This window comes from Massilia endophytica (assembly GCF_021165955.1).
In the GTDB taxonomy this organism is placed as follows: Bacteria; Pseudomonadota; Gammaproteobacteria; order Burkholderiales; family Burkholderiaceae_D; genus Rugamonas; species Rugamonas endophytica.
Genome location: NZ_CP088952.1, coordinates 1,291,542 through 1,348,872 on the forward strand (window position 1 = coordinate 1,291,542; position 57,331 = coordinate 1,348,872).

General features: G+C 65.5%; 47 protein-coding genes (2 of these 47 only partly in view). 17 read left to right on the forward strand and 30 right to left on the reverse strand.

Going from position 1 to position 57,331, the window contains the following annotated elements; all coding sequences use genetic code 11:
• On the reverse strand, positions 1-1,016 hold the 5' end (the start) of the coding sequence (locus tag LSQ66_RS05965; protein ID WP_231768875.1) for a bifunctional diguanylate cyclase/phosphodiesterase. Its footprint begins 1,849 nt before the window's first position; 1,016 of the gene's 2,865 nt are visible here — the first part of the coding sequence; the start codon lies at positions 1,014-1,016; the stop codon falls past the left edge of the window.
• 95 nt (positions 1,017-1,111) lie between these two features.
• Complete coding sequence (locus LSQ66_RS05970; RefSeq protein ID WP_231768876.1) at positions 1,112-1,870, reverse strand: spermine/spermidine synthase domain-containing protein; 759 nt, start codon at positions 1,868-1,870, stop codon at positions 1,112-1,114.
• A gap of 71 nt (positions 1,871-1,941) precedes the next feature.
• Here LSQ66_RS05970 and LSQ66_RS05975 point away from each other — a divergent pair, with 71 nt between their 5' ends.
• The 8 genes from LSQ66_RS05975 to LSQ66_RS06010 all read left to right on the forward strand — a co-directional run bounded on the left by LSQ66_RS05975 (position 1,942) and on the right by LSQ66_RS06010 (position 11,825).
• Positions 1,942-2,217 carry a hypothetical protein gene (locus LSQ66_RS05975; protein WP_231768877.1) on the forward strand — a complete coding sequence of 92 codons (276 nt, stop codon included), beginning with the start codon at positions 1,942-1,944 and terminating at the stop codon, positions 2,215-2,217.
• A gap of 25 nt (positions 2,218-2,242) precedes the next feature.
• Positions 2,243-3,421, forward strand: coding sequence for a GGDEF domain-containing protein (locus LSQ66_RS05980; RefSeq protein ID WP_231768878.1), 1,179 nt, complete (start codon positions 2,243-2,245; stop codon positions 3,419-3,421).
• A gap of 64 nt (positions 3,422-3,485) precedes the next feature.
• A complete protein-coding gene (locus LSQ66_RS05985; RefSeq protein ID WP_231768879.1) occupies positions 3,486-4,940 on the forward strand; it encodes a Ppx/GppA phosphatase family protein in 1,455 nt (484 codons plus the stop codon).
• A 102-nt stretch (positions 4,941-5,042) separates the two neighbouring features.
• A complete protein-coding gene (locus LSQ66_RS05990) occupies positions 5,043-5,870 on the forward strand; it encodes a substrate-binding periplasmic protein (RefSeq protein ID WP_231768880.1) in 828 nt (275 codons plus the stop codon).
• A gap of 8 nt (positions 5,871-5,878) precedes the next feature.
• Positions 5,879-9,310, forward strand: coding sequence for a response regulator (locus LSQ66_RS05995; RefSeq protein ID WP_231768881.1), 3,432 nt, complete (start codon positions 5,879-5,881; stop codon positions 9,308-9,310).
• Entirely contained in the window at positions 9,307-10,410 is a 1,104-nt protein-coding gene (locus LSQ66_RS06000) for an HD-GYP domain-containing protein (protein ID WP_231768882.1), read from the forward strand. Before LSQ66_RS05995 ends, LSQ66_RS06000 begins: the two co-directional genes overlap by 4 nt.
• A gap of 75 nt (positions 10,411-10,485) precedes the next feature.
• Entirely contained in the window at positions 10,486-10,962 is a 477-nt protein-coding gene (locus LSQ66_RS06005; protein ID WP_231768883.1) for a hypothetical protein, read from the forward strand.
• Positions 10,963-11,045: 83 nt separating this feature from the next.
• The gene (locus LSQ66_RS06010) at positions 11,046-11,825 is read left to right on the forward strand and encodes a GNAT family N-acetyltransferase (RefSeq protein WP_231768884.1); all 780 of its coding nucleotides are present in this window, start codon (positions 11,046-11,048) and stop codon (positions 11,823-11,825) included.
• Between the two features lie 19 nt (positions 11,826-11,844).
• Here LSQ66_RS06010 and LSQ66_RS06015 read toward each other — a convergent pair whose 3' ends face one another.
• From LSQ66_RS06015 to LSQ66_RS06040, 6 genes are all read right to left on the reverse strand, one after another.
• Positions 11,845-12,132 carry a hypothetical protein gene (locus LSQ66_RS06015; RefSeq protein WP_231768885.1) on the reverse strand — a complete coding sequence of 96 codons (288 nt, stop codon included), beginning with the start codon at positions 12,130-12,132 and terminating at the stop codon, positions 11,845-11,847.
• A 151-nt stretch (positions 12,133-12,283) separates the two neighbouring features.
• Entirely contained in the window at positions 12,284-12,961 is a 678-nt protein-coding gene (locus tag LSQ66_RS06020) for an ABC transporter ATP-binding protein (protein WP_231768886.1), read from the reverse strand.
• Between the two features lies 1 nt (position 12,962).
• On the reverse strand, positions 12,963-13,742 hold the full coding sequence (phnE, locus tag LSQ66_RS06025; protein WP_407659626.1) for a phosphonate ABC transporter, permease protein PhnE: 780 nt from the start codon (positions 13,740-13,742) through the stop codon (positions 12,963-12,965).
• Positions 13,742-14,587: a PhnE/PtxC family ABC transporter permease gene (locus tag LSQ66_RS06030; protein ID WP_231768888.1), complete on the reverse strand. Its 846-nt coding sequence runs from the start codon at positions 14,585-14,587 to the stop codon at positions 13,742-13,744. The genes phnE and LSQ66_RS06030 overlap by 1 nt, the downstream gene beginning before the upstream one ends.
• Positions 14,588-14,593: 6 nt before the next feature.
• The gene (locus tag LSQ66_RS06035; protein ID WP_231768889.1) at positions 14,594-15,433 is read right to left on the reverse strand and encodes a phosphonate ABC transporter ATP-binding protein; all 840 of its coding nucleotides are present in this window, start codon (positions 15,431-15,433) and stop codon (positions 14,594-14,596) included.
• A 3-nt stretch (positions 15,434-15,436) separates the two neighbouring features.
• On the reverse strand, positions 15,437-16,303 hold the full coding sequence (locus LSQ66_RS06040) for a putative selenate ABC transporter substrate-binding protein (RefSeq protein WP_231768890.1): 867 nt from the start codon (positions 16,301-16,303) through the stop codon (positions 15,437-15,439).
• A 120-nt stretch (positions 16,304-16,423) separates the two neighbouring features.
• On the opposite strand from LSQ66_RS06040, the gene egtD reads away from it, so the two are divergent.
• A complete protein-coding gene (gene egtD / locus LSQ66_RS06045; RefSeq protein ID WP_231768891.1) occupies positions 16,424-17,425 on the forward strand; it encodes an L-histidine N(alpha)-methyltransferase in 1,002 nt (333 codons plus the stop codon).
• 5 nt (positions 17,426-17,430) lie between these two features.
• The gene (gene egtB / locus LSQ66_RS06050) at positions 17,431-18,675 is read left to right on the forward strand and encodes an ergothioneine biosynthesis protein EgtB (protein WP_231768892.1); all 1,245 of its coding nucleotides are present in this window, start codon (positions 17,431-17,433) and stop codon (positions 18,673-18,675) included.
• Here the strand turns inward: egtB and LSQ66_RS06055 are convergent.
• From LSQ66_RS06055 to senB, 6 genes are all read right to left on the reverse strand, one after another.
• A complete protein-coding gene (locus tag LSQ66_RS06055) occupies positions 18,672-21,875 on the reverse strand; it encodes a DUF4214 domain-containing protein (RefSeq protein WP_231768893.1) in 3,204 nt (1,067 codons plus the stop codon). The two genes, egtB and LSQ66_RS06055, sit on opposite strands and share 4 nt — an antisense overlap.
• 107 nt (positions 21,876-21,982) lie before the next feature.
• The gene (gene leuA / locus LSQ66_RS06060; protein WP_231768894.1) at positions 21,983-23,674 is read right to left on the reverse strand and encodes a 2-isopropylmalate synthase; all 1,692 of its coding nucleotides are present in this window, start codon (positions 23,672-23,674) and stop codon (positions 21,983-21,985) included.
• Between the two features lie 370 nt (positions 23,675-24,044).
• Positions 24,045-24,263, reverse strand: coding sequence for a hypothetical protein (locus LSQ66_RS06065; protein WP_231768895.1), 219 nt, complete (start codon positions 24,261-24,263; stop codon positions 24,045-24,047).
• Positions 24,264-24,298: 35 nt separating this feature from the next.
• Positions 24,299-25,000, reverse strand: coding sequence for a hypothetical protein (locus tag LSQ66_RS06070; protein ID WP_231768896.1), 702 nt, complete (start codon positions 24,998-25,000; stop codon positions 24,299-24,301).
• A gap of 74 nt (positions 25,001-25,074) precedes the next feature.
• Positions 25,075-26,124, reverse strand: coding sequence for a selenide, water dikinase SelD (selD, locus tag LSQ66_RS06075; protein ID WP_231768897.1), 1,050 nt, complete (start codon positions 26,122-26,124; stop codon positions 25,075-25,077).
• An 11-nt stretch (positions 26,125-26,135) separates the two neighbouring features.
• Positions 26,136-27,107, reverse strand: a complete 972-nt coding sequence (gene senB, locus LSQ66_RS06080; RefSeq protein WP_231768898.1) for a selenoneine biosynthesis selenosugar synthase SenB — start codon at positions 27,105-27,107, stop codon at positions 26,136-26,138.
• A gap of 36 nt (positions 27,108-27,143) precedes the next feature.
• Between senB and senA the strand changes: the two genes are divergently transcribed.
• Positions 27,144-28,349, forward strand: coding sequence for a selenoneine synthase SenA (senA, locus tag LSQ66_RS06085; protein ID WP_231768899.1), 1,206 nt, complete (start codon positions 27,144-27,146; stop codon positions 28,347-28,349).
• Positions 28,350-28,353: 4 nt separating this feature from the next.
• Here senA and LSQ66_RS06090 read toward each other — a convergent pair whose 3' ends face one another.
• The 5 genes from LSQ66_RS06090 to LSQ66_RS06110 form a co-directional block, all read right to left on the reverse strand.
• Positions 28,354-30,396 (reverse strand): S9 family peptidase, encoded by a 2,043-nt coding sequence (locus LSQ66_RS06090; protein ID WP_231768900.1) that lies wholly within the window; start codon positions 30,394-30,396, stop codon positions 28,354-28,356.
• A gap of 143 nt (positions 30,397-30,539) precedes the next feature.
• Positions 30,540-31,823, reverse strand: coding sequence for a Glu/Leu/Phe/Val family dehydrogenase (locus tag LSQ66_RS06095; RefSeq protein WP_231768901.1), 1,284 nt, complete (start codon positions 31,821-31,823; stop codon positions 30,540-30,542).
• 82 nt (positions 31,824-31,905) lie between these two features.
• On the reverse strand, positions 31,906-32,835 hold the full coding sequence (locus LSQ66_RS06100; protein ID WP_231768902.1) for a LysR family transcriptional regulator: 930 nt from the start codon (positions 32,833-32,835) through the stop codon (positions 31,906-31,908).
• Positions 32,836-32,870: 35 nt separating this feature from the next.
• Positions 32,871-34,124, reverse strand: coding sequence for an MFS transporter (locus LSQ66_RS06105; RefSeq protein WP_231768903.1), 1,254 nt, complete (start codon positions 34,122-34,124; stop codon positions 32,871-32,873).
• The gene (locus tag LSQ66_RS06110) at positions 34,121-34,540 is read right to left on the reverse strand and encodes a MarR family winged helix-turn-helix transcriptional regulator (protein WP_231768904.1); all 420 of its coding nucleotides are present in this window, start codon (positions 34,538-34,540) and stop codon (positions 34,121-34,123) included. The genes LSQ66_RS06105 and LSQ66_RS06110 overlap by 4 nt, the downstream gene beginning before the upstream one ends.
• A gap of 99 nt (positions 34,541-34,639) precedes the next feature.
• Here LSQ66_RS06110 and LSQ66_RS06115 point away from each other — a divergent pair, with 99 nt between their 5' ends.
• On the forward strand, positions 34,640-35,176 hold the full coding sequence (locus LSQ66_RS06115) for a YcbK family protein (protein ID WP_231768905.1): 537 nt from the start codon (positions 34,640-34,642) through the stop codon (positions 35,174-35,176).
• Here the strand turns inward: LSQ66_RS06115 and LSQ66_RS06120 are convergent, their stop codons facing one another.
• From LSQ66_RS06120 to LSQ66_RS06130, 3 genes are all read right to left on the reverse strand, one after another.
• Positions 35,177-35,842 carry a M23 family metallopeptidase gene (locus LSQ66_RS06120; RefSeq protein WP_231768906.1) on the reverse strand — a complete coding sequence of 222 codons (666 nt, stop codon included), beginning with the start codon at positions 35,840-35,842 and terminating at the stop codon, positions 35,177-35,179.
• Between the two features lie 34 nt (positions 35,843-35,876).
• The gene (locus LSQ66_RS06125; protein WP_231768907.1) at positions 35,877-36,776 is read right to left on the reverse strand and encodes a L,D-transpeptidase family protein; all 900 of its coding nucleotides are present in this window, start codon (positions 36,774-36,776) and stop codon (positions 35,877-35,879) included.
• 125 nt (positions 36,777-36,901) lie between these two features.
• Entirely contained in the window at positions 36,902-38,419 is a 1,518-nt protein-coding gene (locus LSQ66_RS06130; protein WP_231768908.1) for a DEAD/DEAH box helicase, read from the reverse strand.
• Between the two features lie 315 nt (positions 38,420-38,734).
• Between LSQ66_RS06130 and LSQ66_RS06135 the strand changes: the two genes are divergently transcribed.
• Positions 38,735-40,003, forward strand: a complete 1,269-nt coding sequence (locus LSQ66_RS06135) for an NHLP bacteriocin system secretion protein (RefSeq protein WP_231768909.1) — start codon at positions 38,735-38,737, stop codon at positions 40,001-40,003.
• Here LSQ66_RS06135 and LSQ66_RS06140 read toward each other — a convergent pair.
• From LSQ66_RS06140 to LSQ66_RS06170, 7 genes are all read right to left on the reverse strand, one after another.
• Entirely contained in the window at positions 40,000-41,502 is a 1,503-nt protein-coding gene (locus tag LSQ66_RS06140; protein WP_231768910.1) for a TolC family protein, read from the reverse strand. The genes LSQ66_RS06135 and LSQ66_RS06140 overlap by 4 nt on opposite strands.
• A 1-nt stretch (position 41,503) precedes the next feature.
• The gene (locus tag LSQ66_RS06145; protein WP_231768911.1) at positions 41,504-42,034 is read right to left on the reverse strand and encodes a cyclic nucleotide-binding domain-containing protein; all 531 of its coding nucleotides are present in this window, start codon (positions 42,032-42,034) and stop codon (positions 41,504-41,506) included.
• Positions 42,027-44,888: an NHLP bacteriocin export ABC transporter permease/ATPase subunit gene (locus LSQ66_RS06150; RefSeq protein WP_231768912.1), complete on the reverse strand. Its 2,862-nt coding sequence runs from the start codon at positions 44,886-44,888 to the stop codon at positions 42,027-42,029. The genes LSQ66_RS06145 and LSQ66_RS06150 overlap by 8 nt, the downstream gene beginning before the upstream one ends.
• The gene (locus LSQ66_RS06155) at positions 44,885-47,059 is read right to left on the reverse strand and encodes an NHLP family bacteriocin export ABC transporter peptidase/permease/ATPase subunit (RefSeq protein WP_231768913.1); all 2,175 of its coding nucleotides are present in this window, start codon (positions 47,057-47,059) and stop codon (positions 44,885-44,887) included. The genes LSQ66_RS06150 and LSQ66_RS06155 overlap by 4 nt, the downstream gene beginning before the upstream one ends.
• Positions 47,059-48,306, reverse strand: a complete 1,248-nt coding sequence (locus LSQ66_RS06160) for an NHLP bacteriocin system secretion protein (RefSeq protein ID WP_231768914.1) — start codon at positions 48,304-48,306, stop codon at positions 47,059-47,061. The genes LSQ66_RS06155 and LSQ66_RS06160 overlap by 1 nt, the downstream gene beginning before the upstream one ends.
• 144 nt (positions 48,307-48,450) lie before the next feature.
• Complete coding sequence (fabI, locus tag LSQ66_RS06165; RefSeq protein ID WP_231768915.1) at positions 48,451-49,242, reverse strand: enoyl-ACP reductase FabI; 792 nt, start codon at positions 49,240-49,242, stop codon at positions 48,451-48,453.
• A 155-nt stretch (positions 49,243-49,397) separates the two neighbouring features.
• Complete coding sequence (locus LSQ66_RS06170; RefSeq protein ID WP_231768916.1) at positions 49,398-50,714, reverse strand: transglycosylase SLT domain-containing protein; 1,317 nt, start codon at positions 50,712-50,714, stop codon at positions 49,398-49,400.
• Positions 50,715-50,943: 229 nt separating this feature from the next.
• On the opposite strand from LSQ66_RS06170, the gene LSQ66_RS06175 reads away from it, so the two are divergent.
• Positions 50,944-51,504, forward strand: a complete 561-nt coding sequence (locus tag LSQ66_RS06175; protein ID WP_231768917.1) for a DUF1415 domain-containing protein — start codon at positions 50,944-50,946, stop codon at positions 51,502-51,504.
• Positions 51,504-51,698 (forward strand): DUF1289 domain-containing protein, encoded by a 195-nt coding sequence (locus LSQ66_RS06180; RefSeq protein WP_231768918.1) that lies wholly within the window; start codon positions 51,504-51,506, stop codon positions 51,696-51,698. The genes LSQ66_RS06175 and LSQ66_RS06180 overlap by 1 nt, the downstream gene beginning before the upstream one ends.
• A gap of 69 nt (positions 51,699-51,767) precedes the next feature.
• On the opposite strand, the gene LSQ66_RS06185 is transcribed toward LSQ66_RS06180, so the two are convergent.
• Positions 51,768-52,274, reverse strand: coding sequence for a DUF1993 domain-containing protein (locus LSQ66_RS06185; RefSeq protein ID WP_231768919.1), 507 nt, complete (start codon positions 52,272-52,274; stop codon positions 51,768-51,770).
• A gap of 175 nt (positions 52,275-52,449) precedes the next feature.
• Here LSQ66_RS06185 and LSQ66_RS06190 point away from each other — a divergent pair, with 175 nt between their 5' ends.
• Positions 52,450-55,560, forward strand: coding sequence for an EAL domain-containing protein (locus tag LSQ66_RS06190; protein ID WP_231768920.1), 3,111 nt, complete (start codon positions 52,450-52,452; stop codon positions 55,558-55,560).
• Positions 55,561-55,572: 12 nt separating this feature from the next.
• Positions 55,573-57,331 carry the 5' portion of a xanthine dehydrogenase family protein molybdopterin-binding subunit gene (locus LSQ66_RS06195; protein WP_231768921.1) on the forward strand. The gene runs 506 nt beyond the window's last position, so the window shows 1,759 of its 2,265 coding nt (coding positions 1-1,759); it begins with the start codon at positions 55,573-55,575; its stop codon lies beyond the right edge, outside the window.

The following is a 57,331-nucleotide window of genomic DNA, read 5'->3' on the forward strand; positions in this document are numbered from 1 at the left end:
CTGAACAGAATGCCGCCCAGCAGGGTGCTCAGGGAACCCAGGTGATCGGCCAGGAAGGGGCGGGGCAGGGCGTCGATGCGCACATGCCAGGGCTGGCCCAGCACCTGGAAGGTTTGCGTTTCGCTGTCCTGGTAGTCCGGCGCCAGCCAGTCCGGCAGCACGCTCAGGAGGCCGCCGGGCGACGCGGGAGCCTGGCCTGTGGTGTAGACGGCGGTGGCCTCATTGGGTTCGTCGCCCACGTACACGCGCACCAGCACCCGGTTGTCGTCCAGCAGGCCGCCGTATTGCAGGATGGTGTGCACGAGGTGGGGCGCGCGGATCACGGCAGCCGTATCGCCGACCCAGGCGCTGTGCCGCTGCTCATAGGTATCGAGGGGCGCACCCGGCTGGTAGACCGGCATGATCATGGTGAAGCTGTTGGTGCGCTTCGGATCCTGCGCCAGCCGCAGGAGGGCGGTGGCCGCCGGTTTGCCGGTACGCAGAATGCGCTCGATGGCCGCACGCACCGCCTTGTTCGGGCTTACGTCCAGGCCGAAAGCGGCTTCGTTGCCCTGCATGGGCTCCAGGTAATCGACCACATTGTAGCTTTCACTCACCGGCGCAGGCTGCTGGCCGGTGGCCGTCATCTGGCGTACGGCGAAACCGGGTATGCTGCGCTGCATGTCCGCTTCGTAGGCCAGGCGCTGCCCGTGGTTCAGCATGCGGTGGAAGTTGAAGGCCTGGATGAAGGGATAGCGCTGCAGCAGGGGGCGGGTGAAGACGCGGAACTGTTCGCGCGTTACCGGCGTCACGGTGCGGAACAGCTGGTTCGTCACCGTGAGCACTTCCACGGTTTCGTCCAGGCCGCGCTGGATGGCGGCCACGCGCATGCTGGCGCGCTGCTGGAAACCGAGCGACTGCTTTGCGTATTCGAGGCGGCTGACTGCGAGGAAGAGCACTGCCGTCGCCGCAAGGCCGGCGCCCAGCGTCAACGCCGCTGCGTAGGATACCGGTGATGACTTGCGGCGAAACGCCATGTAATTCCTTTTTACTAATGTTGCTGCGATTCGGGCCGCGCTCATCAGTTTGTCACAAAACCAGCGTTCTGCCGACTGTCAAATTGCCACAGTTTTCAGCGGCGGCGCCGCAATGCGGCCACCACCCAGTGCGCCAGCAGGCGGTTCGCAAGGCCGAAACCCATGCCCGGCCAGAGGCCCTGGCGGGCTGCCACGCGCCGCTGCATGCGTACCGCATGGGTCGCCGGACCGGCTCCCGCCTTGACAGCGAAAACAATGCGGTTGTTTCCGGCGATGCCGCGGAACTGGCAGGTGCGGCCATGGAAGCAGTCGCGCAGGCGGCGCAGCATGTCGGCGTAGTGCGGGTCGTAGCTGAAGATATTCGTTACCAGCAGGCCGTCCGGGCGCAGGGCGCGGCGGCAGTGGGCATAGAAGCTGGCGCTGCCCAGGGCAGGCGGCAGGCCTTTGCTGTCGAAGCCGTCCAGGAGCAGCACATCGGCGCTGCCGCTCATTTTCCCGATGAAGCTGGCGGCGTCGGCGTGGATGACGCGAAAGCGTTCGCTGTCCGGCGGCACCCCGAAGCGCTCGCGCAGGGCGATAACGTCCTCGCGCAGCTCCAGCACCGTGATGCGGCTGTGCGGCAGGTAGCGGTGGCAGAACTTGGCCAGGGAGCCGCCGCCCAGGCCCACCATCACGATATGCTGCGGCTGTGGTTTAAAGAGCACAAAACACATCATGGCCCGCGCATAGGCCAGCAGGAGGCGGTGCGGGTCGGCCAGGTCCATCTGGCTCTGGATCTCGCCCGGCGCGAATTCGAGCGTCAGGCGTCCCGCGCGCTGGCGCACGCGCGGCCGGGCATCGGAAGACGGGGGCATCTTGCTCGCTTGTTATGGCTGCTGAAGTTCTGATAAGCTCATGGTAGCCGCCAGCGCTACGGAGAGACAATATGTTTTTGGACCACCCCACCATCACCGCCACCAACAGCCTGACCGAGCCGGACCGCCTGGAACGCCTGACGCGGGTGTACGGCTACGTGGCCGCGCTGGCCGACCTGGCCGGACACCAGCACCTGATCGAAAAGATCAGCCAGCTGCACGACCACAAGGGCACCCTGATCGTGTTCTGGCACGACGCGCCGACCGAGGAGGAGAAGGCGCTGTTCGTGCAGGGCTGGGCCAGCCGCATGGGCGATGGCAGCACGAATGTGGAACACGAGGTCTGAGCGCGCCGCCTTCCGCGGCTGAACTATGGATATCAAAACCCTGATCCTGGCGCTGGCACTTGGCAATGTGACCCTGTGCGCGGCGCTGTTCTTTCACGACTACCAGACGCGCAAGCTGCTGGCCCTCACCACCTGGACCATGGCCAAGCAGTTCCAGGCCGTGGCCTGGCTCCTGTTGTATTTTCGCGGCGTCGTGCCGGAGATGCTGGCGGGCCCCGTAGCCAACAGCCTGCTCCTGGCGGGCCTGGCCCTGGATGCGGGAGCGCTGTGGGAGGCGGGCGGACGCGTGCGCTGGCGCCGCATCCTGCTGCCTGCGCTGGCGGCGGGACTGGCCGTCTATCTCGCATCCTATCTGTGGGACGCCGAGTCGGGCCTGCGCGCGGCGGCCGGTTCGGCCATCGCCGGGGCCTTCGTGCTGGCGGGCGTGGCCGCGCTGGCCCGCCGCTGGGCCGAGGGCAGCATGCTGCGCCGCTTCCTGGCGGTGACCAGCGCCGTGCTGGCCCTGGCCATCGCCAACCGCGGCCTGACGCCCCTGATCCTGCCGGAAGGCTGGTACTGGGTGAGCCCGAACCTGATGCAGGGCCTGGGCTACGGCGCGTTCTACCTGCTCATGCTGGCCAACGGCTTCGGTTACCTGCTGCTCTCGCGCGAGAAGCTGCAGGGCGAGCTGGCCCGCCTGGAAGTGGTGGACCCGCTTACGGACGTGCCGAACCGCCGCGGCTTCTACAATGCGCTGGCGCCGTGGATGTCGCTGGCGCGCCGTCCCGGCCAGCCCACGGCCCTGATCCTGCTGGAGCTGGACCAGTTCAAGCCGATCAACGACCACTACGGCCACCCCGTCGGCGACACGGTGCTCAAGGCCATGGTCGATGCCTGTAACAAGCAGCTGCGCGACAGCGACCAGATAGGCCGCCTGGGCGGCGCCGAGTTCGCGATCCAGCTGCCCCGCACCAGCCTGCAGGATGCCCTTGTCGTGGCGGAGCGCATCCGCAGCGCCGTGGCGGCGAAGCCGGTGAAGGCCGAGCGGGCCCTGATCAATATCACGCTCAGCCTGGGCGTGACCACCATCCGCGCCGACGACAGCACCGTGAGCCTGTTCAAGCGCGCCGACGAAGCCCTGCAGGCGGCCAAGCTGCGCGGCGCCAACCAGGTGGCCGAGGCGGCCCCCGCGCCCGAGCCGGACGAGGAGTTCAGCCTGTCATAGGCGCGTCATCTGCAGGGTGTACTGTGTTAGGATTTTCGTATAAACGATATAAACGGAATCCTACATGTACGCAGCGGTCGACCTCGGGTCCAACAGTTTTCGCCTCTCCGTCGGCAAGCACGACGGCGACACCATCCGCGTCCTGAAAAGCATGCGCGAGCCGATCCGGCTCGCCGCAGGCCTGGACAGCGCGGGCAACCTGAGCGAAGAGGCCATCGAGCGCGCCATTGCCTGCCTGCGCAACTTCCGCACTGCGCTTGCGGCCTACCAGCTCGACGCCATCCGCGTCGTCGCCACCTCCACGCTGCGCCAGGCGCGCAATGTGGCCGCCTTCCTTCCCCGGGCCGAGCAGGCCATCGGCCAGCCGATCGAAATCATCTCCGGCGAGGAGGAAGGGCGCCTGATCTACATGGGCGTGGCGCAATCGCTGGCCCAGCCCTCCGAAAGGCGCCTGGTGATCGACATCGGCGGCGGGTCCACGGAACTGATTCTGGGCCGCGGGCCGGATATCGAACGGGTGGAATCCTTCAGCGTGGGCAGCGTGAAACAGAGCATGGCCTTCTTCGTGGGCGGCCGGGTGGACGCGCCATCGTTCGAGGCCGCCATCCTCTCCGCGCGCAGCCACTTCGAGGACGGAGCGCCGCCTTACCATCCCCAGTACTGGAAGCGGGCTTACGGCTCTTCCGGCACCATCCGCGCCATCGCCGACATCATCGAGAAAAACAACCTGGGCAAGGGCCTGACCCCGGCCAGCCTGGAGGCGCTCAAGCAGCGCTTCATCTCCCTCGGCCACGTGAGCCGCATCGACATGCCCGGCCTGCGCCCAGACCGCGCGGGCACCGTGATCGGCGGCCTGGCCATCCTGATCGGCGTTTTCCACGAGCTGGGCATCTCCCAGGCGGAGCCCATCGAGGCGGGCCTGCGCATGGGCGTGATGTGGGACCTCTACCTGCGCTCGACGAAACGGGACCGCCGCGAACAGTCGGTGCAGGACTGCCTGCGCAAGTTCCATGCGGACGAAGCCCGCGCCGCGAAGGTGGCGGACATGGCCCTGGCCATGTTCAGCCTCGCGAAACCGGCGGGCGAGGCCATGGCCCGTCCCCTGTACTGGAGTGCGCTGCTCCATGAAATCGGCATGGTGGTGTCGCAGACCGGCTACCACAAGCACGGCGCCTACATGATCGAGAACGCGGACATGCCGGGCTTCACCACGCGCGAGCAGAGGCTCATGAGCCGCCTGGTCATGGCGCAGAAGGGAAATCTGCGCAAGGTGGAGGAGCAGCTTTCGGACGGCGACTTCGCCAAGGCCGTGGTGGCCCTGCGTCTTGCCATTTTGTTCATGCATTCGCGCATCGAGCCCGACTTCTCGGTGCTCAAACTTCGCGTAAAAAGCCGCATCGAACTGGAACTCCGCCGTTCCTGGGTGGCCGAGCACCCCACCGTGGCCTACTGGTTCGAGAAGGAGCAGGAACTGTGGGACGAGGTGGGGGTGGATTTCACCGTCAAATCCCTGGCCTGATGTGTCGCATATTCGCTCGAAGGAAGAAATATTGTATTAGAGAATGTATCGCTGCCTTGCAATTTTGCATACACTATAGCCTGAGCCAATCGGGGAGGCGGCATGAGGGTAGCAAAGTGGCATAGCAGGGCATGGCGGATCGCGGGCGCAGTGGCGCTGCTTTCGCTGGCCGGCCTTGCCGCCGCCGAACCCGCGCCCCCGCCGTCGCCGGACAGGGCATCCCCGTCCCGCATCATCACCCTCTGCTACGAGCGCGCCGACGTGCTGCCCTGGCGCAGCCAGGACGGCCGCGGCCTGAACTTCGACCTGCTGGACATGGTCGCCAGGCGCGAGAACATCGTATTCGAATACCGGGCCATGCCCTGGAAGCGCTGCCTGGCCGAACTCAAGGCCAACGAGGTGGACGGCGCCTTCGCCGTCAGCTACAAGTCCGACCGCCGCAGCATCGGCGAGTTCCCCGGCGGCGCCAGCCCGGATGCGAACAAGCGCATGCACATCGACCGCTACATGCTCCTGCGGCGCAAGGGCAGCAAGGTGGGCTGGGACGGCAAGGTTTTGAGCAATGTGGACGGCGCCATCGGCGCCCAGCTGGGCTACTCCGTGGGCGACCAGCTGCGCAGCCTGAACGTGACGGTGGACGAAGGCAGCCAGCGCTCGGACGAACTGGCGCGCAAGCTGATCGCCGGCCGCATCGCCGCTGCCGCCGTGGGCGGGAGCGACGCCGTCACGCTGATGAACGGCCCCCTCGCGGCGCAGCTCGAACTGCTGCCCAAGCCCCTGGCCGAGAAGCCATACTTCCTGATCCTGTCGCGGCAGATGGTCGAACGCTGGCCCGAACAGTCGCAGCGGATCTGGTCCGCCATCGAGCAGGCGCGCAACAGCAGCGCCTACCAGCAGCTGGAACGTGCAGCGAAAGGCAAGCTGCCTTGATGCGCAACGTGCTGAATTTTCTGCAGAACACTCGCATCGGCGCCTTCCTGCTCGCATCCACCGCCCGCTTGCGGGATACATGGCAGCGCGACATCCTGCTGCGCCTTGCCGTCAGCATCTTCCTCGCGGTGGCCGTATCCACTGCGGCCTACACAACCTATGCCGTGCGCACCCTGCGCGCGGAGGCGGAGCAGAACCTGCAGGAGCGCTCCGAACGCCTGGCCACCGTGCTGTCGCAGGCGCTCGCGCGGCCACTGTTCGACATCAACAATGCGGCCATCACGAGCGTGGTGGACGCCATGCGCGGCACCCCCGAGGTGCTCATGCTGCGCGTTCTGGCGCCCAACGGCGGCGAGATGGCCAGCTTCAGCGTGCCCCGCATCGACCCCAAGCTCGCCATCGTGGTCCACCGCGACATCAGCTTCCAGGACGGCAGCCGCAGCTACCCCGTGGGCGCCATCGACCTGGCCTTCTCGCGCCTGGAAGTGGACATGGAGCTGCGCCGCCGCCTGCTGCACGCCCTGGCCGTGAACCTGCTGCTCGCGCTCACCATCGTGGGCTCCATCTTCCTCGTGGGCCGCAAGGCCGTGCGGCCCTTTGCCGATATCCAGCGCTCGCTGGAGAAGCTCACCCAGGGCAAGACCGACATCGAACTGTCCGGCATCGGGCGCGCCGACCAGGTGGGGCGCCTGTCCGGCGCCGTGCGCAGCTTCCGCGACACCCTGACCAGGCTGCGCGACGCAGAGAGCGAGCTGCGGGAGCTGAACGGCGACCTGGAACAGAAGATCGACGCCCGCACGCATGAGCTCAAGCTCACCATGCAGGTGGCGCGCGACAGCCAGCGCAAGGTGCAGGCCATCGTCGATACCGCGCTCGATGCGGTGGTGGGCATGGACCGCCATGGCCGCATCGTGGGCTGGAACCGCCAGGCCGAAATCATCTTCGGCTACAGCCGCGACGAGGCGCTGGGCCAGCAGCTCGAGACCCTGATCATTCCGCAGCGCTACCGCTACGACCACCGCAAGGCGATGCAGCGCTATGTGGCGGGTGGCGCGGGCGGCGGAGAAATGCTGGACCGCCGCATCGAAGTGGAATCCCTGCGCGCGGACGGCAGCGAGTTCCCCATCGAGCTTTCCATCACGCGCGTGCAGCTGGACGGGGACGGCAACTTCGAATTCTGCGCATTCATCCGCGACATCAGCGACCGCCGCGAGCGCGAACAGAAGCTGGTGACGGCCAATGTGATGGCGGAGGCGGCCAATATCGCCAAGTCCGAATTCCTGGCCAACATGAGCCACGAGATCCGCACGCCGATGAGCGCCATCATCGGCATGGCCTACCTGGCCTTGCGCACCGAGCTCACGCCCAAGCAGCACGACTATGTGAGCAAGATCCACCGCGCGGCGCTGGCCCTGCTGGGCATCATCAACGACATCCTGGACTTCTCCAAGATCGAGGCGGGCCGCCTGGACGTGGAGGAGATTCCCTTCTTCCTGGACGACGTGCTGGCCAACGTGGCCAGCGTGACCAGCCAGCGCGCGGCGGACAAGCAGCTCGAATACCTCTTCAACGTGCCGCCTTCCATTCCGCGCCACCTGTGCGGCGATCCGCTGCGCCTGGGGCAGGTGCTGATCAATCTCGTCAACAATGCCGTCAAGTTCACGGCCTCGGGCGAGCTGGAACTGGCCGTGTCCCTGCTGGGTACTGCCCCGCCGGGCAAGGTGGCGCTGCGCTTTGCCGTGCGCGATACGGGCATCGGCATGTCCCCGCAGCAGAAGACCAAGCTGTTCCGCGCCTTCAGCCAGGCCAACGGCTCCACCACGCGCCAGTACGGCGGCACGGGCCTCGGCCTCTCCATCTCGCAGCAGCTGGTGCGCCTGATGGGCGGCGCCATCCAGGTCGACAGTGAAGAGGGCAAGGGCTCGACCTTCCACTTCGACCTGGAATTCCAGCTCTCGGGCCATCCCGAGCGCCAGGCCAGGGTGCCCGCGGACCTGAACGGGGCCCGCGTTCTGCTGGTGGACGACAGCCCCGTGGCGCTGGAAGTGCTGCGCGAGGCGATCCGCGCGCTTCCCCTGCGCGCCGACGCGGCCACGGACGGCGTGCAGGCCCTGGAGATGGTGAAAGCCGCCGACATGGCGGGCGACCCCTACCGCCTGGTGCTGACCGACTGGCGCATGCCGGGCATGGACGGCGTGGAGCTTTGCCGCCAGGTGCGCGAGGACGCGAACCTGAAGCAGGCGCCCGGCATGGTGCTGGTGACTGCCTTCGGCCGCGAGGAAGTGCAGCGCGAGGCGGATGCGGCGGGCTTTATTGGCTTCCTGTTCAAGCCCATCGGCCAGAGCGCCCTCGTCGACACGCTGGTCTCGCTGTTCGCGCCCGCAAGGCAGATCACCGAACCGCGCATCACCGTGCCGGGCCAGCAATTCACGTCGCGCGTGCTGCTGGTGGAGGACAACCCGGTCAACCAGCAGATCGCCGCCGAGCTGATGGCGGTGCAGGGCATCCAGGTCGATTTCGCGGGCAACGGCCGCGAGGCGCTGGAAACGCTGCGCCGCGAAGGCCCGCAGGCCTTCGACATGGTGCTCATGGACCTGGAGATGCCGGAGATGGATGGCCACGAGGCCACGCGCGAGCTGCGCGGCGACGAGCGCTTCGCCGAGCTGCCCGTGGTGGCCATGACGGCGCATGCCCTGGCCGACATCCGCGAACGCTGCCTGGCCGAAGGCATGCAGGACTACATCACCAAGCCTATCGACCCCGAGCAGCTGTACGCCACGCTTTCGCGCTGGCTGGGCAAGGCCCTGCTGCCCGCGCCGCCCGTGCAGCCGCGGCCCGCAGCGGGCAACGGCGTGCTGCCTCAGTTCAACGGCATCGATACGGGCAGGGGGCTGCGCCATGTGGCGGGCAATACGGTGCTCTATCTGCAGCTGCTGGACCGCTTCCGCCACTCCCAGCGCGGCACGGCTGCCGAACTGCGCGCCGAACTGGCGGAAGGGAATATGGCGGCGGCGGGCAAGCGCGTGCACACCTTGCGCGGCGTGGCGGGCAATATCGGCGCCACGGCTGCTGAAACGGCGGCTGAAACCCTGGAAGGCGCGCTGGCGGGCGGCGATCCCGTCACCGGCGCCATGATCGCCACCCTGGAATCGGCCCTGGGCGACACCATCGCCGCGCTGGACGAGCACTTCGCCACGGCGCCTGCCGCCCCTGCTGGCGAAACGGCCGTGCACCCCGAAGAGGCGCTGGCTGAACTGAGCCGCCTGCTGGCCGAATTCAGCGGCGAGAGCCCGGATTACTTCGACAGCGTGCGCACTGCGCTGGCCACGCTGCTGCCCGCCGCCACACTTGACCGGCTGGCTGCCCATATGGCGCATTACGAGTTCGAAGCGGCACAGCGCCTGCTGCGCGCCGCGGCACAGGAGACCGGATCGCCATGAACAAGCCCGCCTCACGCCCCACCATCCTGATCGTGGATGACACGCCGGACAACATCATGCTGCTGTCCAGCCTCCTGAAGGACCAGTACAACACCAAGGTCGCCACCAACGGCGCGACCGCCCTCCAGATCCTGCAGCACACGCCGGAAGTGGACATGGTGCTGCTGGACGTGATGATGCCGGACATGGACGGCTATGAGGTCTGCGCCCGCATCAAGGCCGATCCGCGCACCAGCGAAATTCCCGTGCTCTTCCTCACGGCGCGGAGCCAGCCGGAGGACGAAGCGAAAGGCCTGGGCCTTGGCGCAGTGGACTATCTCACCAAGCCTATCAGCCCGGCCATCCTGTTCGCGCGGGTGAGCACCCAGCTCACCCTGCGCGAGGCGCGCCGCGTGCTGGCGGACCGCAACCGCAGCCTGGAAGCCCTGGTGGCCGAACGCACCAGCCAGATCACGCGCATGCAGGACGCCACCATCATGGCCATGGCCACCATGGCCGAAACGCGTGACAACGAAACGGGCAACCATATCCGCCGCACGCAGAACTACGTGAAGGCGCTGGCGCTGAAGCTCAAGGACCATCCGCGCTTCGCGGACGAGCTGACGGAAGAGAATATCGAGCTGCTGTACAAGTCCGCGCCGCTGCACGACATCGGCAAGGTGGGCATCCCCGACCGCATCCTGCACAAGCCGGGCCGCCTGGACAGGGATGAATTCGAGATCATGAAGCTGCACGCCGAATATGGTGGCGACACCATCCGCCAGGTGGAGAAGCACCTGGGCGGCACCAACTCCTTCCTGACCTACGCGCGGGAGATCGCCCAGTCGCACCAGGAGAAGTGGGATGGCTCCGGCTATCCCGAGAACCTGAGCGGCGACGCCATTCCCGTATCGGCGCGCCTGATGGCGGTGGCCGATGTCTACGACGCCCTCATCACGAAGCGCGTCTACAAGCCCGCCTTCAGCCACGAGGAAGCCCTGAGCATCATGCGCAAGGGCAGGGGAAGCCACTTCGACCCCGACATGCTGGATGCCTTCATGGAAATCGAACAGCGCTTCGCCCAGATTGCGCAGGAGTTCCGCGACGCGGAAGAGGTGTGAAATTTTGTAATACTCGGCGTTCTTTCCGGAAAATAGTATATATTGTTTATATTATTGAATCAGGAAGGAACGTCCATGCCCATCGCCAAGACCACCAAGCCAGCCGCGAAGGCTGCCGCCAAACCCGCCGCGAAAGCCGCCGTCAAACCTGCCGCCAGGGCCGCAGCCAAGCCTGCAGCGAAAGCGGCGCCGAAGGCGCCCGTGAAGGCCGCTGCCCGTCCCGCCGCCAAGGCCGCCGCTCCCGCCAAGGCGCCCAAGCCCGTGAAAGCCGCCAAGCCCGCAAAGGCCCGTCCGGCGGAAAAGGCTTCGGACGTGCTGAAGGAAAAACCGCGCAAGGAAAAGCTGGTGCGCGACAGCTTCACCATGCCGGAGGCGGAATACGCCGTGCTGGGACAGGTGAAGAAGGCCTGCCTGAAGGCCGGTTTCGAAATCAAGAAGAGCGAGCTGCTGCGCATCGGCGTCGCCCTGATCAGCCAGATCGACATGGCCACCCTGCAAAGCGTGCTGGCTTCGCTGCCCCAGCTGAAGACGGGGCGCCCGAAGAAGGCCTGATGTCATCGAACGGACATGCCGCTGTCATGGCCGTGAAGCAATAGAAGGCTAGGCTTGCTTTGTCTCCACTCCAAGGACAAAGCATGCCAATCCTGACCGAACAGACGACACTCAAGGCCGCGCCCGCGCGGCTGGTGCTCAGCATGGCCAGCACGCCGGACGAACTGCGCGAGGTGCAGCGCCTGCGCTACAAGGTCTTCATCGAGGCCATGGGCCTGTCCTCCCTGCAGCGGGCCGATGGCCTGGACTGCGACGAGTTCGACGCCTTCTGCGACCACCTGATCGTGCGCGAATCGGACAGCCTGCGCGTGGTGGGCACCTACCGCCTGCTCAGCCCCGAAGGCGCGCGCCGCCTGGGCCGCGTCTATTCCGAGAACGAATTCGACCTGGGGCGGCTGAATCATCTGCGCGGACGCATGGTGGAAGCGGGCCGCGCCTGCATCCATCCGGACTACCGCGGCGGCAGCGTGATCATGCTGCTCTGGTCCGGCCTGGCGGAATATATGCGCCGCCAGCGCTGCGACCATCTGGCAGGCTGCGCCAGCATCAGCCTTGCGGATGGCGGACACAATGCGGTGGCGGTCTACGAACAGCTGCGCCGCACGCATCTGGCCCCGGCCGAATACCGCGTCACGCCCCACCTGCCGTTCCCCTTCCAGAAGCTGGCGCCGTCCGTGTCGCCACAGATTCCGCCGCTGCTGAAGGGCTATATGCGTTCGGGGGCCTGGATCTGCGGCGAACCTGCCTGGGACCCGGATTTCGAAAGTGCCGATCTGTTCCTGCTGATGCCGCTGGCCAAGCTGGACGCGCGCTATGCACGCCACTACGGCATGGGAGATACGCCGCTGCCAGCGGCGGCGTAAGGGAAGGAGAGCGCGCCGCTCAGTGCACCGATTCGGAGGAGAGCTCCTTGAGCTCCTTGATGCTCATGTCCGACTTCTCATGCATGCGCAGCAAAATGGTGGCGCCCACTGCGAGCTTGCGGTGGCGGATCTTGCTGATGATGGGCGGTTGAACTTCCAGCACCCGGCACAGCTCCGCATCGTTTTTCAGGTTCATGCGCTCGATGAGGGTGTCCAGCAGCTTGTTTGGGACAAAGCTCGACGGCTCCAGCGCCCTGGCACGGTTCATCGCTTCGATCAATTCGAGTTTCTTCTGCCGTACGCTCATTTGCTCCTCCCTTAAAAGTTGCACGCCGCGAAGAGATATCAGGATGACTTGATAAAGTGAAATAAAAGCATGCTTGATAACAAAGCAAGTTATCTAAACTATACTACGGCCAGAGATATTTGCGCGCGCGGGCGCTAAAAATAATGCGGGTTTATTGCGCGAGAGGCTTGACGGATGGCGCAGTCTGCAAACCGTCCCGTGTGAGGATGAGCGTACGATCCGCCATGGCTGCGGCTGAGGCTGAATGAGTCACCATGATGGTGCAGGCCCCGTTGGCGCGGATCTCTTGTTGCAAAAGCAGCAGAACCTGATGGGCGGTATCGGGATCGAGGTTGCCGGTGGGCTCGTCCGCCAGCACGAGGGCGGGCCTGTGCACGAGGGCGCGGGCAATGGCCACGCGCTGCATTTCGCCGCCCGAGAGCTGCTGCGGATAATCGTTTTCGCGGCCGCCCAGGCCCACGGCAGCCAGCATCTCCGCCGCGCGCTGCTGCGGCAGGCCGTTGAGCAGCAGCGGCAGCGCCACGTTCTGCAGCAGGTTCAAATGCGGCAGCACGTGGAAGGCCTGGAAAATGAAGCCCATGCGCTTGCGGCGCAGGCGTGTGGCGGCGTCGTCGTCCAATGAGGACATGGCGATGCCGTCGACCAGAATGGGCGCCTCGCCGTTCGCATCCGGATGGTCCAGTCCTGCGATGAGATTGAGCAGCGTGGATTTGCCCACCCCCGAATCACCCATGATGGCCACGAATTCGCCGGCCTCGAAGCGGTGCGAGAGATGCCCCAGCACCGGCTTGCCGCCATAGGACTTGGAGAGATTGCGCAGTTCCAGCATGTCAGCGGGTGAGCGCGCGGCGCAGCGCGAAGCTCAGTGCATCGACCAGGGCCACCAGCAGCAGCATGGCGACGATGACCGTGGCCGCCTTCTGCATCTGGAACAGGGAAAGATGGTACTTCAGCATCTGCCCCAGGCCGCCCGCGCCCACCACGCCGAGGATGGCGGCCGCGCGGATATTGTTCTCCCAGCGGTAAAGCGTGTAGGAGAGCATCTGCGGCAAGGTCTGGGGCAGCGTGGCGTAGAGGAAGGCGGCCATGGGCGCTGCGCCGTTGATGCGCAGGCTGCGCTCGGGCAGAGGCTCAGCGTTCTCCAGCGCGTCCGCGAAGAGGCGGCCCAGCACACCCGCCGTATGCGCGGCCAGGGCCAGCGTGCCCGCGAAGGGACCGAGACCGGCTGCAATCAGCAGCACCGAGGCCCACACCAGTTCGGGAATCGAACGCAGCACATTGAGCACGGCGCGTACTGCGCCGCGTGCTGCGCGGCCGAAGCGGCCCGCCGCGGGAATCGCCAGCAGGATACCGCCTGCCACGGCAAGCAGGGTGCCGAGGGCGGACATGGACAGGGTTTCGATGGCGGCCAGTCCGGTCTTGCGCAGGAAGCCGCTGCCCAGCTCCGGCGGCGCGAAGCCGGCCAGGAATTCGCGCACGCTAGTTACTGCGTCGAGCGAGAAGAGGGCGGCAAAATGCAGGGGCAAGCTGGCGAAGCTGGCGGCGACCAGGGCCAGCAGCACAAGGCCCATCAAGGGCGCGGTCCAGCTGCGGGCGGGCGGTGCGGGCATCATCCCAGCTTCCTCCGCAGCAGTTTGGAAACGGCATCGGCAAGCGCCACGAGCAGCACGAACACGATCAGCATGGAGCACACCTCGCTCCCCGCCAGCATCTTCATCGATTCATCCATGCGCTGGCCCAGGCCTCCCGCGCCGACGAAGCCCATGACCACCGAGCCGCGGATAGCGCACTCCCAGCGGTACATGGTGTAGGACACGAGCTCGGACCCCGCCTCGGGCAGCGCCCCGTAGAACAGGGCGGCGAGGCGCCCGCTGCCGTTGGCCAGCAGCGTATCGCTCGCATGGCGCTCGGACGATTCCAGAATTTCGGCATAGACCTTGCCCAGCATGCCCGAATAGGTGAGGGCGATGGCCAGCACGCCCGCCGTCGGTCCCAGGCCGATGATGCGGACGAAGAGCAGCGCCCACACCAGTTCCGGCACGCTGCGCAGGACGATGAGCAGCCAGCGCACGGCCTGCCGCAACAGGCGTCCCGGCAGGGCGATGCGGCCCTTGCCCAGGCGCGAGATGGAGAGCCGCTCGGTCACGATCAGCGTGGCGGGGATGGCGCCCAGCAGGGCCAGGGCCAGCCCGGAAGTGGCGATGGCGACGGTCTGCCAGGTTTCCCGCAGCAGCAGCTGGAGGAATTCCGGCGAATGCGCAGGCGGGACAAAACCGGCGAGGAACTGTCCGGCCGCCGCCAGGCTTTGCAGGTCGAACAGGGAAAACGGTTTGAACTCGCTGGCCACCACCATGGGCCAGAGCAGGGCGATGGCAAGCACCGTCCAGGCCACCCGTCCGCGCCAGGCGGGATCGGGATGGCGTTCGGAGTAGGGAACTGCGGGAACGTTATGCATGCGGCCTTACAGGCAGGCGCCGACGGCCAGGCGGCCCGGCGTTTCGTGCGGATGCTCGGAGTTCGCGGGCGGGTTCTCGCCCAGGTAAAGCTCGTCGATCATGGCGGGCGTGACCTGCTCGCGCGGCAGGTCGAAGACCACACGGCCCTCCTTGAGCGCCACGATGCGCGGGAAGCTGGCCAGCGCCAGGTCGACCTGGTGCAGGCTGCATATGAGCGCCGCCTTGCGGGCGGCAGCTTCCTGCTGCAGCGTGGTCAAGGTGAGGTGGGACAGCGCCGGATCGAGGGCGGAAAGCGGCTCGTCCACCAGCAGGGCGCGCGCGGAGGACAGCAGCAGGCGGGCCAGCCCGCAGCGCTGGCGCTCGCCGCCGGACAGGCGGTCCACGCGCGAATACAGTTTGTCGCCCAGATTGAAACGGGCGAGGGCACGGTAGGCGGCCTCGGGGTCCGCGGGCTTTACCAGCGAGACCAGGGAGCGCCACAGGCTCCATTGCGGCAGGCGCGCGGCCAGCACCGCCGTCACCACGCGCTGGCGCGGCGGGAGGGGCGGGGTCTGCGGGGCGAGGAAAAGCTGGGCGCGCAGGGCATGGCGCTCGTAGTCACCCAGGGACCAGGGCTGGACGCCAAAGGCCTCCAGCTTTCCGCTGTCCGGCTGGTGGGAACAGGCCAGGGTCGCCAGCAGGGTCGTCTTGCCCGCGCCGGAGGGGCCGATCAGGGCAATCTGCTCGCCTTCCGCGACATGCAGGCCGATGTCATGCAGGGCATGGGCGCGCGTGCCGCCCTGGTGGCGGGCCGAAAGGCCCTCCAGGCGATAGACGGTGGCTGCGCCGTTGCTGGCTTCTGTCATCGATTACTTCTTCAGCAGGCCCGCGTTCTTCGCAGCCGCCTCGATGGCGGTGTAGTTCTCGGCCTTGGTGGGAATGAACTTGCTGGCGCGCTGCAGGTCCAGAATGGCCTTGCCTTCAGGCGTGCTGCTGTCCAGGGCCAGGAAGGCATCGGTGATCTTCTTCTTCAGCTCAGCGGGCATGTCGGCGCGCACGGTCCAGTTGTAGTCGTAATACGCGGGCGTGGTGTAGAACACGCGCACGGCCTTGGTGTCGACCTTCTTCTCGCCCACCAGCTTCTCCCACACGGAGATATTGAGGGCGCCCGCATCCACCTTGCCGCCTGCAACGGCAGCCACGGTAGCGTCGTGCGCGCCGGAGAAGGCGATGCGTTTCAGGTCGCTGTCCGGATCGATCTTTGCCGCCAGCAGGAAGGAGCGCGGCATCAGGTGGCCGGAGGTGGAGGACTCGGAGCCGAAGCTCAGGGTCTTGCCTTTCAGGTCGTTCAGGCTGTTGATGGAAGGCGAAGTGGTGATGAAGACGGAACGGAACTTCTCGTCTTCCACGCGCTGCACCAGGGGCACCACCTGGCCCTTGCTGCGGTCCTTGGCCTGGATGAAGGTGAAGCCGCCGAACCACACCATGTCCAGCTTGTGGTTCACGAGGCCTTCGACGGAGGCTGCGTAATCGGTTACCGGGGTGAACTCGACCTTCATGCCCAGTTTCTTTTCCAGGTACTCGCCGAGGGGCTTGAACTTGCGCTGAAGTTCGGTGGGCGCTTCGTCCGGAATGGCGGATACGCGCAGCACCTGCTGCGGGAAGGCTTGGGCGGAAGCCAGCACCATGCCGGCGGCGATCAGGGATTTGACGAGTCGAAGCGGGGAGAAGGACATGTTTGGACGTTTTTCTTGTTGAAAGTATTGTTGAGCGGCGCACGGAGCACCGCTGTGGGACCGAAAACCTGAAAACCAGTAATCAGATATGATAATAGCAAAAACGCTACTGGAGCCCCTATGCCCATGACCCGCAACGCGGCGATTCGCGTCATTTCGCCTGAGCCTACCGATCAGCCAATCGGCACCGCGCATGGCGATTTCGCCACCGTTGCCGAACTTACTGCGGGCCTGCTTGCAAGCAGGGCCAGCGTTTCGCCAAAATACCTGTACGACAGTCTCGGATCGAAGCTGTTCGAGGCCATCTGCGAATTGCCCGAGTATTATCCCACAAGGACGGAAGCGGCGATCTTCGCCCGCCATGGGGCCGAGATGGCCGAGTGCGTGGGCCGGCGCGGCACGCTCATCGACCTGGGGGCGGGCAATTGCGCCAAGGCCGCCAGCCTGTTTCCCTTGCTGGAACCGAAACAGTACGTTCCTATCGACATCTCGCGCGACTTCCTCAACGAGGCCGTGAGCCGCCTGCGCCAGCGCTTTCCCCAAATCCAGATGGAGGCCCTGGCCCTGGATCTCTCCGGCCGCTTCATGCTGCCCACGAGCGTGCGCAGCGAGGCGCGCACCTTCTTCTATCCCGGCTCCTCCATCGGCAACTTCGCGCCGCACCAGGCAATCGCCTTCCTGCGCCAGGTTCGGGAGAACTGCCCGGCCGACGGCGGCCTGCTGATCGGCGTGGATCTCATCAAGGACAGCGCCGTGCTGGATGCGGCTTATGACGACGCCATCGGCGTCACGGCCGCCTTCAACCTGAACATGCTGCGCCACCTGAACCACCTGCTGGGCGCGGACTTCGACGTGCGCCTATGGCAGCACGTGGCCTTCTTCAACACGGACGACAGCCGCATCGAAATGCACCTGGAAGCGCGCTGCGCGCACGCGGTGCGCTGGCAGGGCGGCGAGCGCCATTTCGCGCGCGGCGAACGCATCCACACCGAGGACAGCTACAAGTACACGCGCGATGGCTTCAGCGAGCTGCTGCGCGAGGCGGGCTTCGAAACCGATGCCGTGTGGACCGACGATGCGGGCTGGTTCGCCGTCTTCCATGCGCGTGCCTGCAACGCCTGACTGCCATGCACATGCACGATTCCGGCCTCTGGGCCGCACGTTTTCAGTCGGTACGCCAGCAGTCCCTGGCCATTGCCGCGCCGCTGTCGGACGAAGACTGCGGCGCGCAGTCCATGCCGGATGCGAGCCCCATCAAATGGCACCTGGCGCATACCACCTGGTTCTTCGAGACCTTTATCCTCGAACGCATGGAACAGGGCTTCAAACCTTTCCATCCCGCCTTCCGGGTGCTGTTCAACTCCTATTACAACGGCGTGGGCGACAAGCACCCGCGCCCCCAGCGCGGGTTGCTGACGCGGCCTTCGTTGGCGCAGGTGCGCGAGTACCGCGCCAATGTCGATGCGCGCATCGCCGCGCTGCTGGGCGGCCCGGCGGACGGCGCGGCGCGCGCCCAGCTCTGCGCCCTCGTCACCCTGGGGCTGGAACACGAGCAGCAGCACCAGGAGCTGATGCTCACGGATGTGAAGCACCTGCTGGCGCAGAACGCCATGCAGCCCGCTTATCTCGAAACGGCGCTGCCGCCCGCGCCCGCGGCCTCGCAACTGGTCTGGCTGCCCTATGAAGGCGGCATGGGCGAAATCGGATATGAGGGCGGCGGCTTCTGCTTCGACAACGAGCTGCCGCGCCATCCGCAGTACGTGGCGCCGTTCAGTCTTGCATCGCGGCTCGTGACGAACCGCGAGTACCGCGCCTTCATCGAGGACGGCGGCTACCGCAATCCCGCGCTCTGGCTGGCAGAGGGCTGGGACTGGATTCGCGCACAGGGCATTGAAGCGCCCCTGTACTGGCGGGGCGCGGAAGAATTTACGCTGATGGGCCAGCAGGCGCTGGACCCGGAGCGTCCCGTCACGCACATCTCCATGTACGAGGCGGACGCCTACGCCAACTGGGCGGGCGCGCGCCTGCCCACGGAAGCGGAGTGGGAGCTGGCGGCAAGGCGCGAACGCGGCGTTGCCACGGCGGCCGGGCTGCCGCATCCGGGTGAGCCGGTGTCGGGAGAAGAGGGCAGGCTGAAGCAGCTGTTCGGCCACTGCTGGCAATGGACCAGCAGCAGCTACGCGCCTTACCCCGGCTTCAAACCGGCGGAAGGCGCCATCGGGGAATACAACGGCAAGTTCATGGTGAACCAGTACGTGCTGCGCGGCTCGTCCTGCGCCACGCCCGCCGGACATGCGCGGGCGAGCTACCGCAACTTCTTCCCCTCCGGCGCGCGCTGGCAGTTCACGGGGATCCGCCTCGCGCGCTGCTAGCCGAACGGCGTGTAGTTGATGCCGTTCTGGATCGACCCGATGACCTGGGCCTGATTTTCTGCGCTCTCGCTGAAGGAGATGACCAGCTGTTCATAAGAGGTTGCACCGCTTTCCAGCTTGCCCATCCAGTGGTTGAATCCTGCGGCATCAGGCTCCCGGTGCAATGCATACTGATACAGCTTGGTCAGGATCGTTTTCGCGTCGGCAGCATCTCCATACAGCCTTGTGAACTCGGCCGACGTGATGAACGCGTTCGCAATGCTCTCCAGGCTTTGTCCATTTTCTTTTCGATACAACCAGAAGCCCATCCCGGCGAGATCAGGGGCACGGTTGAAAACAGCCTGATACAGCCGATAGATCTGGCCTGCGTTGCCATCGATGTCGAGCGCCACGCTCATGTCGGAGAACTGGACGCGCTCGACTCCGGTCAATTGATCAGTGCCCTCCGGCCCTTTCACGGTAAAGCCATTGGCAGAGCGCACGAGCGTCGTTGCGGCGCGATTGCCTTCGTAGATGGCCGTATCGAGGCCTTCTCCGCCGTTGAGCACGTCGTTGCCCCCCAGACCCTGCAGACGGTCATTGCCCGAGCCGCCGGAAAGACTGTTGTTCGCGGCGCTGCCGATGATCTGGTCGTTACCCTTGCCGCCGATGGCGTTCTCGATGCTGGTGCCATGGTTGATCGTGAGCTGGCCCGCGGCCGTGATTGCGGATTGCCGTGTGCCGAGATAGTCCCAGTTGCCGGCTGTCAGGTGCAGGAACAGGTCAAGTTCCTGGCCTGCGGCGCTGATGGTGTCGTTGCCTGCGCCATCCCAGATGAAATTGCTGTGGGTACTGTCCAGCAGGTAGGTATCATCCCCTGAACGGCTGCCCGCGCCGACCCCGTACAGGTACTGGAGGGCAGCGATATCGAGGTCGCCCAGATGGCCGAGCCCGATGGTGTGATCGCCAAGCACCGTTGCGCCAGCAGAGAGGTCCGCTTGCGGCAGCACGGCGCCGGTCCCCGACGGGCCATTCGCCAGCTTCAATCCCAGTGCGAAAGCCAGTTCCCGCAGCACCGTTTCGTAGTTGGCCTCCGCAGAGAGGTAGACATTGCTTCCTTTGCTGCCAGGCGGCGTGGCGGCGCCGCTGCCATCCTCAAGGTTGGCGCTTGGCCGGATTGTCAGCACATTGCTGGAGCCTCCTGTGGCAGCCAGCTTGATGCCGCTAACTTTGCTGAGTTCGCTCAACGCGAGCGCCACAAGCGCTTTCTGCTCCTCGGGCAAGACCGTGCCGTTATCGCCCTGTGGATACTGCACATAGACCGAAGGGGTGGCGCCAAAATAGCTGCGATAGCTGTCGCGGAGCTGCGCATTCGACTGGCCGGCAGCCTGCGGCAGCATGGCGTCGATCCAATATTGGCCATCGGCAGCACGCAGTGTCAGTTGGGTTGTAATGCCTGCCTCCAGTGGCCCGCCGTCGCCCTGAGCGCCCTTGTTGCCGTCGCTGAAGGTCCAGTCGACGGCAACAGTCCCGGTCTGGGAAAGTGTTGCGTGCTGATACGTGATCGACTGCAGTGTCTTGTTGATCAGCGCGGCAGTGGCATTCGTGTTGAAGTCGATCTTCAGCTTGCCATCGGCATTGGTAACACTGCCCACCGCCACGCCATCCACGTATGCCGTCCCATCCAGGAAGCGCAGCGCACCGCCGGTCCCAAAGAGGTCGGCAGTATTGGCGCCGCCGTGCCGAGCCAGGGTGACGCTCGCGCCCTCGTAGCGGCCCGTCAGGGCCAGGTCGGCATCGCTGACGGTCATCGATGGGGCAATGAATTGATCTGGATACGATTGGGCGATCACGGCAGTGCTGCCCGGCGCGGAGCTGGCGGAGCCAAAAGTCATGTCGGGACTGCCGTCCGGGTTAAGGCGCGCGACGCCTGCCGTAAAGGTGCCGTCCGCAAGTATCAGATCGCCCACGACGGTGATGCGTCCCGCGTGATCGATTAGCATGTCCTTCGCAATCGCGCGTGCGCCGGCGCCGAAATTCGTGGTCGCAATACCCTTGTTGCCGAAACTGGTATCCAGGCTGCCATTGGCTTTGAGTTTCGTGACGGCGAACTGGGGCGCGTAGCCTCCCAATGCTATCGTGTTCTTCGCGCTGGTGCCGCCGATGAATATGCCTCCATCCTCGGTGACTATTACGGAGGAAACGTCATTCGACACAAAGTCTGTACCAGATGGCGTCCAGGTGCCGCCATCGGGACGTACGCGCACGAACTGCATGCCGCCTGTCCCGAATGAAGTGTCGAGCGAGCCGTTCGCATTGAAGCGCATCACTGCCGTCTCCGACCAGGAGCTGAAATCCTTAAGCAGGAGCGGCGTTTTGCCAACCACGATGATCTTGCCGTCCGCCTGTATGGCTACTGCGCTGGCATAGGAGTCGCCGCCGTTGTAGTAAGGGGAAGGGAAGACCGGTTTGACAGCGCCGCCGGTGCCGAATCCGGTATCCAGGCTGCCATCGGCGCGGAAGCGGTAGACCACGAACTTGTCGATGCCGGAAGCATCGGGCTGGGCGCCAGCCACGACAATTTTGCCGTCCGACTGGATACTCATCGCCATCGGCTTGGCGTTGTGTGCGGCGCTGAGGATAACGCCGTTGCTGCCAAAGCTGGCGTCCGGGGTACCGTCGGGTAGCAGCCGTTGCAGCGCAACCTGATGCCGGTTCGTGGCTTCGCCGTTGCCGTCCAGCTCGCGCAGGTCCGCAAGAGTAAGAATCTTGCCGTCATCGAGCACCGTGATGTCCTGCACGCGGACTTGGCCTTTCAGCGTCGTCGTGGCTTCGCTGCTGCCTTGGGCAAAGCTCTCGTCGTAACTGCCGTCAGCGTTCAATCGCGCAACGAACAGCCGCGTTTCCAAGGCTGGGTATTGCACGGGCAAAGGCTGGTCGGCACCAGCGACGAGGTATCTGCCGTCAGCCAGCCGAACGACGCTACCGAACTCGAAAAAGGCCCCCGTGGGCGGTGCCGCGAAATCAGTGCCGTCCACGTCGAGAGTGGGCGCCAGCTTTCCATCGGCAGTAAGCTTGTAGAGGAAAACGCCCCCTACGCCGAAAACCGACCCGTCCGGGAGGATAGTCGCCTCTGCTATCCCCTTAGTATCGCCGCGGTCAAAGCCGTGTACGGAGCCAGTGCGGCTGTCGACGCTGATGATTGGGGCGCTATTTGCCATGCAGAGTAACTTTCATATCAATAGTTTCAATTTGGAAACATAATGATACAAGAAGTACACTGCTTTTTGGAAGCGGCAGGGACAAAATATCCCTGCCGGGGCTGCAGTCAGGCTGTGGCGTGTTCGGCCACTGCGGCTACGCGCTGGTGCAAATGGCGGTTCACCGCGCTCAATACCGCCTTGAACGAGGCCGTGACGATATTGCTGTCGATGCCCGCGCCGAACAGGGTGGGGCCGTTGTCCAGGCGCAGTTCCACGTAGCAGGCCGCCTTGGCGTTGGCGCCGTGGCCGATGGCGTGCTCGTGGTAGTCCATCAGCTTGATGTCCAGGCCCAGCGCGTCCACGAAGGCGTCGATGGGACCATTGCCGCCGCCTTGCAGCGACATCGGCGCCTGGCGGTGCAGCAGGGCGATATCGATCTGCACCGGCTCGTCGCTGCTGGTGTCTTCCACCATCTTGTGCGAGCCGTAGGCGTAAGGCGAAGTCTGCGCCAGGTATTCGCTTTCGAAGATGTCGTAGATGCCTTGCGAGGTGATTTCCAGGCCCGTCTGGTCGGCCACTTTCTGCACGGCGCGGCTGAACTCGATCTGCAGGCGGCGCGGCAGCACCAGGCCGTAGTCCTGTTCCAGCAGGTAGGCCATGCCGCCCTTGCCGGACTGGCTGTTCACGCGGATCACCGCATCGTAGCTGCGGCCAAGGTCGGCCGGGTCGATCGGCAGGTAGGGAATCTCCCAGATCGCGTTCGGCTGCTGCTTGGCGAAGCCCTTCTTGATCGCGTCCTGGTGCGAGCCGGAGAAGGCGGTGAAGACCAGGTCGCCCACATAGGGGTGGCGCGGATGCACGGGCAGCTGGTTGCATTCCTCGACCACCTTGCGCACGGAGTCGATATCGGAGAAATCCAGGCCGGGATGCACGCCCTGGGTGTACAGGTTCAGGGCGAGCGTCACCAGGTCCACGTTGCCGGTGCGTTCGCCGTTGCCGAACAGGCAGCCTTCCACGCGCTCGGCGCCCGCCATCACGGCCAGTTCGGCGGCGGCGATGCCGGTACCGCGGTCATTGTGCGGGTGCACGCTGATGATGATGGAGTCGCGGCGCTCCAGCTTGCGCGACATCCATTCGATCTGGTCCGCGTACACGTTCGGGGTGCTGCATTCCACCGTCGCGGGGAGGTTGATGATCATCTTCTTGTCCGGCGTCGGCTGCCAGATGGCGGAGACTGCGTCGCAGATATGCTTCGAGAAGTCCAGCTCCGTGGTGGAGAAGGATTCCGGCGTGTACTCGAAGGTCCAGTCGGTTTCCGGGTGCTGGGACAGCAGTTCCTTCACCAGCTTCGTGCCCGTGGTGGCGATACTGGTGATCTCCTCGCGCGACATGCCGAACACCACCTTGCGGAACACGGGGGCCACCGAGTTATACAAGTGCACCGTGGCCTGCTTGGCGCCGATGCAGGACTCCACCGTGCGGCGGATCAGCTCTTCGCGCGACTGGGTCAGCACGATGATGGTCACGTCGTCCGGGATGCGGTCCTCTTCGATCAGCTTGCGCACGAAGTCGAAGTCCGTCTGCGACGCGGAAGGGAAGCCCACCTCGATTTCCTTCAGGCCCACCTGGATCAGCAGTTCGAAGAAGCGCAGCTTCTTCTCCACGCTCATCGGCTCGATCAGGGCCTGGTTGCCGTCACGCAGGTCGGTACTCATCCAGATGGGCGGCTTGCTGATGGTGTTGTTCGGCCAGCGACGGTCGGTGAGTTGTACGGTGGGATAGGCGCGGTATTTCGCGGCAGGGTTCTGCAACATCATGGTGGACTCCTGAAGTCTTCAAAATTTTCGGAAATTCGGGCGGCGCGGAAGGAGCGCCGGATTGCGTGTGGCGAAGGGCTGCCTGATGGGCCACGGGCGCTAGACCAGGCAACCGGTCGCTAGCGATAGCGATAGGGCTTGAGTAAGCAGCAGGCGGGAAGCCGTCGTCAACATCGGTGCAATCTTTCCTGGATTTTGGGGACTTGGCCGGCTTGTGGCCGACGCAGGGTACTGCGGGTACAGCGGGAAAATCAGGCGCGTGCTAGTAGTGGCGCCTTGGATAGGGCGCTTAGCAGGAAAGCGGATAGGTGCAGATGCGAGAACATTACATCAATGTAAGGGAGCTCGTTTGGGCTTGTCAAGAGAAAAATTACATTGGTGGAATGCCGTTGCGGGCGCTGCGCTCGGCTTCCTCTGCGAAGCGGGCGCCCATGGCCATCTCCCGGTCCAGGTCCCCGCACATTTCCTCAAACAGATCGGCAGCAGCAAGGCAGTCCGCCTCATTGTCGGGATTGAAATACCGTCCAGAAATGTTGCCCATGACTTTGCAGAACACTTCCATAGAAACTGGCTCGACTTCGAAGTCCATGGCGTTCTCCCTAGGTTGATTCAGTATAAGCGCTTTCAGAACTGGCGCAAATGATCGAACTGGCATGAGAAGATCCTTGCGGCCGTGGGGCTCATGTAAAAATATTCTCCCACGTGCCACCGCCGGAGAGGAGAAATGGGGCCCGAGTCTGCGGACACGGCAGCCATCTGACACCTGATGCCGTAAAACTGGCGTAATGCTTCACCTCCAGAAGGATCGGCACGTAGCAGAAGGCCGTCGCTTTCGCCCCCAATGATGCCGTTTTGTATGGCAAGGTCTATCAGCGCGAGGGCAACTCCCTTCGGTTGTGTTAGGCGCTTGCGCCAGTAGAATTCCGGCGGTGCCGCACTCACATACCAGATCAGCGTCCTGGCTGCCTTCCGTGCCTGGAGGCGGCAATTGAAGCGCGGAACAAAGGCCATCATTCCAATTGGCAGCCCATTCATCAGTAAGGCACAGTCGCTGCTAAGAGCGTCTGGCTGTGCGCGAATGAGTTGCACTCGATTATGTGCGGTTGCGAAGGAATGAATTTGCTCCCAGCTCCAACCCACGTCCGCCCTAACGTAGGCATCGCTGCGCCCGGGCACATCGTGGTGGTAAAGGGTATCCACAATCGGTCGCACGTGCGCCTGCCAGTAAGCCCGATGGCTGGCCGACTGTGGGCAGATGTGAACAGGAGCGAAGCCGCCGCTGTTGCGGAGAGGTAGTCGCTTGATGGCGTTGGGATAGGCAGTCATGGCCGGTCCATTGTGGGCCGGCTGGGGAAAGTGGTGCGTGAGCTGGCGCAAACCAGCTCACGGCTTGGGATGGCTTACGCGGCGACCTGGACGCGGGCTTCGCCGGCGGCCATTTCGCCGATGACGGCGGCGTGGGTGAAGCCTTCGCGGGCGAAGAGGGCGAGCACTTCGTCCACGGCGGAAGGATCGCAGGAGACCAGCAGGCCGCCCGAGGTCTGGGGGTCGGTCAGCAGCGTGTGCTGTGTCGGCGTGACGTTCGGCGAGAGCTGCACGTCCTTGCCATAGGCTTCCCAGTTGCGGCCGGAGGCGCCGGTGAAGAAGCCGTCGTGCGCCAGCTGCTCGACGCCGGGCAGCAGGGGAATCTGCGACATGTTCAGGCGCGCCGTCAGGCCCGCGCCGCGCGCCAGTTCCAGCAGGTGGCCCAGCAGGCCGAAGCCGGTGACGTCGGTCAGCGCGTGCACGCCAGGCAGTTCGGACAGCGCCTTGCCAGGCTTATTCAGCTTGGTGGTGTTTTCGATCATCGCGGCATAGCCCTCGGCGCCCAGCACGTTCTTCTTCAGCGCGGCGGAGAGCACGCCAACGCCCAGCGGCTTGCCGAGAATGAGCACGTCGCCCGCCTTCGCGTCCGCATTGCGCTTCACCTTCGATGGATGCACGAGCCCCATCACCACCAGGCCGTAGATCGGCTCCACGGAATCGATGGTGTGGCCGCCGGCGATGGGAATGCCCGCCTCGGCGCAAATGGATTCGCCGCCCTTGATGATCTGGCCGATCGTTTCGATGGGCAGCTTGTTGACCGGCATGCCAACCAGGGCCAGCGCCATGATGGGCGTGCCGCCCATGGCGTAGACATCCGAGATCGCATTGGTGGCGGCGATGCGGCCGAAGTCGAAGGGATCGTCCACGATGGGCATGAAGAAGTCCGTCGTCGCGATCAGGGCCTGCTCCTCATTGAGCTTGTAGACGGCCGCGTCGTCGGCGGTCTCGATCCCCACCAGCAGCTCTTTCGGCACCGGGAAGCCGTTGGAATTCTTCAGGATTTCGGACAGCACGCCGGGCGCAATCTTGCAGCCGCAGCCGCCGCCATGGGAGAAGGAGGTGAGTTTGATAGCGTCGTTGCTCATATCGGTTGTTCTCAGTTGATGGCGGGCGAGCCGCGCCGGAAAATCAGATTATCCACCAGATCGAGCAGGGCTGCCTGCTCGGCCTCGGGGGCGAAGAGCGGAGCTCGGGCGGCGCACTGCCCGCGCAGGCGTTCCAGGAAGGCCGGGTCGGCGCCGATGCGGCCGATCAGTGCTGCCAGTGCAGCAGCGTCGCCGAGCGGGAAATAGCCTTCATAGTCTTCACCCAGCATCCCGCGGTTGCCGGAGATGTCGCTGGCCAGCACCGGCACACCGCTGGTCACCGCTTCGATGATGACGTTGGCGCCGCCTTCCATGCGCGAGCAGATTGCCATCGCGCGGCTGGTCCGCAGCTGCTGCCGGGCTTCGTCGTGCGGCACATTGCCCAGCCAGCGGTAGTTCGGCAGCCTGGCCTGCGCGGCGCGCGCTTCGGCGGCGAGGGCCTCGTCCAGCGCCCCGCCGATATGCAGCATCGGCACATCCGGCGCCAGCGCCGCGGCGCGCATGAAGGTCAGCGGGTCCTTCTCCTCGCGCAGGTGGCCAATCATCACAATAGCTGGTCCGGCATCGGGGGCTGGGGGGAGGGCGGGGGCGGACTGGTATATGACGTGCGCTTTCACCCGCAGCGCGGGAGGAAGCTCGGCCAGCCCCGCTTCCTGCAGAACCACCAGCGCATCCGCATGCTGCAGCGAGGCCTGGGCGCTGTTGTCGCAATGGATGTCGCGGTAGAGGTCCGTGCCGGTCAGTACCAGGATGGCGGGGCGGTCGGGATGCGCGGCACGGAAGGCTGCCAGCGGCGCGGCGGAGCGGCGGGCGTGCAGCGCGATCAGCAGGTCCGGAACCTCGTCGCCGGGCGCCCAACTGCCCGCAATGCGCACGCTGTGGCGGGCGGCCAGCATCTGTGCCCAGCGGCTGGCGGTATGCCAGTTGCCATTGTTGGCTTCCGCCGTCGCCGGACTGATGATACAAATTGTAGGCTTGTACACTGCTGTGTCACCCCTAAAAATGGCTACAATCGCTGCATGGCCACCAACAATGTCTCCTTCCGTACCGCGCGCACGCAGCAGCTGGCAGAAGCCCTGCAGGATGCGCGGCATTATACGCTCCGCCTGTTCGATTACTTCGCCGATGCGGGCCTGGACTCGCCCCTGCGCGTCCCTCAGCTGCGCATCGTGAATCCGCCTCTGTGGGAGCTGGGCCATACTGCGTGGTTCGCGGAGTGGTTCGTGCTGCGCGAAGCGGCGTCCAGCCATCCGGCCGATGCGGTGGGCAATTCGCTGCTGACCAAGGGAGATGACTGGTTCGATTCGAACACGGTGCCGCACCGGAACCGCTGGACGCTGGACCTGCCCAGCACCGGCGGCGTGAAGACCTACTGCCATGAAGTGCTGGACCGTGTACTGGACAAACTGTCGCGCGAGGCCAGCGTGGACGAGGCGCTCTATCCCTATCGCCTCGTGCTGGCCCATGAGGACATGCACGGCGAAGCCTTCCTCTACAGCCTGCAGACTCTGGGCCTGCAGGCGCCCATTCAGCTCACGCACGACGAGCAGGATTACAGCACGCCTTCCGAAATCGCCTTCCCCGGCGGAACGCTGCACCTGGGCAGTGCCGCCGACACGGGGGGCTTCATGTTCGACAACGAGAAGTTCGCGCATTCCTGCTACGTGCCGCCGTTCCGCATGGATTCCACGCTGGTGACGAATGCGCAGTTTGCGGACTTCATCGCGGACGGCGGCTACGATAACCGCCAGTTCTGGAGCCTGAGCGGGGCGGACTGGCTGATGCGCCAGGAACGCTCCGCACCGCGCTATTGGGAGCGTGACGGCAACCAGTGGCACACCATGCGTTTCGGCCAGCTCATGACGCTGGCCGCCCACGAGCCGGTGCGCCATATCACGCTGTACGAGGCCCAGGCCTATTGCGCCTGGGCGGGCAGGCGGCTGGCGACGGAGGCTGAATGGGAATATGCGGCGCTGTCAGGCCATCCGGCCTTCCGCTGGGGGCAGTTGTGGGAGTGGACGGCGTCGCCGTTCGAGCCGTATCCGGGCTTTTCGCCGGACCGCTACAGGGAGTATTCGCAGCCCTGGTTCGGAACCCACCAGGTGCTGCGGGGCGCTTCGTTTGCGACGCCGTCGCGCTTCGGCTCCGCGAAGTTCCGTAACTTCTTCATGCCGGAGCGCGACGACATTTTCTGCGGCTTCAGGACTTGCGCCTGGAACCGCTAGGAGATTACTTCTTCAGGTGCTGGTCCAGCCAGCCGATCACGGTGTGGTGCCACATGATCGAGTTGGCGGGCTTGAGGACCCAGTGGTTCTCGTCCGGGAACACCAGCAGCTTGCTCTCGATGCCGCGGCGCTGAAGCGCGGTGAAGGTGCCGAGGGCCTGCGCGGTGGGGATGCGGAAGTCCAGGTCGCCCTGCACGACGAGCATCGGCGTCTTCCATTTCGAAACGAAGTTCACCGGATTGAATTTCTCGTAGGCTTCGGCCTTGTCGAAGTAGGTGCCGCCGTTTTCCCATTCGGTAAACCACAGCTCCTCGGTGGAGTAGGCCATGCCGCGCTGGTCGAATACGCCGTCGTGGTTGACCAGGCACTTGAAGCCGTCGTTCCAGTTACCGGCGATCCAGTTCATCATGAAGCCGCCGTAGGAGGCGCCGAGTGCGCAGCTCCGCTCGCGGTCCAGCCATGGGAACTTCTGCGTGGCTGCGGCGAGGCCCTTCTGCAGGTCTTCCAGTGGCTTGCCGCCCCAGTCGCCGCTGATGGAATCGGTGAAGGCCTGGCCGTAGCCGGTGGAGCCGTGGAAGTCGATGAAGACGGTGGCATAGCCTGCGCCAGCGTACACCTGCGGATTCCAGCGGTAGCTCCAGGAATTGCCGAAGCTGCCCTGCGGGCCGCCGTGCACCAGGAAGGCCACCGGATACTTCTTGCCCGGTTCCGCATTCCAGGGCTTCATTACATGGCCGTATACGGTTTCGCCGTTTGCACCGGCGAAGGAGAACTGCTCGTACTCGCCCATGCGCACGTCCTTCAGGCGCTCGGCATTGAGCTGGGTGAGCTGCTCCTGCTTGCCGCCGTTCAGGCGGAAGACCTGCGCGCCGGAGCCCAGGCTGGCCTGCGCCATGACGATGGTGTCGCGCTTCATGTCGAAATCGGCGACATAGCCTTTCTCGGTCAGGGCGTTCACCTTGCCGCTGTTGACGTCGATGGAGAACAGGCGGTGCTGGCCGATGTCGTCGGCGGTGGCGAGGATGGCCTTGCCGTCAGGGCGCCAGCGCATGTCCGCAATCGAACGGTCCCACTGTTCGGCCACGACGCGTTTCTTGCCGGTGGCCAGGTCCAGCAGCACCAGGTGGAAGCGGTCGGCCTCGAAGCCGGGGCGCTTCATGGCCAGATAGGCGAGGGTTTTGCCGTCCGGGGAGAACTTCGGCTTGGTGTCCCAGGCCGGATTTTCCGCCGTCAGGTTGCGCGGCGCGGCGCCGCCTTCGGCGCTCACTTCATACAGGTCGAAGTTGGTAGACCAGGATTCGCTCTTGCCAGCAGCGCGTACGGAGAACACGATGCTCTTGCCGTCCGGGCTGAAACTGTACTCGCCCGCGTCGCCGAATGGCTTGGACGGCACGTCGCCGTCGATGCTGCCGCTCAGGCTCACCGGCATGGCGCCCACGCGGCCCTTGCTGTCGATGGGGGCGCTGTACAGCACATTGCGGCGGCCGTCGGCCCAGGTATCCCAGTGGCGCACGAACAGGCTGTCATACAGCTTGCCGCTGGCCTTGTTCTTCGTTTCGGTGCGCTTTTTGGTGCAGGCGAGATCGGGGCAGTCGCGGAAGACGGAGAAGGTCATGGCAACACGGTCGCCCTTGGGGGACACGTGGAAGCTTTCGATATCCACCGGCGTGTCGCTCACGCGCACTGCTTCGCCGCCGGACATCGGCAGGCGCCACAGCTGCGAGGAACCGGAACGGCCGGAGAGGAAGTAGATGGCGTCGCCGCTGGCCGACCATTCGGGATCGGTGGCGGAGGCGTCGTGCTGGGTGAGCTGTTGCGGAGCGGCCTTCGGATTGCGCAGGTCGATCATCCAGAGCTGGGTATTGCCCCGGTTTTTCTCCATATTGGTGGAGCGCACGGTGTAGACCAGGCGCGATGCATCGGGCGACAGGGCGACGGAACCTGCGCGGTCCATGCTTGCCAGGTCTTCGATAGTCAGTCCGCGCGGCGCGGCCATGGCGGTGCCGGCAGCCGCAAGGGCGCCCAGTACCAGCAGTCGTAGAGTCATTGGGTATCTCCGGTATATGAATTGGCTGGCCGGTTGTGCCGGCCAAGCGCGCATGATACCAAGCTTGAGACTGCTGCGGGGAATGCTACCGCGGAGTGGGAGGCAGAGGGGACGGACCCCGTACGGGGTCTGTCCCCTCTGTCTTAGGGGTACAGGCCGCGCACTTCGCGCGCCTGCAGCACGCGGGTGCAGGCGAGGATGAAGGTGGCGGTGCGCAGGGAGACTTTCTTCTCCTGCGACACGTCCCACACGGCGTTGAAGGCGTCCTGCATGATGCGGGTCAGGCGGGCGTTGATCTCGTCCTCGCTCCAGAAGAAGCTGGAGAAGTCCTGCACCCACTCGAAGTAGGACACGGTCACGCCGCCCGCGTTGGCCAGCACGTCCGGCACGATCAGGATGTCCTTGTCATTCAGGATGTCGTCCGCTTCCGGCGTGGTCGGGCCGTTGGCGCCTTCCAGGATAATCTTGGTGCGGATCTTCGGCGCGTTGGCGGCCGTGATCTGCTGTTCCAGCGCTGCCGGAATCAGGATGTCGGACTCGATGCCCCAGAAGGAATCGCGGTCCAGCGTCTGTTCCGCGCCAGGGAAGCCGGCCACGCCGCCCGCTTCGGCCACGTGCTTGTGCAGCAGGGCCACATCCAGGCCGCCCTGGTTCACCACCGTGCCGGTGTGATCCTGCACGGCGATGACTTTGGAGCCCGCTTCAGCGAACATGGTTGCGGCCACGCCGCCCACATTGCCGAACCCCTGCACGGCAACGCGTGCGCCGGCGATCGCCACGCCGCGCTTGGCGGCGGCTTCGCGGCCCACCACGAACACGCCGCGGCCGGTGGCTTCGCGGCGGCCCAGGGAGCCGCCCAGGGAAATCGGCTTGCCGGTCACCACGCCGGTGGAGAGGTTACCTTCGATCATGGCGTAGGAGTCCATCATCCAGGCCATCACCTGCTCGTTGGTGTTCACGTCCGGCGCCGGAATGTCCTTGGTCGGGCCGATGATCAGGCTGATCTCGCTGGTGTAGCGGCGGGTCAGGCGCTGCAGTTCGCCACGCGACAGGGTCTTCGGGTCGACGCGGATGCCGCCCTTGGCGCCGCCGTAAGGCACGTTTACCGCTGCGTTCTTCACCGTCATCCATGCGGAAAGGGCCATCACTTCGGACAGGGTCACGTCCTGGTGGAAGCGCACGCCGCCCTTGCCTGGACCGCGCGACATGTTGTGCTGTACGCGATAGCCTTCGAAGTGGGCGATGGTGCCGTCGTCGCGCTCGATCGGCACGTCAACGGTCAGGATGCGCTTCGGACGCTTCAGCGTTTCCACCCAGCGCGACAGGCTGCCGAGGTGAGGGGTGACGCGGTCGATTTGTTTCAGGTACTGGCCCCATGGTCCGAGATCGTCGGCGTTGAGGTAGGAAGGCAGTGCGTGGCTGGTCATTGTGTGACTCCTGATTCGCGGTGTTTGGATGGCGCGAATCATAGTCCCGAGGCCTGTGCGGCGGCCAATGCCGTGTGCGCATCTAACTATGCAAATTTTGCATAACCAGGAAATCCCAGAGTTTCGCGACCACCGGCTTGCCCGGCCGCTGCGCGGAAGGCCGCTCCCGGTAGAGGCGGATTTCCATTTCGATGGTCCACTGGTCGTTGCCGTTGTCGGCGCGCGCCAGCAGCTTCGATTTCACCTCGCGCGTTACGGCCGATTCGGGCAGGAAGGCGATGCCGCGGCCTTCAAGCGCCATCATCTTCAGGCCTTCGGCCATGTCGGTCTCGTAGTGGGTTTCCAGGTGCAGGGAGGGTTTGGCGTCGTGCAGGATGAGGTCCACCATGCGCGCGAGATAGGCGCTGTGCGTATAGGAGAGGAAGGGCAGGGGCGCGTTCTTCCGTCCCGGCAGCACGAATTCGGGCTCGCGCGACTTGTCGCAGCGGGCGTAGGCGCGCAATGCCTCATGGCCCATCACCAGCATGTCGTAGCGGCCCGGATCGAGCTGCACGGGCTGGCGCGGATGGTGGTAGCAGAGCAGCAGGTCGCAGCCGCCTTCCACCAGCTGCAGCACGGCGTCGTGCACATTGAGCGCCATCAGGCGGCTGTTGATGGGAGCGAACTGCTGTTCGAGGGCCGTGAGCCACTTCGGCACGAAGGTGAGCGAGAGCGTATGCGGCACCGCGAGGTCGATGCTGGTCTGGGCGGCGGCGCGCCTGTTGCGCAGCAGTTCGCGCACGCCGTTGATCTGGCCCAGCATCTCCAGGGCCTGTTCGTAGAACACCAGACCCGCCGGGGTGATGCGGGTGGGGTAGGAGGTGCGGTCCACGAGATCCGTGCCCAGCCAGTTTTCCAGCGACTGGATGCGGCGCGAGAAGGCTGGCTGGGTCACATGCCGCAGCTGCGCGGAGCGGCTGAAATTGTTCGTTTCAACGAGGGAGATGAAGTCTTCCAGCCACTTGGTTTCCATACCGGGTGCGTTCCGCGCAGTCGAGATACGGCATTTTACCCGGCCTGGATGCGCCGCATGGGCGTGAACAGCCAGGCCAGGGCTGCGAACAGCACCAGGACTGCGCCGCTGCCTGCAAACAGGCCCGCCAGCGTCGTGTGCTGGAGAATCCAGCCCGTGGCAGCGGCCGACAGCGGGGCCAGACCCATGAAGATGAACATGAACAGGCTCATGGCGCGGCCCAGCATTTGCGGCGGTACGCGGGTCTGGATCCACGTGAACACGGCAATCTGCATGAAGCCGCCCACCAGACCCATGGCCAGCAGCAGGAGCACACCCTGCCAGGTGGTCTCGATCATCCCCAGCGGAATCAGCACGAGGCCCACGAAGGCGTCGCCCAGCAGGAGCATGGCGCCGAAAGGCAGCGTGAGTTTGCGGCCCATGGCGGATGCTGCCATGCCGAACAGCGTACCTGCTCCGTGCGCACCAAGCAGGATGCCGAAGGCTGTGGCGCTGTGCAGCGTGTCCTTGGCCAGCACGGGAAGCGCCACCTGGGTCGCACCGCCGATGAAGAAGGCGACCAGTCCCCAGTACAGGAAACAGGTGCGCAGGGCTGTGTCGCCCCACACCATGGCGATGCCTTCGCCGACGGCGCGCAGCACGTCCTTCTCCTCCCCGCGCGGCGGGGCAGGCAGGGGGTGTACGTTCGACAGCGTCCATGCGGAGACGATGAAACTGAGGCAGTCCACGGCGAAGGCCAGGCCGAGGGCGCGCATGTCCTGTACGCTGTCTCCGCCGCCCGCCAGCGCGATCATCAGCGCCGCCAGCAGCGGGCCGGCCAGGACGGTGAGCTGGCGCATGCCCATCATCATGCTGTTCGATGCCTGCAGCAGCTCCGGCGGCAGGGCGCGCGGCGCCATGGAGGTGGCGGAGGGAATCGCGAAAGCCTGCGACAGGCCGATGGCAAAGGCGAACGGATACACCAGCGGCAGCGTGGCCAGGCCGCTGAAGGTGAGCGCGGCCAGAAGGCCGAGCAGCACGGCGCTGGCGTACTTGCTCAGCATCAGGACGCTCATCGGCGAGTAGCGGTCCACGAGGGCGCCGCCGATCAGGATGAAGATAGCGCGGGGAATGCTCATCAGCGCGATAACGAGGCCCAGCGAGAGCGGATCGCCCGTCAGTTTCAATACCAGCCAGGGCAGGGCGATGAGGGTGAACTGGTCGCCCAGCATGGAAAGCAGGCCGCCGCGCATCAGCCAGCGGAAGTTGGGATTGGCGCGCAGGGCCGCCTTGCCGTCCGGCGCGCTCATACCAGGCTCCCCAGAATGGCCGACATGGCTTCCAGCTGCTCGGGCGGCGCGTTGCGCAGCAGCTCCCTGCATACTTCCTGGGCCACGGGAATGGCGTTGTCCAGCATGTCGTGGCCCGCAGGCGTGAGCACCGCATAGCCGACGCGGGCATCGCGCTCGTCCGAGCGGCGCGCCACCACGCCGATCTTCTCCAGCGGCAGCAGGGAGCGGGTGACGCCGGAGGCGGTCAGGCCCTGGCGGTCGGCCAGGTCCACACGGCGCAGACGGCCGCCGGGGGCGCGCGACAGATGGTGCAGCAGCATGAAGTCGCTGAAACTGAGGCCGAACAGCCCGCCCAGGGCAGCATCCAGCCGGCGCACCACGGCGGCCTGGGCCCGCGCCAGCCGCAGGCAGAATTCGAGTGCTTGATCTTCCATTGATTACTCCGTGATAAATGCTTGAGTGCGCAAGTATATGGTAATTTCTTTCCGCGCGCCATAGAAACAAGGATTTTTCTGCCCAGGTATGATTCACCCATGAACCAACGCAGATCTTTCCTCAAAAGTTCGGTGGCGCTGGCTTCTGCCTTGAGCATGCCAGCCCTGGCGCGGGCCTCCGTGGCGGCTCCGCACGAGCGCAGCCTGCGCTTCTACAACACCCACACCGGCGAAACCTTGCGCACCATGTTCTGGGCCGAAGGGCAGTTCATTCCCGAGGCGCTGCAGGACATCAACCGCCTGCTGCGCGACCACCGCAGCAACACGGTGGCGCCCATCGATCCAGAGCTGCTGGTGCTGCTCAACAAGGTGAGCGCCCAATTCGGCAGCAATAATGTGATCCACGTGATCTCGGGCTACCGTTCGCCGGAAACCAACGCAAAGCTGGCCGAGGCCAGCGGCGGGGTGGCGAAGCACAGCCTGCACCTGGAGGGCAAGGCCATCGATGTGCGCATTCCCGGCCATGACCTGAACGACCTGCGCAAGGCGGCCCTGGCGCAGCACCGGGGCGGCGTGGGCTATTATCCCGATTCGAAGTTCGTGCACATGGACACAGGCCGCGTGCGGCACTGGTGACTACTGTGCGGTGAGCAGGGGATAGGGATTCACGGGGGCGCCTTCCCACCAGTTCTTCTTCGCGTCCAGTTCGAAGACGGCGAAGTGCAGGTGCGGCGTAGCCGGATCGGCATTGCCTGTGGTGCCCACGTAGCCGATCATCTCGCCGCGCCTGATGGGCTGCCCTTCCTTCAGGTTGGGCGCGTAGCGGTCCAGATGGGCATAGTAGTAGGAATATTTTTCCGCCACGTCGAACTGGTAGACGGTGAGCCCGCCCGGCTTGCTGTTGAAGAGTTTGACGATCTTCCCATCCGCCACCGCGAACACTGGCGTTCCCTTCGGCGCCAGGATATCCAGCGCCTCATGCTTGCGCTCCGTGCCGCGCGACTGGTTATACGTGTCCGTCAGCTCCTTCGCGCTCACTCCTGCCACGGGCATCAGCAGCGGCTGGGTGGCGACCTTGACCTCGGCGGGAACGCTGGTGGCCTCCGGCGATACGGGGGCGGGCGGCTGCACTTCAGGCAGCGCGCTGGCGGGCAGCGGCACCTGCTGCGCGGGCGGCGGCGAGGCCGCGACCGGCGCGGCCGCCGGCGTGGTGGCGGCCGGCAGGCGATCCACCGGCACGCTGCGTCCGAGATATAGAACCGCCGCCACGACGCCGATCACGACGCCGAGCATTAAAGTCATCAGCCATTTCATGGCAATCCTCCCGATTGAAGGTCTACTCCTGCAGTATGGCGGGGAAACCGGGTTTGACCTGGTCCGCCACCAGCGCCGCATCCCAGTTCGTCAGCCGGATGCAACCATGCGATTGCGTCTTGCCGATCGACCCCGGCTCCGGCGTGCCGTGAATGCCGTAGTGGTCCTTGGACAGGTCGATCCAGACCACGCCGACGGGATTGTTCGGCCCCGGCGGGATCCTGGCCTTGCCCTCGCCGGGCTGCGCGTCCCAGAACAGCTTGGGGTTGTAATTGAAATCCGGATTGCGGCCAACGCCGTTGATCTTCCATTCGCCCACGGGCAGGGGATCGTGCTCGCTGCCCGTGCTGGCCGGGAACTGGGCGATGGTCTTGCCGCCTGCATCGAGCAGCATGAGCACGTGGTCGGAGCGGTCCACCACCAGCTTCGCGGCGGGCAGCAGCGGAGCGGAGGCGGCCACATTGGGCACCATGAGCTGCTCGCCCGCGCGCGAAAAGTCCTTGCCGGGATTGAGCTTCTTCAGCAGCGCGGGGCTGGCGTGGAAGCGTTCGCCGAGGGCTTCTTCGACGCTGGAGTAGGTGAGGGCGCTCAGTTTGGCCTTGTCCGCCATGGACTCGGGAATGGGCTGGTAGGGGCCTGCCACGTCGGCGTCCGTCACCGTGTAGCTGCTCAGGAGGGGCTGGCCGTCGTCCAGCGCATCGAGCGTGGCCTGGTCCACCTTGCCGGTCGCGGGCAGGCCGCGGGCGCGCTGGAAGCCGAGCAGCGCCTGTTTCATGTTGCCGCCGTACCTGCCGTCGATCTGGCCGGGCGAGAAATGGGCGCGGTCCAGCAGGACCTGGGCCTTGAGGTCGGGCGGCAGGCCGCCATTCTGCGCCTGGGCGAAGGCGCTCGCGAAGAGGAGTGTCAGGAAGGCTTTTTTCATGGCACCAGTGTGCCGCCGCAGGGCAGGGTGTTCTGTACGGTAGCGCACTTCGTGCGGGCCATGAAAAAAGGCCGCCGGGGTAAGCCGGCGGCCTTTCAGGACGTTTCAGTCAGATGAAGCAGCGATCAGCGGTCGCCCCATGGACGGCGCGGTGCATCGCCGGTGCGGGGGGCGCTGCCCTTGTAGCCGCCACCTTCGCGGCGGAAACCACCTTCGCTGCGATAGCCGCCTTCCTTGCGGAAGCCGCCCTCGGAACGGAAGCCGCCTTCGCTGCGGTAGCCGCCTTCACGCTGGCCTTCGGTGCGGAAAGGAGCGCCTTCGCTGCGATAGTGGGCGCCGCCTTCGCGCGGTGCGCCCGGCTTGCCGAAGGAGCGCTGGCCCGGCTTGCGGCCGTCGCCCGGCTTCCAGCCCGGACGGGCGGCGGAGCGCGGAGGCGCGCTGCGCTTCGGCTCGAAGCCTTCCACCACATTGACCGGAATGGTCTGCTTGGTGAAGCGTTCGATGCGGCGCACGTGCATGCCTTCGGAGTGGTTCACCAGCGAGATCGCCAGGCCGTTGCGGCCTGCACGGCCGGTACGGCCGATGCGGTGCACGTAGTCCTCTGGGAACTTCGGCAGGTCGTAGTTGAACACGTGGGTGATGTTCGGCACGTCGATGCCGCGCGCGGCCACGTCGGTGGCGACCAGCACTTTCACGTTACCGCGGCGCAGGCCGTCCAGCGTGCGGTTGCGGGCGCCCTGATGCATGTCGCCATGCAGCGCGGCGGCCGAGAAACCGGCGATGTTCAGGCGGTCGGCAATGGTGTCCGCGTCGCGCTTGGTGGCGGTGAACACCACGGCCTGGTCCAGCGTTTCGTCGCGCAGCAGGTGGTCCAGCAGGCGGTTCTTGTGCGACAGGTCGTCCACGAAGTGCACGCGCTGCTGAATGTTCTCGTGCTTGGCGGTGGTGCTGGCGATCTGGATGGTCAGCGGGTCCTTGGTGATGCGGCGGGCCATATTGCCCACCACGCCGTCCAGGGTGGCCGAGAACAGCATGGTCTGGCGCGACTCCGGCGTGGCGGCCACGATCTTCTCGATATCGTCGATGAAGCCCATGTCCAGCATGCGGTCCGCTTCGTCCAGCACCAGGATCTGGAGCTGCGAGAAGTCGATCTTGCCCGATTCCATATGGTCGATCAGGCGGCCCGGCGTCGCCACCAGGATTTCAGGATTGCGCGACAGCAGCTGCATCTGCTTCGGATAAGGCATGCCGCCCAGGATGGACACGGCCTTCATGCGGCGCAGGTTGACAGCGTACTTGTCGGTGTTGGTGGTGACCTGCAAAGCCAGTTCGCGGGTCGGGGTCAGCACCAGCATCTTGGGCTGGGCTGGACGGAAACGTGGACGCTCGCCGCGCGCTTGCGCAGCCTGGCGTTCCTGGTTCGGCGTGCGGCCGCCGGAAGGCTCCTGGTCGGCGAGGCGGTGCAGGGACGGCAGCATGAAGGCCGCGGTCTTGCCGGAACCGGTTTGCGAGGACACCAGCAGGTCCTTGCCCTGAATGGCGGCCGGAACGGCCTGCTCCTGCACGGGCGTGGGCTTGGTGTAGCCGGCGTCGGTCAGCGCTTTCAGGATGGACGGGTGGAGGCCTAGTGCTTCAAAACTCATTCGAATCTTTCGTAAAAATCATGCAAATAAACGCAGACAACGTCAACCAAACGAAACGGCTCTAGACACTGAGAATAGAAATTTCGGCACAAAAGCTTTGCGCCGGGACGGTGTCCTGTAACGACACCTGAGGCGGGGGGGCTTTTTATAAGCGCCATCCACTGGGGATGCGCGAAGGCTAGCGAAGCTGCTTGTCTGTGTAAGTGACTGCTTGTTGCAGCGCACAAGCGACACTATACCGCATTTCGGGCATTCCTGCACAAATAAAGAACGCAACCGTATTCAGGGGCATGTTGTGCAGGGCATAATTATGTGATGAAAGAGGAAACTACCACCGGCCGCCTGCCCAACGCGCTGCGCAGCTTCGACCAGCACGTGGCGCGCGTGAGCTGGCGCGCCTGGGCCAACCTGCTTGGCCTGGGCATCGTAATCGGCGTCGTGATCGTGTGGAGCGTGTTTGGCGACATTCCCACCCGGGTTGCGGGCAGCTGCATCATCATGAATCCGCGCGGGGTGAGCGACGTGACGGCGGATATGGAAGGCCGGGTAACGTCCATGCTGGTGCAGCCGGGCGACGTGATCGCGGCGGGGCAGGAGCTGGCCGTGGTGGCCACGCCGGAACTGTTCGACCGTATCCAGCAGGCGCGCAACCGGCTGGCCGACCTGGAAGCCTCGGCGCGCCTGACGCACGGCGAGCTGCAGCGCAGCGGCCGATTGAGCTCGGAGAGCCTCGCCGAGCAGCGCAGCGCGCTGTCCCTGCGCGCGGAGGCCGACCGCAAGCGCATCCGCCTGCTGGAACAGCAGATGGAGCTGGACCAGCGCCTGCGCAGCGAGGGGCTGATCACCAAGCGCGCCGCCGCCCAGACGCCCCTCGACCTGGAAGAGGCGCGCGCCGTGCTGGCCGACACCGAACGCCAGCTGGCCGCCGTGGACAAGCGCGCCGCCGATTTCGCCCGCAGCAGCGGTGGCAGCCTGGCGCGCATCGACCAGCAGAAGGCCGAGGCGCAGCGCGAGCTGGCGGCGCTTGAAGCGCAGGGCCAGTCGGTGACGCGGCTGCGCAGCGCGGTGGCGGGCCGTGTGGTGGAAGTGAAGACAGCCCTCAATGGCGCCGTGAAGCGCGACACGCCTGTGCTCAGCGTGGAAGCGCTGGATGGCGGCGACCAGCTGGAAGCAGTGATGTTCGTGTCCGCGGCCGACGGCAAGAAGATTTCGGCCCAGGACAAGGTGGAGCTGCTGCCCACGCACGCGCGGCGCGAGGAGCATGGCGTGCTGCGCGCTCAGGTGCTCTCCACCTCCGCCTATCCGGCCACGCCGCAAGGCCTGCTGAATACGATCACCAATCCGGAGCTGATGCGCGAGCTGGCGCACGGCACGGCGAGCTACGAGGTGCGCATCGGCCTGGAGCGCAATGCCGCTGCCGGGGCGGCGGCGCGCAATCCCTATCTCTGGTCTGCGGTTGCCGGCAGCGGCGTGCCGGTTACGAGCGGAGCGTTGTGCCGGGGCGAGATTCTCGTGCACCACGAGCGGCCCATTTCGCTCGTGCTGCCGATCTTCCGCAGCACCGTGAGCGGCAACAAGACTTAAGGGAGCAGCTCGTCCAGCGCGACACTCAGCGTTCCATCCGGGCCTGTGCGCAGAAGGCGGCCGGTTTCGTAAAGGATCTGGGCCCGCGCCGTGGCGTAGCCCTGCTGGAACTGCAGGCGGGCGAGCAGCGCGTTGTTCAGGCGGTCCTCCACATTCAGCACATCGATCAGCGTGGCGCTGCCAAGCTGGCGGCGGGTGCTCGTGTCCTGAAGGGCGGCGCGGTAGCGGGCGATGGTGAGCTCGGATGCCCGCAGCTGGGCGGCGTAGGCGTTATAGGCCTGGTAGGCAGATTCCATGCTTGCCGTGACCGACTGCTCCAGCGTGACGCGGCGCAGGCGGGCGCTGTCCGCATTGGCTGCCGCAACCTGGAGGGCGCCGCTGTTGGCGGAGTTCTGCACCGGCCATTGCAGCGAAAGCTTGGCTGCAATGCCCGGACCGCTGTGGCGGGAGGTGGGGTCGAAGGCTGCTGCCGCCGTGCGGGCGCCTTCGCGCAGGCCCGCGTAGTAGGCGGAGACATCGAGGTCCAGGGCCGGCTTGTCGCTGTTGCGGGCGGCCTTCAGGCGGGTGTCCATGGCTTCCTCGCGCAGGCGCAGCGCCGCAACATCGGCACGGCGCTGGAGGGCCTGCGCGCCCAGTGCCGCCATGCTGTCGCTGCCCGCATGTTCGGGCAGGCGCTGGGCCGGCGGCGCAAGAGCCGCCGTTTCGCCCGCGTCCATGCCGTAGAGGCGGGCGAGGGCGAAGCGTCCGTCGCGGGCGCGCTGTTCGGCGCCGATGCGGGCCGCTTCGCGCTCGGTCACCGCCGCGGTCAGCAGGTTCAGGTCCGCGGGCGGCAGTTCGTCCGCCTCCACCAGCTTTTCCGTTTCGCGCCGCAGCTGGCGGGTACGCGTCTCGGCCGCCGCCGCCACATCGGCGGCGGACTGCCGCGCAGCCCAGTCCCAGTAAGCCTGCACCACGGCCAGTACCGTGCGCGCCACGGCCTGCTCGGTTTCACGCGCGGCAGCGGCGGCATCCAGCGTTGCGGCATTGCGTGCGGCGGCTGCGTCCTTGCCGGGATTCTTCTGCAGCGGAACGCGCAGCGTGAAAGTCAGGCGGTCGCTGGTCTGGCGCGGAATGTTCTGGGCGCCCTGCACGTTGTCGTCCGCGCGCGTGACCGCATAGAGCCCGCTCAGCTGCAGGCCGTTGGCGAACTGGCGCGAGGCGCCCAGCGAAGTGGTGGAGCCGTCGATCAGCTGGTCCGGACCCGCGCTCAGGTAGCGGGCCCGCTCATCGGCACGCAGGGGACGTTCGTCACGCGTGCCGCCCAGTGCGGCCGTCTGCACGAGGTCGAAGGGCGCATTGCTGCTGCGCGCCACGCCTTCGGCAGCCTGCTGGGTGGAGCGCTGAAGGCTGATATCCGGGCTGCGCGCCAGGGCCAGGGCCACGGCGTCGCGCAGGAGCAGGTCCTGCGCCCACAGCGCGGGCGATGCGGCCAGCAGGAGGGTGAAGAGGCTGCGCTGCATGTCAGCTGGCCAGGCGCTTGAGCATGCGGTCGAAGCGCGCGCCTGCGAGGTGGATCTTGTCCACCAGTTCCTCGTTGATCTCGCTCATCTGCGGTGCGTCCGGGTCTGGCGCGCCGCCGCCGTAGCCGAAACGGCGGGTGGTGTGGCGGATGCGGTCGGACATGAAGACCGAGAGGGCGCGGTAGAAGCGGGCGGCGAAGGGCGCGTCCTGCGCCAGCTTTTCGCGCAGCACGGCGTGCGGCAGGCGCAAGGCCACAGCGCCTTCGCCGGCGCGCACGATGGCCGTGGTGCGGGCAGGATCGACCAGCGACATTTCGCCAATGATCTCTCCGCTGCCCAGCTCCACGATCACGTCGCCCTTGCCCGTGAGGACGGCGAAGCTGCCATCGATCACGAAGTAGACGCTGTCCACGCGGCTGTCGTAGGGAATAAGCTCGGTGCCCGCCGGGTAGGCGCGGCGCTCGCCGTGGCTGGCGATCCAGTCCACGTCCTCGTCCCGCAGTTCGCTGAGAATGAATAGAACCTTACGCATCTTGCTGCTCCTGCTCGCCGTGCCGATGTTGCGACTGTTCGCTCGCCATGGCGTGGAACAACCCCCGCCTGGCCATCAGTTCGGCATAGTTTCCATGTTCGGCCACACGGCCGTTTTCGAGTACCAGAATCCTGTCCGCCCCCGCCAGCGTGGACAGGCGGTGCGCGATCACGACCCGGGTGACGCGCAGGCGCGAGAGATTGGCCATGACGCGCGCTTGCGACGGGCCGTCCAGCATGCTGGTCGCCTCGTCCATGAACAGCACCGCTGGTTTGCGAACGAGTGCGCGTGCGATGAGGATGCGCTGGCGCTGGCCCGCTGAAAGTGTGCTGGGGCCGTCGCCGATCACGGTGTACATGCCCATCGGCAGGGCGCGGATGTCCTCCGCCACCGCCGCGCCTTCGGCAGCCGCCCAGGCCTGTTCCAGCGTGGCGCCGCTGTCGCCCACGATGTTGCTGAGGATATCGCCTGCCAGCAGCCGCGTATCCTGCAGCACCACGCCGAACTGGCGGCGCAGGGCGCGCAGCTGGAGTTCGGCCAGTTCCTTGTCGTCATAGAGGATCGAGCCGCCGCCAGGCTTCTCGAAACCGAGCATGAGGCGCATCAGGGTGGACTTGCCCGAGCCCGAGGCGCCCACAATGGCGACGAAGTCGCCGGGCCGCGCGCTGAAGCTCACTTCATGCAGCACCGGGGGACCCTTGAAATAGGCGAAGCTCAGGTGGTTCACCTCGATCTGGCCGCTGAGCGGTCCGGGACGCGTCTTGCCCTGTTCCGGTTCCGGTACGGTATCGAGGATGGGCCGCGCCTTCACGTAGGCGCCCGACACCGCCACAATGTCGATCAGCGTTTCGCACAGCACCAGCACGCCGTGGAAGACGCCGCCGAAGGCGGCGAAGAAACCAACGAATTCGCCCGCCGACAGATGGTCGCGGCTGCCCGTCATCATGAGCCCCGCCACGGCGAACAGCAGCAGCACCGCGAAATGGTCCAGGGCCCGGAAGAAAACGCGTTCCGCCACGCGCAGCGATCCCTGTCCCACATTTGGCACTTCACCCAGAGCGTGCTCGCGGCTCCATTGCGAGAACGCGCGGCTTTCCGCGCCAGCGGCGCGCAGCTTGCCCACACCCTGGATCAGCTGCAGCACCAGGGTAGAGAGCTTGCGCGGCGGATCTGGCGCTTCGATGGCGATGCGTACCGAACGGCGGCGGAACCATGTGACCGCTGCCGCCGCCAGCGCAACGAGGCCGAGCGCCAGCAGAGAGAGCGTGACGCTGAACCAGAAGAGCACCAGGAAGTTCAGCGCCGAGAAGGCGCCCGCGAAGATATTGGCGACCGTGCGCGCCGAAAGGATGCGGATGATCTTCTGGCAGGCGCGCACCCGCGATTCCAGGTTGGCCACCGAATAGCGCCGGTGGAAGCTGGCGGGCATGCGCAGCAGGCGGTCCCACACGGCGGCCTGGATGGCCATGTCCATCTTGTCCTGGATGCGCAGCACCATGAGCGAGCGCACCAGCGAGAACAGGGCGATGGTGCTCGTTACGCAGAGCAGGGCAAGGCCCATCTGCAGCAGAAGGCGCGGCTGGGCGGAAGGGATGATGGTGTCCATCACCCGCGCACTGGCCAGCGGGACCACCAGCCCGAGGGCGCCCACCACACCCGCCAGCGCCACAACTGCCGCCATTTCCTTGCCATAGCCGCGCAAGCCGAAGCGCAGCAGATCGATCTCCGTCAGCGGCTTCGCGGGCAGCGGACGGTAGAAAACATGGGCATAGGGCTTGATGCCCGCTGCGGTGGCGGATGTGACCTCGAAGCGTGCGCCGCTCGCCTCCACTGCCACGTAGCCGCGCTTCCAGCGCTGCGGGATGAGCGCGAGCGGCTGGTCGCCGTCCGCCGTGAAGGCGAGCAGCGGGCCGCTGTCGGACTGCCACCAGCGGGCGCCAAGCAGCACCTGGCGGGTGCGCAGGCCATTCAGTTCAGCCAGTTCGGCAGCCGTATCGGCATTGCTGCGGCCAGCGCGGGCGTTCTTCTTGAATTCCACGCCGAGCGCAGCGCCAAGATGAGCTGCGACGGCCAGCAGGGGAGGCGGAACGCTGGTGAGGGGCTCGATCCAGTCGGCGTCCCCTTCCACCAAACCTGCGAGGTCGCCGATGCCCCGGTCGAGGTCCTGCTGCTCGCGTTCGCGCGCATTGCCAAGGCGCTGTTCTTCCAGCGCCTGCTCCTGGAGCGAGCGGTCCCATGCCGAATGGAAGGAAAGCTGCCAGAGCTTCTCAAGGCAGGCGAGGCGCACCTCCGGTTCCGCCTCGCCGAAGCGGAACACCTGCAAGGTGACATCGTCATGTACGCGGAAGACGACCTCCCGCGGTGCGGCAAGCAGCGCACCGGGACCGAGCAGCTGGCCATGTTCCAGGCCTTCGACCTGCAGCGCCCCTTCAATGATGCGCAACAGCACGAGGGCGCCGCTGGCAATGCGCTGGCCCGCCAAGGCGGTGCAGACCCCGCGTTCGATAGGCGCGTCCACCTGCTGGCCACCCGGCGGCACGGGCCAGCAGGCCGCGACGGCGGCGGCGCTGTTCAGCCATGCGTCCAACGCTACGTCGTCCAGCGCGATATCCGCCGTGCGCGCGTCGATGGAGGGGAAGGACACTGGCTGGTGAACCAGCGTGCCGATGGTGACGGACGCCAGCGCCGGAATCAGCGCCGGAGCAGCAATCTCGCCGAGCGGCAGCAGGCCGCGCGCCGTGCCTTGCGGCAGATGCAGGAAGAGACTCAGGCTGCCCGCCTGCAGCAGGCGTGGCGTTTCCAGCGGCGCGGCCAGGCGCGGCAGCGGATTGTGGCTCAGGGAGTCGCGCTTCATGCGTCCTCCAGCACGCTGCGGCAAATGCTGTCCGGCTGCGCGTAGAGCGTGTCGAACAGACCTTCTTCGGCGACGTGGCCTGCCTCCAGCACCATCACGCGGTCGCAGGAGCGCAGCACGAAGCGGCGGTGCGTCGCCAGCAGCACGGTGCAGCCGCGGCGGCGGCAGTTGTCCAGGATGCGCGCCTCGGATGCGGCATCGAGGGAGCTGGTGGCTTCGTCGAGCAGGAGAATGCGCGGGTTGAGCGTGAGGGCGCGCGCGATCTCCAGGCGCTGGCGCTGGCCGCCGGAGAGGTTGCGGCCGTTTTCGTCCATGCGCGTGTCGTAGCCTTGGGGCAGGCCCATGATGAAGTCGTGGATCAGGGCATCGCGCGCTGCGGCGACCATTTGCGCCTCATCGAGGCTGCGGTCCCACAGGGTGAGGTTCTCGCGGATGGTTCCTTCGAAGAACTGGATGTCCTGGTCCACATGGGCGACCGAGCTGGCGATGAGTTCACGCGGATGGTCTGCGCGCGCCACGCCGTCGAAACGGATTTCGCCAGCGTCAGGCGCGTACATGCCCGCGATCAGGCGCGCCAGCGAGGACTTGCCCGCGCCGGATGCGCCAACGATGCCAATGCGCTCGCCTGCCAGTACCTGCATGTCCAGCTGGTCGAAGAGTGGCTTGTCCTGCGGGCTGTAGGCGAAGCGCAGACCGTGCAGCGAAAGGGCGCCGGAGAGCTTCTGCGACAGGTCTGGCCGCGCGGGAACTGGATGTTCCGTGAGCGGGTCCGGCGCGGAGTTCAGCACGTCGTCCAGCCTTTGCAGGTCGCCGCGCAGGCGCTGCACCTTTTCCAGCACGTTGAACAGGTCCGACATCGGGCGCGCGAAATTGCTTACGAGGCCCTGGTAGGCGATGAGCATGCCGATGGTGAGGAAGCCGTCCATCACGCGGAAGCCGCCGATCACCAGGATCAGCGTGGTGTTGAACATCATGAGGAAGGCTGGCACCTGGCTGTACTGGGCGCTGCTCGTTTCCATGCGCTGGTTGGCGCTGACCACGAGCGCGTGCTGGGCCATGTATTTCGTGTAGAAGTGGCTGTCGTCGGCCGAGGCCTGCAGGGTTTCCAGCATGGCGATGCCGTTCGAAGCGTTGCCGCGCAGGCGGCCGTCCGCTATCGCGTAGCTCACCGACAGCTCCTGCGTGCGCCGCGCCGCGAAATGGAAGGCGCCCATGCTGATCGCAACCACCGCCACGCTGATGCTGGTGAGGAGCACGTCATAGGTGAGCATCACGGCCACGAAGAAGAAGGCGAGGCCGCCATTGATCAGGGCCCGCGCCAGGTCGCCCGACACCACCTTCGCCACGGATTCATTGAGGCTGAGGCGCGAGGCGATCTCGCCCGGCGCGCGCTGCGCGAAATAGAGCACCGGCAGGTGCAGGATATGCCAGAAATAGCGGCCTGTGGCCGACAGGGCCAGCTTGTACTGAAGGCGCAGCAGGTGCGAGCCCTGCAGCCAGGCGAGGCCCGCTTCGAGCAGGGTGCTGAGCAGAAGCCCGAGCAGGATGGGGAGGAACCAGCCCATCTGGCCGTCGATGAGGATGCGGTCCACGAAGAGGCGCGTGAAGACCGGTATCACCATACCCGGGATGACGAGGAAGAGGCCAGCCAGCGCCGCGAAAGCCAGGGCAGGGCGGTCGCTCGTGATGCGGGTCAGCATGGTCTTGAGCAGGCTGCCGGTGGCGCCGCCTGACTGGAATTCCGGCGTGCGGGCAAAGGTCAGCACCACGCCGGTGAAGGCGGCGGCGAAATCGGCCTGCGCCACGGTGCGCCTTCCGCTGGCAGGATCGTTCAGGTAGACCATGCCGTCGGCAAAGCCCTCCACCACCACGAAGTGGTTGAAGTTCCAGAACACCATGAACGGCGCCTTCAGTTTCGGCAGCTCGCTTGCTTCCGTACTCCAGGCGCCCGCTTCCAGGCCGAAGCTGCGGGCGGCGTGCAGCAGGTTGCTGACCTTTGCGCCGTCCCGGCCCACGCCGCAGCGCACGCGCAGCTGTTCCAGCGGCTCGTAGCGGCCGTGATAGGCGAGCACGATGCCCAGCGCGGCGGCGCCGCATTCCAGCGATTCCATCTGGAGCACGGTGGGCGTGCGCACCACGCCGGGTTTGAGCCGGGGCTTGAAGAAGGCCATCAGCTGATCCCCGCCAGTTTCTTCATGAAGGGCCACAGCAGCTCATAGGGATGCTGCTCGCGCACCACCACTTCGGCGCTGCACATGGAGCCGCTGTGCACGGGCGGCGGCAGGCGCGCGGCGCCGGACCATTGATAGAAACCGTCCGGCCTGCGCAGGAGCGTGGCCTGCACCTGTGTGCTCACGCCCGTGCCGGCAAGCTCCTGCACCACGTCCGGATTGCCGAGGCGCTGGATAATGGCGGCGCGGCTGGCCGGGAAGGCGGAGACCTCGCCGATATGGGCGCGGATAAAGCCGAACTCCTGGCGCTTCACGTTGGTGGGCGTGATTTCGGCCTGAAGGCCGGGCTGCAGCAGCTTGCCTTCCGCAGCGCTGACGAATACGAGGGCCTGCAGCGGCGCAGTTGCGCTGCCGCCCGCCCGTTCGATGGTGGCCACGGCGCCGCCGGCGGGAAGTGCCTGGCCATTGCGCGTTTTCACTTCGATGACGGTGCCGGGATAGGGCGCCCGCACCTGCATCAGTTCCCGTTCCTGCTTGCGCAGCATGGCCAGTTCGCGTTCCGCCTCCTCGACATGAAGGGCGAGCTGGCTCGATTCCATGGTGAGGCCGCGCTGCTCCTCCTGCGCCTGGAAACTGAGCTGGCGCATGCGGCTGTTCAGGGACGCTTCCTCGATGGCGAGCTTCTGCTGCGCGTCCTGCGCGGCCAGCATGCTCTGGCGCGTCGCCAGGCCTTGCGCGAACAGGGTTTCCTGTGCCGCCACACGCTGCTTCGCCAGCTGCTGGCGTTCGCCAAGGATGCGCAGGCGTTCCGCCAGCGTGGCATGTTCGCGGGCCGCGCCGCCCCGTCCCAGTGTGGCGCTGCGTTCGATGAGCGCGGCCGCCGTGTCGCGCCGCTGGCGCAGCTCCAGGATTCTCGCCTCGGCCTTCGCCAGCCGGGCTTCGAATTCCGGCTTCGTCATGGTGGCCAGCAGCTGGTCCGCCGATACGATATCCCCGCTGCGGATGGACAGGCCCTGCACGCGCCCGTCCACCAGTGTGCTGAGCTGGTCGATGCCTTCCGGGTTGAGGAGAATGCAGCGGCCCTTGATGCGCGTATCGATCACGCCCAGCCCGAACCACGCCGCTCCCAGTACGCCGAGCAGCAGGGCGCCCGCGAGGAACAAACGCTTGGGGGGATGGTTAACGGAGGGCAGGACATCGGCCCGGTCGGGCGATATCAGGCGCTCCAGCGAGGGATCGCGGTTCACTTCCAGGGCCTTGGGCTTATCTTTTTTCTGTAGGCAAGACTATAGCAATTTTTGCTCTGGCAGATGAACAAATGGAAATACTTTTCTTGGCCGAAACAACAAAAAAGCCCGGCGCGGCCGGGCTTTCGGTGAGGCGCTTGCGGCTTACTGGTAATCGCTCGCGTTCAGGCCCATCACGTGCGAGAAACCGCCGTCGACATAGATGATGTCGCCGGTGATGCCGGAGGACAGGTCCGACAGCAGGAAGGCGGCGGTATTGCCCACTTCCTCGATGGTGACGTTGCGGCGCAGCGGCGCGTGGCCGGCGGCGAAGCCGAGCAGCTTGCCGAAGTCCTTGATGCCGCTGGCGGCCAGGGTCTTGATCGGACCAGCGGAAATGCCGTTGGATCGGATACCCTTCTGGCCCAGGTTCTCGGCCAGGTAGCGCACGGAGGCTTCCAGCGAAGCTTTCGCCAGGCCCATGGTGTTGTAGTAGGGGATGGCGCGCACCGCACCCAGGTAGGACAGGGTAAGCAGCGAGGAGCCTTCGCGCAGCAGCGGCAGCGCGGCCTTGGCCATGGCCGGGAAGCTGTAGGCCGAAATGTCGTGGGCGATGCGGTAGTTTTCGCGGGTCAGGCCGTCCAGGAACTCGCCGGCGATGGCTTCGCGCGGCGCAAAGCCGATGGCGTGCACCAGGCCGTCCAGATGGTCCCACTCCTTGCCCAGGTCGCGGAACAGCGCTTCGATCTGCTCGTCGCTCGACACGTCGCAATCGAACACCAGCTTGCTGCCGAATTCGGCGGCGAACTCGGTGATGCGGTCCTTGAAGCGTTCGCCCACATAGGTGAAGGCCAGTTCGGCGCCTTCGCGCTGGCAGGCCTGGGCGATGCCGTAGGCGATGGAACGGTTGGACAGTAAGCCCGTGATCAGGATTTTTTTGCCTTGCAAGAAAGCCATGTTAACTCCAGTTGCCTGCTGCTGCCCCTGCCAGCGTTCCGCCAGCGACCATGCAGCTTGTTGTTGTAATAAATGTACGACTCAGCGCAAGACCGAAATGGTAGCTTGATGCCGCCGCAACTGCAAGCTCGGCAGGTTGCGGCGGATTCGGTCTATCAGTTGCTGCTGCGGCGGGATTTGGATTTGCCGGCGTCGGCGCGCGACACGCGGGCCTTGACCAGGGAGATCGGCGCCTTGGCCTTGCTGCTGCCGGCCTTGGCCTGTTTGTAGTTGCTGCGCTTCTCGCTGCGTTCCTCGACGGCGATGGTGGCGTTGTCGGCGATGTCGGCAGGAATATCGGCGGCGCTGGCCGAGATCTTGGGCACCAGGATGGTGGAACCGGCCTTCAGGATGCTGCGCTGGGGCAGGTTGTTGGCCTGGCGGATCACCTCCGGCGTGGTGCGGAACCGGGAAGCGAGGGAAGCGATGCTTTCCTTGGTGCTGCTGATCTTGTGCGTGGTCCAGCTGGACAGGGCGCGGCCCCACTGGGCCAGGTTCAGGTTGAACTTCTCCGCGTTCTCCTTCGGCAGCAGGATCTGGGTCTGCTCGCCGCCCGTGATGACGGGGCGCTTGAACTGCGGGTTCAGGGCCTTGAACTCGTCGATGGACAGCTCGGCCAGCTGGGCGGCCACGGCCAGGTCGATATCGCTGGTCTTGTCCACGGCGGTGAAGTAGGGCTGGTTCTGGATCTGCGGCAGGGACAGGCCGAACTGGCCCGGATTCGCCACGATATTCTTCACGGCCTGCAGCTTGGGCACGTAGTTGCGGGTCTCGGCGGGCATCAGCTCGGCGAGGCTCTCGAAATTGGTCGGCTTGCCAGCGGCCTGGTTGCGCTTGATGGCTTTCTGCACCGAGCCTTCGCCCCAGTTATAGGCGGCCAGGGCCAGCTGCCAGTCGCCGAACATGTCGTACAGGCGCTGCAGATAGGTCAGGGCGGCATCGGTCGAAGCCAGGATGGAACGGCGGTCGTCCTTGAAGGCGTTCTGCTTCAGGTTGAAATCGCGGCCGGTGCCGGGCATGAACTGCCACATGCCGCCCGCGTTGGCGCTGGACACGGCGGTGGGATTGAAGGCGGACTCGATGAAGGGCAGCAGGGCCAGCTCGGTCGGCATATTGCGCTTTTCCAGCTCGCTCACGATGTGATACAGGTACTGGGAGGCGCGCGCCGTGGTGCGGGCGATATAGTCGGGACGGTCGGCGTACCAGCTGATGTGCTTCTGCACCAGCGAATTGTTCAGGTCGGGGATGGCGTAGCCGGTGCGGATACGGTTCCAGACGTCGGTCTCACGGAAGGCTTCTTCGCCTGCTTTGGGGCTGGTGGTGACGGGGGCGGAAGCTGGAAGAGCGGATGTTTCCACTGCCTGGCTGATCGCCGGGGCCGCGCTGGCGATGAGGGCTGCCAGCAGGGTCAGGGTCTTGATCTGAGCTTGCATAGTACTCCATGGTGTCGTCGTGAAACGTCGGACGGACTATTAAAGGGGAAGTGTACGTAGGATCAGGCTGACACGTCAAGAAAAATGACGGCCGGGTTACAAAAAACTTTGACAATAATGCCGGAAGATCATCGTTTGATGCCTGCAAAATCGCCGATATTGGCGACAGATGGCATAGTGCTGAGAGTGTGCGTACAATGCCGGATTCAGTGATTTGGAAGGAAGCAGCATGAGCAATGACGATCTCGACCATGACGCCGTGAAGGCGGCGACCATCCAGTGGCTGGAGAAGGCGGTCATCGGGCTCAACCTGTGCCCCTTCGCCAAGGCCGTCCACATCAAGCAGCAGATCCGCTATGTGGTGTCGGACGCCACCACCCCCGAAGCCCTGCTGGAACAGCTCATGGACGAGCTCCAGCATCTGGCGGACAGCGACCCGGAAAAGATCGACACCACCCTGCTGATCCACCCCTGGGTGCTGAACGATTTCGAGGACTACAACGAGTTCCTGGACGTGGCCGACGCGGCCCTGGAAGACATGCAGCTGGACGGCGAGCTCCAGGTGGCCAGCTTCCATCCGCAGTACCAGTTCGCCGGCACGGCGCCGGACGACATTACGAACTACACCAACCGTTCGCCGTTCCCCATCCTGCACCTGCTGCGCGAAGCGAGCGTGGACCGGGCGGTGGAGGCCTTCCCCGAGGCCGAGCAGATCTTCGAAAAGAACATCGAAACGATGGAGAAGCTCGGCCACGAAGGCTGGGACAAGCTGGGGCTGCAAGGTAAATAATGGCCGACGACAAGCTTCCCGAGCGTCCCGACACGCCCTGCGTGGCCGTGTGCTCGACCACCTTCGACGAAATCTGCCGCGGCTGCGGACGCAGCTACATCGAAGTCGCCCACTGGGTCTCGATGACGCCCGAGCAGAAAGAAGTGGTGTGGCAGCGCATCCTCTCCCAAGGCTACCCCCGCCGCAACACCTGAAATTTCTTAAAGGGGACAGACCCCTTTAAGAAACTTTCCTAAAGGGGTCTGTCCCCTTTAAGAAATGTTTCAGTAGGTGCCGATGTAGTCCTTCTTGCCGATCTCGATGCCGTTGTGGCGCAGAATGGCGTAGGCGGTGGTGCAGTGGAAGTAGAAGTGGGGCAGGGCGTAGTGCAGCAGGTAGTCCTTGCCCACGAAGTGGCGGGTCTTGTCGCCGCTGCCGGTGGTGATGGCGCGGTCTTCGCTGCCTTCGATGTCGGACTTCGGCAGGCTGTCCAGCAGCGCCAGGGTCTTCACGACGCGCAGGCGCAGTTCCGGGAAGGTCTTCTCGCTGTCCTCATAGGACGGCACTTCCTGGCCCGCCAGGCGGGCACCCGCGCCTTTGGCGAAGTCGGCCGCGATCTGCACTTGGCGCACGAAGGGCAGCATGTCCGGGTAGAGGCGGAATTGGAGCAGGCTGTTCGGATCGAGCTTCTTTTCCTCGATATGGGCTTCGGCCTTGACCAGGATGGCCATGAGGCTGTTCAGCATCTGCTTGAAGACGGGCACCGAGGCGGTGTACATGGAAAACGACATTTCGAACCCTCCTGCTATGAAAAGACTGGTGATCATAGCAAGTTTGTCGCGCATCTGCCCGCGCCCCTCTGGGAAATGACTTTTGTGGGGCGTTTCCGTGCATAATTGCAGCAGAGATAATCCTTCGAGCGAGATATGCCCGATCTGAAACAGGCAGTGCCGTTGCCGTTTTTGCATGGCTGATTCTTTTTTCCGCACTCTGCGCGCCCGCCTCGCGGCGCTTTACGGCCTGTCGATCTACGGCGCTCTGCTGCTGGTGGTGTTCGGCGGGCTGGTGATTCCGGCCATCGTCGGCTCCTATCTGCTGATCGGCGTGCACGAGCAGCAGTCCGCGCGCACGGCCCTGAACGAGTCCCTCCAGCGCAATGCCGACATCCTTGCCCTCGGCATGCAGGAATCCCTCTGGAACATGAACGCCGAATCGGCCCAGTCGCTCGTGGAATCGGTGATGCGCGACCGCTCCGTGCTGCAGGTGCAGATCACGGGCCAGGCCGATACCCAGTTCATTCATATCGAAGCGCCCAAGCGGCCCATCGGCAATGTGTACCGCGCCGAGCGCGATGTGCTGGTGCGCGGCGAGCATATTGGGCGCGTCATGGTGGAGATGGACGACGCGCGCAGCCAGCAGGAGCTGCGCGAGAAGCAGCTGTCCTACGTCTTCGTGCTTGCCGCGCAGCTCACGGTGTCGCTGCTGCTGATCGTGCTGTTCCTGAACAAGCGCCTGATCCGCCCCCTGCGCAAGCTTAACCGCTTCTCCGACCGCCTTTCGCATGGCGATTTCGAAACCCGCATGGAGTTGCGCGGGCACGATGAATTGGGCCGCCTGGCCAGCCAGCTGGAGCAGATGCGCGTGGCGATCAAGCGCCTGTTCGAGGACGTGCGCCAGCGCGAGGAGCGCTTCCGCACCATCGTGACCCAGGTGCCGGGCGCCGTGTTCCGCTACCGGCCGGATGGCCCCATCGAATTCGTCAGCGATGCCATCGCGGATATCTCGGGCTATCCCGCCAAGGCCTTCATGCGCAGCACCACGCACTCCTGGGCCAATCTCGTTTGCCCGGAAGACCGGCGCAAGCACCGGCGCGACATCTCCGAAGCCATCCAGGCCGGACGCGCCTACGAGATCGAATACCGCATCGTGGATGCCACCGGCGTCGAACGCTGGCTGCAGGAGAACGGCCAGCCGCAGGTGGACGCGCAAGGTCCGCTGGTGGACGGCATCATCACCGACATCAGCGAGCGCAAGAACAACGAGATGCGCATCGAGGCCCTGCTGGCCGAGCAGAGCGCCATTCTGGACAACGTGATGTTCGGCGTGATGTTCGTGCGGCGCCGGACCATCGTTTCAGTCAACCGCCGCTGCGAGGAGCTGTTCGGCTATGCGCCGGGCGAAATGGTGGGCAATTCCACCTCCATCGTCTTCCCCAACATGTTCGACTTCGAGATGGCGGGCGCGCGCCAATATCCCACGCTCGGCAGCGGGGAATACTTCAGCGAGGAGCGCCACTACCGGCGCCGCGACGGTTCGCTGTTCTGGTGCATGGTGAGCGGCTGCGCCCTGGACCAGCACCGGCCGAACGAAGGCAGCATCTGGGTCTATGCCGATATCACGGCGCGCAAGGAGGCCGAGGAGAAGCTGCGCCTCTCCGCCACCGTGCTGCAGCACATCGCGGACGGCGTGATGGTGGTGGACGACCGGGGCATCATCGTCGCCGTCAATCCGGCCTTCACGCAGATAACGGGCTATACCGAGGCCGAGGCGCTGGGCAGGGACCGCTCGCTCACGCGCTCCGAGCGCCACGACAATGCCTTCCACGAAGCGCTGTGGGAGCAGCTGGTCACTACGGGCTATTGGCGCGGCGAGGTCTGGTCCCTGCGCAAGAGCGGCGAGCAGTATCTCGAATGGCTCACGATGACGGCCGTGCGCGACCAGTCGGGCATGACGACGCACTACGTGGGCGTTTTCAGCGACATCACGAAGGTCAAGGAATCGCAGGAGAAGCTGGACCACCTGGCCCACCACGACCCGCTCACGGCGCTGCCCAACCGCCTGCTGTTCCACGACCGCCTGCACCACGCCATCCAGCGTTCGTCGCGCGCGAACGAGCAGCTTGCGGTGCTCTTCATCGACCTTGACCGCTTCAAGAACGTGAACGACACGCTGGGCCACCATATCGGCGACGAGCTGCTGCAGCAGGTGGCCAGTGCGCTCTCCAGCAAGCTGCGCGACGGCGATACGCTGGCGCGCCTGGGCGGCGACGAATTCATCGTGCTGCTGGAAGACGTGGACGGCGAATACGGCGTGGGCCAGGTGGCGGAGAAGCTGGTGGCCATGTTCGAGCAGCCCTTCATGGTGGCGGGCCACGAGCTGTTCGTGACCTGCAGCGTGGGCGTGAGCCTGTTCCCGGCCGACGCCACCGACCTCAATATGCTGATCCGGAATGCGGACGTGGCCATGTACCAGGCCAAGGCGCGCGGCCGCAACGGCTACCGCTTCTATGCGCCCTCGATGACCGGCGAGGGCGTGGAGCGCCTGCGCCTCGAAACCTTCCTGCGCCGCTCCATCGAGAAGGAAGAGATCTTCCTGAACTATCAGCCGCAGGTGGAGATCGGCACGGGCCGCCTGATCGGCGTGGAGGCGCTGGTGCGCTGGAACCATCCCGAACTGGGGCTGGTGCCGCCGATCCGCTTCATTCCGCTGGCCGAAGACACGGGCTTCATCAATCAGCTGGGCAAATGGGTGCTGTCCGAAGCCTGCCGCCAGATGGTGCGCTGGAGCGAAGCAGGACTGGATGTGCCGAAGATGGCGGTGAACCTCTCGGCCAAGCAGTTCGACCGCGGCAGCATCGTGAGCATGGTGGCGGACATTCTGCGCGAAACCGGGCTGGCTCCGCACCGCCTGCAGCTCGAGGTCACCGAATCGGTCATCATGAATACTGGCGACGCGCTGGCCTTCATCAACGACCTGCACGCCATCGGCGTCAGCCTGGCCATCGACGATTTCGGCACCGGCTATTCCTCGCTGGCTTACCTGAAGCAGATGCCGGTGCAGACGCTGAAGATCGACCGCTCCTTCATCAAGGACATTTCGACGGACGTAAACGATGAAGCCATCGCCATCGCCATCATCCAGCTTGGCAAGAGCATGAACCTGTCGGTGATTGCGGAAGGCGTGGAAACGGACGAACAGGCGGCCTTCCTGCTGCGCCACGGCTGCAACCAGGCGCAGGGCTATTTCTACAGCCGTCCCGTGATGCCGGAAGACCTGCTGCAACGCTGGCTGCCGTAAGAGAGAACGAGAATGAAGCTTCCGCCACTATCACGCCGCCGTTTCCTGCTCAGTGGGGCTGCTGTCGCAGGCTCGCTCATCGTGGGCTGGGGCCTGCTGCCGCCACGCCAGCGCATGCGGGCGGGGGCGCCGTTGCCGCTGGCGGAAGGCGAAGTGGCGCTGAACGGCTGGATCACCATCGCCCCGGACAATACGGTGGGCGTGGTGATTCCGCGCGCCGAGATGGGGCAGGGCGTGCACACGGCCCTGGCCATGCTCGTGGCCGAGGAGCTGGATGTGCCCCTGTCCTCGGTGCGCGTGCTGCAGGCGCCGAATGACAAGATCTACGCCAACCTCGCCGTGATGCGCGAAAGCCTTCCTTTCCATCCGGACGACGACGGCCGCCTGAAGCCGATGGCCCAGCACATGCTCGGCAAGGTCGCCCGCGAACTGGGCATCGTGCTCACGGGCGGCTCTTCCAGTGTGAAGGACGCCTGGATGCCAATGCGCGAGGCCGGGGCCACGGCGCGCGCGCTGCTGGTGACGGTGGCGGCGCGCGAATGGAAGGTGCCGCCCGAGCAGGTGCGCACCGAGGACGGCTATCTGTTCCACGACATCAGCCAGCGCCGCGCCAGTTACGGCAGCTTTGCCGTCATGGCTGCGGCAGCATCGCCGCACGAGGTCAAGCTGAAGGAACCGCATGCCTTCCGCCTGATCGGCAAAGGCGTCCACCGGCTTGATTCGGCCGCCAAGTCCAATGGCAGCGCGCAATTCGGCATCGATGCGCGGCCGGAAGGCATGGTGTACGCCGCTTTGCGCATGGCGCCCATGTTCGGCGGGACCATTGCAGGCATAAACCCCAGCGAGATCCTGGACATGCCGGGTGTGCTGAGCGTGATCGACTTCACCAATGCCCTGGAAGGCCAGACGGGGGCGCGCGGCGGCGTCGCGGTCGTGGCGCGCAGCTACTGGCAGGCGAAACAGGCCGCGGCGGCCCTGCCTATCCGCTGGGAGCCGGGCGAGCACTGGAACCTTTCCACGGACAGCATCTTCAGCGAGTTCGCCGAGGCGCTCGATGGCGACGACGGCCACGCCTTCCACCAAGTGGGCGACGTGGAAGAGGCCAGCAAGGGCGCCATGCCCATTACTGCCGAATACCGGGCGCCATTCCTCGCGCACGCCACCATGGAGCCGGTCAACTGCACGGCCCAGGTCAAGGACGGCAAGGTAAGGCTGTGGCTTGGCACGCAGGTGCCCAGCATGGCCATCGACACGGCGGCGAAGGTCGGCGGTGTGAAGGCGGAGCACGTCGAACTGCACGAATGCCTGCTGGGCGGCGGCTTCGGCCGACGCCTGGAGGTGGACATGGTGGCGCAGGCTGTGGCCATCGCCCGCGAATGCCAGGGGCGGCCCGTGCAGGTGATCTGGACGCGCGAAGACGACATGACGCACGACGTCTACCGGCCGGCGGCGCTGGCGCGCTTCACGGCCTCGCTGGACGTGGCAGGCAATATCCTCTACTGGGACAACCGCGCGGCCAGCGGCGCGCTCACGCCGCAATTCATGCGCCGCAACCTCGGCATGCCCGCGGCGGGGCCGGACAAGACCACGGCCGAAGGCCTGTACGACATGCCCTACGAAATCCCCAACCAGCGCATATCGCATGTGGCGGTGGAGAGCGCGGTGCCCCTCGGGAACTGGCGCTCGGTCGGCCACTCGCACAACGCCTTCTTCAAGGAGAGCTTCATCGACGAGCTGGCGCATGCCGCCAACCGGGACCCGGTGGCCTTCC

Bases quoted from the DNA above. Each gene is read 5' to 3' on its own strand.
- LSQ66_RS05970 (WP_231768876.1), bottom strand. From the start codon at position 1,870: ATGCCCCCGTCTTCCGATGCCCGGCCGCGCGTGCGCCAGCGCGCGGGA.
- LSQ66_RS05975 (WP_231768877.1), top strand. From the start codon at position 1,942: ATGTTTTTGGACCACCCCACCATCACCGCCACCAACAGCCTGACCGAG.
- LSQ66_RS05980 (WP_231768878.1), top strand. From the start codon at position 2,243: ATGGATATCAAAACCCTGATCCTGGCGCTGGCACTTGGCAATGTGACC.
- LSQ66_RS05985 (WP_231768879.1), top strand. From the start codon at position 3,486: ATGTACGCAGCGGTCGACCTCGGGTCCAACAGTTTTCGCCTCTCCGTC.
- LSQ66_RS05990 (WP_231768880.1), top strand. From the start codon at position 5,043: ATGAGGGTAGCAAAGTGGCATAGCAGGGCATGGCGGATCGCGGGCGCA.
- LSQ66_RS06000 (WP_231768882.1), top strand. From the start codon at position 9,307: ATGAACAAGCCCGCCTCACGCCCCACCATCCTGATCGTGGATGACACG.
- LSQ66_RS06005 (WP_231768883.1), top strand. From the start codon at position 10,486: ATGCCCATCGCCAAGACCACCAAGCCAGCCGCGAAGGCTGCCGCCAAA.
- LSQ66_RS06010 (WP_231768884.1), top strand. From the start codon at position 11,046: ATGCCAATCCTGACCGAACAGACGACACTCAAGGCCGCGCCCGCGCGG.
- LSQ66_RS06015 (WP_231768885.1), bottom strand. From the start codon at position 12,132: ATGAGCGTACGGCAGAAGAAACTCGAATTGATCGAAGCGATGAACCGT.
- LSQ66_RS06020 (WP_231768886.1), bottom strand. From the start codon at position 12,961: ATGCTGGAACTGCGCAATCTCTCCAAGTCCTATGGCGGCAAGCCGGTG.
- phnE (WP_407659626.1), bottom strand. From the start codon at position 13,742: ATGCCCGCACCGCCCGCCCGCAGCTGGACCGCGCCCTTGATGGGCCTT.
- LSQ66_RS06030 (WP_231768888.1), bottom strand. From the start codon at position 14,587: ATGCATAACGTTCCCGCAGTTCCCTACTCCGAACGCCATCCCGATCCC.
- LSQ66_RS06035 (WP_231768889.1), bottom strand. From the start codon at position 15,433: ATGACAGAAGCCAGCAACGGCGCAGCCACCGTCTATCGCCTGGAGGGC.
- LSQ66_RS06040 (WP_231768890.1), bottom strand. From the start codon at position 16,303: ATGTCCTTCTCCCCGCTTCGACTCGTCAAATCCCTGATCGCCGCCGGC.
- egtD (WP_231768891.1), top strand. From the start codon at position 16,424: ATGCCCATGACCCGCAACGCGGCGATTCGCGTCATTTCGCCTGAGCCT.
- egtB (WP_231768892.1), top strand. From the start codon at position 17,431: ATGCACATGCACGATTCCGGCCTCTGGGCCGCACGTTTTCAGTCGGTA.
- LSQ66_RS06055 (WP_231768893.1), bottom strand. From the start codon at position 21,875: ATGGCAAATAGCGCCCCAATCATCAGCGTCGACAGCCGCACTGGCTCC.
- leuA (WP_231768894.1), bottom strand. From the start codon at position 23,674: ATGATGTTGCAGAACCCTGCCGCGAAATACCGCGCCTATCCCACCGTA.
- LSQ66_RS06065 (WP_231768895.1), bottom strand. From the start codon at position 24,263: ATGGACTTCGAAGTCGAGCCAGTTTCTATGGAAGTGTTCTGCAAAGTC.
- LSQ66_RS06070 (WP_231768896.1), bottom strand. From the start codon at position 25,000: ATGACTGCCTATCCCAACGCCATCAAGCGACTACCTCTCCGCAACAGC.
- selD (WP_231768897.1), bottom strand. From the start codon at position 26,124: ATGAGCAACGACGCTATCAAACTCACCTCCTTCTCCCATGGCGGCGGC.
- senA (WP_231768899.1), top strand. From the start codon at position 27,144: ATGGCCACCAACAATGTCTCCTTCCGTACCGCGCGCACGCAGCAGCTG.
- LSQ66_RS06090 (WP_231768900.1), bottom strand. From the start codon at position 30,396: ATGACTCTACGACTGCTGGTACTGGGCGCCCTTGCGGCTGCCGGCACC.
- LSQ66_RS06095 (WP_231768901.1), bottom strand. From the start codon at position 31,823: ATGACCAGCCACGCACTGCCTTCCTACCTCAACGCCGACGATCTCGGA.
- LSQ66_RS06100 (WP_231768902.1), bottom strand. From the start codon at position 32,835: ATGGAAACCAAGTGGCTGGAAGACTTCATCTCCCTCGTTGAAACGAAC.
- LSQ66_RS06105 (WP_231768903.1), bottom strand. From the start codon at position 34,124: ATGAGCGCGCCGGACGGCAAGGCGGCCCTGCGCGCCAATCCCAACTTC.
- LSQ66_RS06110 (WP_231768904.1), bottom strand. From the start codon at position 34,540: ATGGAAGATCAAGCACTCGAATTCTGCCTGCGGCTGGCGCGGGCCCAG.
- LSQ66_RS06115 (WP_231768905.1), top strand. From the start codon at position 34,640: ATGAACCAACGCAGATCTTTCCTCAAAAGTTCGGTGGCGCTGGCTTCT.
- LSQ66_RS06120 (WP_231768906.1), bottom strand. From the start codon at position 35,842: ATGACTTTAATGCTCGGCGTCGTGATCGGCGTCGTGGCGGCGGTTCTA.
- LSQ66_RS06125 (WP_231768907.1), bottom strand. From the start codon at position 36,776: ATGAAAAAAGCCTTCCTGACACTCCTCTTCGCGAGCGCCTTCGCCCAG.
- LSQ66_RS06130 (WP_231768908.1), bottom strand. From the start codon at position 38,419: ATGAGTTTTGAAGCACTAGGCCTCCACCCGTCCATCCTGAAAGCGCTG.
- LSQ66_RS06135 (WP_231768909.1), top strand. From the start codon at position 38,735: ATGAAAGAGGAAACTACCACCGGCCGCCTGCCCAACGCGCTGCGCAGC.
- LSQ66_RS06140 (WP_231768910.1), bottom strand. From the start codon at position 41,502: ATGCAGCGCAGCCTCTTCACCCTCCTGCTGGCCGCATCGCCCGCGCTG.
- LSQ66_RS06145 (WP_231768911.1), bottom strand. From the start codon at position 42,034: ATGCGTAAGGTTCTATTCATTCTCAGCGAACTGCGGGACGAGGACGTG.
- LSQ66_RS06150 (WP_231768912.1), bottom strand. From the start codon at position 44,888: ATGAAGCGCGACTCCCTGAGCCACAATCCGCTGCCGCGCCTGGCCGCG.
- LSQ66_RS06155 (WP_231768913.1), bottom strand. From the start codon at position 47,059: ATGGCCTTCTTCAAGCCCCGGCTCAAACCCGGCGTGGTGCGCACGCCC.
- fabI (WP_231768915.1), bottom strand. From the start codon at position 49,242: ATGGCTTTCTTGCAAGGCAAAAAAATCCTGATCACGGGCTTACTGTCC.
- LSQ66_RS06170 (WP_231768916.1), bottom strand. From the start codon at position 50,714: ATGCAAGCTCAGATCAAGACCCTGACCCTGCTGGCAGCCCTCATCGCC.
- LSQ66_RS06175 (WP_231768917.1), top strand. From the start codon at position 50,944: ATGAGCAATGACGATCTCGACCATGACGCCGTGAAGGCGGCGACCATC.
- LSQ66_RS06180 (WP_231768918.1), top strand. From the start codon at position 51,504: ATGGCCGACGACAAGCTTCCCGAGCGTCCCGACACGCCCTGCGTGGCC.
- LSQ66_RS06185 (WP_231768919.1), bottom strand. From the start codon at position 52,274: ATGTCGTTTTCCATGTACACCGCCTCGGTGCCCGTCTTCAAGCAGATG.
- LSQ66_RS06190 (WP_231768920.1), top strand. From the start codon at position 52,450: ATGGCTGATTCTTTTTTCCGCACTCTGCGCGCCCGCCTCGCGGCGCTT.